This window comes from Alteromonas salexigens (assembly GCF_025628895.1).
GTDB lineage: Bacteria > Pseudomonadota > Gammaproteobacteria > Enterobacterales > Alteromonadaceae > Alteromonas > Alteromonas salexigens.
In genome coordinates this window covers 1-57,671 of the sequence record NZ_JAOTJC010000005.1, presented here as the reverse complement: position 1 = coordinate 57,671, position 57,671 = coordinate 1, and the positions used below count along the sequence as shown (strand labels likewise).

Below are 57,671 nucleotides of genomic sequence, written 5' to 3'. Positions count from 1 at the left end.
ATTACCATTTTTATCCCTGGGGTCAGTGCCCGTCAGAACTACGTCCGCAACTGGAAGGCTACTACGGTCAGGCCACCGAGTTAGCCAAGGAACTGCTGGGCTGGATAGAAAAGCACTCGCCCGACGAAGTCAGCAAGCTGTACAATGAACCGCTGTCGAATATGATCAAAGACAGCGACCAGACATTGTTACGGGTATTGCATTATCCGCCGTTGCAGGGCGATGAAGAACCGGATGCGATCCGTGCTGCCGCCCATGAAGACATTAACCTGATCACCATCCTGCCTGCGGCCAACGAACCGGGTTTACAGGTGCAGGCGAAAGACGGCAGCTGGCTGGAAGTCCCCTGTGACTTTGGTAACCTGATTGTCAATATTGGCGACATGTTGCAGGAAGCGTCCGGTGGCTACTTCCCGTCTACCACGCACCGGGTAATCAACCCGGAAAATGCGGACATGACGAAGTCACGCATTTCACTGCCGCTGTTTTTACACCCCCGTCCGGATGTAAAACTGTCTGACCGCCATACTGCCGGTTCATACCTGCAGGAGCGTCTGCGCGAACTTGGTGTTATCTAACTGGCACGCTAAAATATGACGCACTAAGCCATGCTCGCTGCATGGCTTTTTTGTTTGTGGCGGTTAATCGGAGCGGCTTTGCAATACCGACAACTTGCCCTGATAGCGCTGCTGCTCCTGGGCATTCGGCGCATGCCGTGCAGCTCGCTCGATAAACTGGCGGGCGCGGGTCACATCACCCATTTCAAAATAGGTTTTACCAAGGCCAAACAAAACCTCATGACGGGTGCTGTCCAGGCGCATTGCCCGACGATAATGGGTGAGCGCTTCCTCCAGCTGCTCCGCCTCGAGAGCCTGCTCGCCTAAAATGAAATGATAGAAAGGGTTATCCTCTCGCCGGCGTTCCAGCCGCGCAGCAATTTGGTCGGCCTGATCATGACGGTCGGTATAGCGATACAGAATGGCCAGGTTTTCCCAGGCGGTGAAATTTTCGTTATCCAGCGCAATGGCGCGCTCGTAAGCTTCTTCTGCGGCTGCATAGGCGTCCTGCTGACGATACAGCACGCCGAGGTTTACCCACGACTGCGGTAACTCAGGCGATAGCAGTGCCGCTTTGCGAAAGTACGCATAGGCCTTGCTGTAGCTACTGGCAATGAGCGCGTCGGCGCCTTTGTTATTGTAAAACATGGACAGCACCACCCGCTTTTTCAGTTTCCTGCGGGGAAAATATTCACGTACGTTCTGAGGGTCGAAATCCACGTCCATGTAATCGTCCTGCATGCGGGTTACGTTCTGTTCGTCAGGCAGGGAAATTCGCAAATTAATATGCCCGTTAAGCAGGCTGTAGCCATCTCTGCGGGTCCAGTACTCTGGAATATCCACTTCATAAAACTGGGCGCGGTAACCGGCATGTGCTGCCATGGCATAGGTCATGATAGAAAGCGACAGGCAGTTCGCGGTTTGATTCTGAAAGGTCCGTGAGGCCACGGTGTTGGCGCTGTTTCGGTACTGGAGACCGGCATCAGAGTATTCAAAAATATTCTTAACCAGTTGCCGCATATTGTAGTGATCACTGCGATTGGGGGACATGGCGCCGGCTACAAACGCTGCGGCCTCCTCATCCAGCATGAATACGGCCTCTTCGCTTTCCGGCTCAAACAGGGTATAGCTAGGGAACAGCGCGTCTTTCAGCGCCGGATAAGGGCTGGACACAGTTTCTTCGGGGGTACTCGCGCATCCCTGCAGTAATACGAGTATACCAAAGCATGCAATTGTCTGACGAACTTGCATTGGCATTATCCTCATTCTGCGTTTACTGCCAGACGGCATTATTCACGTAAATTAGCCGTCTTTATCAAGTATAGACCGGCAAATTCACTTTCACATACCGTTAAGGACTGCGAAGCAGTCATTCGTCGTAGATTACGCAGTTGTAACCAACCCTTTGTTTCTTTATCCCGTATCAACAAAGGTACGGCTCAAAGTATTACGCCCGTATTTCTTATCACCTGTTAAAGGACAATCTGCTATGAAAACTATACGCAACCTCGCGACTGCCGTACTGCTCACCTGTGTCAGCTTCAGTATTTTCGCGGGTCACCACAAACAAGCGAAAGACGATATCGTGACTATTGCTGCCAGTAACGACACCTTCTCCACCCTCGTGACCGCCATTGAGGCTGCTGGTATCACTGACATTCTTAAAGATGCCGGCCCTTATACTGTGTTTGCCCCTACCAACGCTGCGTTCGAAGCTCTGCCCGCCGGAACCCTGGACAAGTTATTAAAGCCAGCTAACAAAGAAGCATTAGTGCAAGTGCTTACTTACCATGTGGTATCGGGTAAGTTTACGGCTGACAGGGTAACCGGACTCAGCGAGGCGACCACTGTGGAAGGCGCTGTTATCAATATTTCCAGCGACATGGGCAAGGTCATGGTGGAAAACGCCACAGTGGTCAAAACCGATATCATGGCGTCAAATGGCGTTATTCACGTGATAGACCAGGTTTTAGTGCCTGACTCAGTGGCCAAAAAGTTATAGTCGGGTCCTGCAAGTTCTATTTAAGATCCATCCCGGGCAGCGCGTTTATCAGTATTACTACGCCCAGAATAATGAGCACTGCTGCGGCCCCCTGCTCTTGCTTCTTAGCCAGACGGGGGTGCTGCTGTAACCACCGACCCAGTTTCGCCGACGCGCTAACGACCACGAGGTCGCACCCCAAAGCGATGACAGCATAAAGCGTCCCTAGCACCAATAATTGTTCAGGTACATTGCCCAACGCCGGCCGGGTAAACTGTGGCAGAAACGCGAGAAAAAATAACCCTGTTTTTGGGTTAGTCAGCTCTACCATCAGACCGCGCATCCACAATCTGTTTGGCGCAGACCGTGGACGGGATTGCACTGCCAGTTCGCCCGCGGCCCGCCAGGCCAGTCCTCCGGATACCACCAAGTAAATCGCGCCCGCCAGGGTAAGCCCGGTAAATATAGTGGGTGAATACACAATTAAGGCAGCCAGGCCCAATGCAGTAAGTATGACATACGTAAAGCTACCCAGCGCCATACCTATAGCCGCAGAGGCGCCGGCAACACGCCCACCACTCACTGTACAGGCCATGATAAACAGGTTTGACGGGCCCGGCGAGAGGCTTAACAGCAATGCAGAAAAAGAAAATGTCAAAAGTACTTCGTATGGCAACATACACCCACCCGGGTATCAAAACCAACAGAATACCACAGTGAACTAACGGGTAGAAAAGCACGGCTTTCCAGATATGATCCCGGCTACAAGCCCCTGGGTAGACAAACAAACAACACCACGGGGAACTAAATACCATGTTTGTTACATACAGTATGTCAGTCTGGGGCTTATGGGTTATTTTACTAACGGTACTAATCCAAAGTCTGGTGGCTGCCGGTGCCCACCGCAGCTAGTCACACTATGTACCGGGAAAAGTCAGTGGTAACCTCAGTCACGATTCCTTTGTGTTTCGTAGCCATCGCACGTTTCAGAACTCCCTGGAAAACCTGGCGGTATTGGTGTTTCCGGCATTCCTTGCCATGTTTGTCAGTGTTAGTCCGACTATACTGGCTTATACGGTATGGGTGTTTGCGCTTGCGCGTATCGGCCACATGGTGCTGTATTACTGTTTAGCTACAGAGCTTAACCCCAGCCCCCGGAGTTATTTCTACATGATTGCTCTGCTCGCCACCTTGTGGTTATACGGTATGCTAGCATGGCAATTACTTTCATCCGGCGCGTAATTCAACGGTGGCCTTTGCCACGATGGCAGGACATGGCCGGCGTGGTGACGCCCTATTCGCTTTGCCGATTTAATGACGATTGTTAAGAACTGGATAAATAGCGTGTCCACGGTATACTTCTCTGGGTGCGTCATCTCTGACGAAAATAATAATGATGGTCACTCACGACCACGCAAGTATGAGGAGTTGGCAACTTGCAACAGCAATCGTCCCGCACTATACAGGACTGTCACGTATTGATAGTTGATGACCAGCCCAGCAGCCGGTTAATACTCGAGTCTTTACTGGAAGATATGGTGGAGTGCTCCACCACTGACAGTGCAAGCAAGGCGATAGCATTTTGTCGCGCGCAACGTCCCGACCTTGTGTTAATGGACGTGGTGATGCCCGATATGAGTGGCCACGATGCCTGCCGCCTGCTGGCGGATATTGCTGAAACCAGTCAAATTCCGGTCATTTTTGTTACCGGCTCTGCCACCGATGAAGAGCAGGAAAAATGCTGGGACGCCGGTGGCGTCGACTTTGTTGAAAAACCCGTTAATCCCACTACGTTACGCAACCGGGTGAAAAGCCACCTGAATCATAAAATGAAGACTGATCTGCTGGAACAGTTAATCTATTTGGATCGGCTCACCGGCGCATTCAACCGTCATTACCTCGAAGACAGCCTGCCAGGCATTATCCGCGACTGCCTGCGTCACGAGCGGGACCTTGCGTTCATCCTGTTCGACATCGATTTCTTTAAGCAGTATAACGATGAGTATGGACACCTGCAGGGTGACACCTGCTTGCATAAGGTTAGTCACACTACCATGCATTCATTACTGCGTCCCCGGGATAAACTGATCCGGGTGGGAGGTGAGGAATTTCTGGTGGTACTTCCGGAAACCGACACCGCTGGCGCTCTGGCGGTGGCTCAACGGTTACTGACTGTTATCAAGGCCCTGGCGATACCTCATCAACACTCGCCGGAAAAAGTAGTGACTGTCAGCGCGGGGGTAGCAGAGTATCAGCCATCGGATGACCGTAATCTGAAAAAAGCCGTTTCGCGGGCAGATACAGCGCTGTACGAAGCCAAATCACAAGGACGCAATTGTGTGGTGGTATACGATGTGGCTTTAGAAGGAGTATCAGAATGATAACCACTGCTGAGTTGTGGAATAAAGACCAGGCGCTACGCCGCATGATGGGCAAAGAGTCCCTGTTACAACGGGTAGTGGCGCTGTTTTTAGAGCAATACCCGACGCAGTGGCAGACCCTGCGTAGCAATCTTGAAACCGGCGATCTGGCAGGTGTACAGGCGCAGGCCCATACCCTTAAAGGTTCTGCCGGTGAACTGGCGCTGCCTGCTTTAACCGACTGTTTTGCCAACATCGAGCAAGCAGCCAAAATGCGCGACCTGCCCGCCACCACCAGCGCCTGTGAACAGACACAGCCAGTGGCAGACAGAACGCTGGAGGCACTTCAGCAAGACTGTTAGCAACCTTTTTAGCTGGTGAAACGCAGGGTTGCAGCTAACCGGCCGCCGGCCCTGCCGCTATATTGTTGTCCATCACTACCGAGCGACGAGGCTGAGCGGGTGAAATATTAAAAACAATAAACAGTAAGAAGGTGGAGTACAGGGTCGCCAGCGCTATCACCACGCCGGCAACATTCCAGTTCATGGCGATACTCAGCGGCACCAGTTGCGCTATTGGAATAAACGCCAGCAGACTTTTTGCCCGCAGCATTAAGGCCAGCCAGATTTTCTCTCCCTGATGACGGGAAAGCCCCAGCCCACGACAGAAGTGAGCCAGCACCAGCGGCATAATTTGCGCTACACACACGATGGCCGCTGCAAACAGGGCCACGAACAGTGTGTTGCCGTCTTCCTGGACAGTTACAGCCTGCACCGGCGGTAATGCCCCCTGAGTCTCGCCTTCAGAAAGGACGCTCAGTAACGTATCGGCCACCAGAAAGCCCAGCCAGCTCAACCCGAGGATCAAGGCAATAGCAGGAAGGTAAACCGCGCCCTGAAAGCGCCACTCACTCAGCAGACCCTGAAGTGATCCTGAACGATAATGCAACGTAGTCACGCACACCATTAGCGAAATCGCCAGCGCGTAACCCGCCATTTTCAACGGAAACCAGGCAAACGGAATAAGTTCACAAGTCAGGCAAACCACTATAAAAATAGCGGTGATCAGCGGATGACGGAAAAGAAAAACAAACATGTCCTTGTAAGCGTTGAGATAGTCCTTTTTCTCTAAATTCGTATTGATATGCATAGCGACAACCTCGACCTTTAAGCCCGCAACTATACGGATTAATGATCAAAAGTTAAGCAATCCGCGACAGGCGCCGGTAGTCTATTCCATACGAACGTATGCGCAATTATACTTTCAGATGATTCGGCAGCGACTTCTTCGAATCGGACCAAATGCAAGCGTTCAACCCTGCTTCACACTGCACTGTGCGTGTGATTTTTGGCTGGGTTAGTCCGCCGTACTGTTAAATATACTTGGGTAATTTTCAGAACTATATACTTCGAAGAGAAGAAGAATGGTGCCCAGGGGCGGACTTGAACCGCCACGGCCGTGAGGCCACTAGCACCTGAAGCTAGCGTGTCTACCAATTTCACCACCTGGGCAACGTGAGCGTAGCTGAAGAGGTTTCAAACCGCGCTGCGTTGTGGGAGCGAAATTTACGCGTAGTGCGCAGGTTTGTCAACGCTCTGTCTTCACTTTCTACCTATTTTTTTGTACTTAATGGCGCGAGTGTGCAGAAAGTCATCAACCTGCATGAAATTCCGGCCATTTAACTGCTCAAACAGCGCGTACCACACCTGCAATGTCGCAATGGCATCTTCCAGCGCATTATGCGCAGGTGCGTCAGGCAGACCCAGTTGTTGGCGGCAACCAGCCAGGCTCACCGCGTCATGTGGAACCATCTGATAGCGCTTTTTCAGGTAATACACCATCAGATCCAGGGTATCCAGTACCACCACGCCGGGGATAGCTATATTGCATCGCTCAAACGCACGATTCAGCGCTCCCCAATCCAGTGTACTGTGGTGCATAACCCACATATGTGTCCTTGCATAAGGCAAGAGGGATTGGAGCACCTCTTCCAAGGGCGCGCCCTCTGCTACCTGCCGGTCTGTCAGACCATGAATGACGGGGCTTTGTTTAAGCGGGGACGGGGTATTCACCACCCTGTGAGAGGCGCTGGCCAGTTGAATATCCCCGCCCTGCCCGGCCACCCAGCCCGCTGAAACAATGCCGCACGTGTTCGCATTCAGGGAAGTAAGCTCAAGGTCCACCGCCAGCAGCGGGACGTCCTGCCACAGGCGGTTTCGCCACTGGGCAGGGACATTGGCACTGAACCACTTGCAGCAGCGGGACCATATATTCACCGCATACCACCTGAAAAGGCCATTACCGCCCCTTCCTGGGCAATCTCAATCGCTCTGAACGCGGCTTTTAGCTGGTGTTTCTCAATTGCTGACAACTCACTGAGGGGGACCTTGTTGTCGGTGAGATTGTTTTGTAACTGATGGCGCCAGCGCAAACGATTCAGGAACAGCCAGATATCACGCAAATTATCCCTATCCCGTAACGACAACTCACTTTGCCCGGATAGACGCTTTAACCGGCTCAGCGTCGAGGGCATGGTAAGACCTTCGGCCAGCGCGTACAGCCGCACAATATTATTAATGATAGCCACTCCCCGCACTTTTAAGTCGATGACATCTCTGCCCTGGGCATCTTTTTCACAGACAAAGCGACGAAACAAGGACAAAGGCACTGCAGCCTCGCTGGCGTGCCGGGCCAGCGCAGCCAGAAACAGGCGCTGTCTGAATAAGGGGGCTCGTCTGCGCTGCAACGTTTCAAACAGATCCAGGTCGCCTGCTACCGTCCGCACGTCCAGAAAAATATTACAATGCATAATCGCGGTACTGGCAGGCTCACTCACCCACCCCTGAGCGTCTTTGACTGCCGCGTCAAGCGATAACCGCAAGGCCGGATTACTGGCCATAATATTTCCGGTGCAGCGTTTAATCCCACATTTTGCCAATCCTTCGCAGACATAAGTCCCCATGCTTTGAAAGTAGTCGGCCTGTGTGTCTGTCGGCGTATCGGCCAGTAACAACCCATTATCCTGGTCAGAACCTAACGTCTGGTCCTGACGCGCCTGAGATCCAAATACTAACCAGCTAAATGGCATGGGCGCCGGCCCGTTAGCCTGTTCAAAGAAACTAATGAGTTTTCGGGTGATCATGTCGGTTGCCTGGCTCAGCACCCGCCCAATAATATCCACATCACCCGGACGCCTGGCATGGGTGGCGAAATAGTGAGGCAGCTGCCAGGCGGCGCGGGTCAAGGTATACAGGCAGTCGGCTTTAGCGAGTTCACCAATAATGAATAAAACGTTGCCCCGTTGCTGGCGAATAATATCAGTGACCGTCACCATGCCCACTGGCTTCCCGGTGGCCGTATCTACCACCGGCAAATGATGAATATTACGCTCACTCATCGTCGCCAGGGTGTCAAACAAGGTATCCTGCTCGCTAATCACCACCGGACTGCGGGTCATAATTGTGGCGATCGGCTGGCCCACATCTACCTCACGGGCGACGACCCGCGAGCGCAAATCCCGATCGGTTACTACCCCCACCACGGCTTCACCGCATGTCACCAGTAATGAGGACACGCCGTTTTCGGTCATTACCCGCGCGGCTTCAACAATCGTCGCCTGCTCGTTTACCATCACAGGTGCTCGCTGCACTACTTCACTCAGTGACCGGTATAGCCACACTGACTCAGAGCGGGTAACGGCCTGTTGCTGTAGCTCGTCGTCCCCCAGGCGTTGAAAGAAGTTTGCCACCGTGGATACTTCCAGCAATTCGCTGAACTGAACCTCGTCGATACAGTAAACCAGGCCGGGCTCATTCACCTCCACCCGTAACGGGTAACTCACGCCATCCAGCAACATAGCGTAACCGAAGCATGCACCTTCGCTTACATGCCGTACGGGTTCGTCAGCTTCATGAATGACAAACTGTCCGCTCTGGATCACGAACAGATGCTGCCGATAGCGGCTGGTCAGGTCATCCGCATTGGTGTCAGTAAGATACAAACCCACAGCGCGGCGTGCCAGTGTGGTCAGCATGTCACTGTCCAATCCCTCAAACGGTGCGACACTACTGAAAAAATCGGTCACCTGCCGGGACGCTGTGTTCATATTATCGCCTTCTTCTCCGCCTGGGCGTAGCGAGCTGTAGAGTCACAGGAAAAGGCCCACCGACGGTGAGCCTTTCTATAGAAAAGCGCGTCAGTGCGACTAATGCGCGGACGCTTCACCGGCACCTTTCGGATAGCGTATGCTCTCCACCAGCTCCTGAATTTCCTGGGGCGCTTCTTTTGTTAATTTAAACACCACGAACGCCACCACAAAGTTCACCAGCATACCCAGGGTGCCGATGCCCTCAGGCGATATGCCAAACCACCAGTTCTCTGCAGTGTTAGCGTCGGCATTGATAAACTTAAAGTAAATAATGTATGACGCCGTAAAGGCAATCCCTGCCACCATCCCGGCGATGGCTCCCTTATCATTCATACGGGTACTGAAGATCCCCATGATGATAGCCGGGAAAAAGCTAGATGCAGCGAGTCCAAACGCAAAGGCAACCACCTGAGCCACGAAGCCGGGCGGGTTAATACCAAAGTAGCCGGCAATGACGATAGCAACCCCCGCCGCCAGCCGGGCATAAAACAGCTCGGCCTTATCAGTAATATTGGGCATGTAATTACGCTTTAGCAAGTCATGCGACACGGAGGTGGAAATAACCAGCAGCAAGCCCGCCGATGTCGACAATGCCGCAGCCACCGCCCCTGCCGCGACCAGGGCGATGACCCAGGCCGGTAACTCGGCAATTTCCGGATTCGCCATGACCATAATGTCCCGGTCCACGCGCATCTCGTTGGCACTTTGCGGATCATCAATACTGCCCGCCGCATAAAACATCCTGCCATCACCATTTTTGTCGTTGAACTCAATCAACCCGGTTTGCTCCCAGTTCTTGATCCAGGTCGGCGCCTGTGAATAAGGAGTGCCCTGCATGTCCGGGCCATTGATGGTTTCAATCATGTTGACCCTGCCAAATGCGGCCAGCGATGGTGCCGTGGTATACAGGATGGCAATAAATGCCAGCGCCCAGCCTGCGGATTTCCGTGCGTCCCGTACCTTTGGCACGGTGAAGAAGCGCACTATGACGTGAGGCAGACCGGCCGTCCCGACCATCAGCGCAAAGGTGATAAAAAATACATCGATGGTACTTTTCGAGCCTGTTGTGTATTCATGGAACCCGAGTTCAGTAGACAGCTGATCGAGTTTATCCAGCATATACATCCCTGAACCATCGGTGAGGGTGGCGCCAAATCCTGTTTGCGGCAGGATATGCCCGGTTACCATCATAGAAATGAACACCACCGGCACCAGGTATGCAAAGATCAGCACACAATACTGCGCCACCTGGGTGTAGGTAATGCCTTTCATCCCGCCCAGCACGGTGTAGAAAAACACAATTGCCATACCAATGATCACGCCCGCGACAATGTCTACTTCCAGAAACCGGCTGAAGACCACCCCAACCCCACGCATCTGACCGGCCACATAGGTAAAGCACACAAAAATGGCACAGAATACCGCCACCGTGCGCGCAGTTTGTGAATAGTAGCGGTCACCTATGAAATCCGGTACAGTGAATTTACCGAATTTGCGCAGGTACGGAGCCAGACAAAGGGCTAACAAGACATAGCCGCCGGTCCACCCCATCAGGTAAACCGCGCCGTCATAGCCCATGAACGACACTAGGCCGGCCATGGAAATGAAAGACGCTGCCGACATCCAGTCAGCTGCGGTCGCCATCCCGTTGAGCACGGGGGGTACGCCGCCACCGGCAACGTAAAATTCGTTGGTTGAACCGGCCCGCGCCCAGATGGCAATGCCGATATACAGGGCAAACGAGCCGCCTACGATAAGAAAGGTTAAAAACTGAACGTCCATGAATTACTCCTCGTCTACGCCATATTTTTTATCCATTGCATTCATTTTTGCCATATACACAAAAATAAGCGCGACGAATACGTAAATGGACCCCTGTTGTGCAAACCAGAAGCCGAGCTTAAACCCAAAGAACTGGATTTGGTTGAGTACATCCACGAGCAGAATACCGGCCCCGAAAGAGACCACGAACCACACCACCAGCAGTTTGGCCAGCAGTGCCAGGTTCTCTTTCCAGTACGCTTTTTTATCGTCATCGTTTTTAAACGCCATGTTGCCGTCCTCAAATCAGGTTAAACGAAAATGCAGTGTTAACATTTCAGCAACCTTGCACAGCCGGGCACCCATTTACCATCACAGCCATTCGCCAGACTTCATGAAAGTTACTGAAAAACCCATCTTCACAGGCTTTCAGTACACTTTAGACCCGCTTTCACAAAGTCGGAATGAGACCATGGTCGTAGGTCATAAATCAGACAGGCAGGCATAATGCGCAACATCTTGTTAACACGCTTTAAGGAGGCAGAATGACGTTAGGCTGGGTTTCGCTGGCACTGGTGTATTTGTTGGTGCTTTTTTACATAGCCAGCTGGGGCGATAAAAACTCGCCTGCCGCGCGCAAGCTCACCTCTCACCCCGCCATCTACTCGCTGGCGCTGGCCATTTATTGTACTGCGTGGACTTTTTTTGGAGCCGTAGGTCAGGCTAGCCGGGATACCTGGAGCTATCTGCCCTTGCTGCTTGGGCCTATACTGGTTTATTTACTGGGCTACCGGTTTATTTATAAGCTGACGCTGGTCAGTAAAAAACAACACATTACCACCATTGCCGACTTCATCGCCTCCCGCTATGGCAAGCGCCAGACAGTGGCGTTACTCGTCACCGTAATCGCGTTACTGGCCACCGTGCCGTATATTGCTCTGCAATTAAAAGCCATCGGCTCTACTTTTCAGCTACTGACCCGCCAGTCAGACAGCAACATGATAGTGTTAGCTGCCACAGTATTTATCGCTATCTTTGCGATTTTCTTCGGTACCAAGCAAGCGGACGTCACCGAATACCGGCGTGGCCTGATGCTTGCCATCGCCTTTGAGTCATCCATTAAACTGCTGGCACTGGTGTTGGTCGCGATAGTCGGCTATTCAGTATGGACTACCACCGAAAGCGGCTCTCTGCTGGGCCGTTATACCACCAGCGAGGCATTATCGCAGTTTGGCTCACTGACCTTTATCGCGCAAACGGTGATGTCAGCCGCAGCGGTTTTATGTTTGCCCCGGCAGTTCCATGTCGCCATTGTGGATAACCTGAGTCTGAGTCACCTGAAGACAGCACGCTGGCTGTTCCCGCTCTATCTTGCCATTCTCGCCGCGGTGATCCCGGTTATTGCTACCGCTGGCACCGCTATTTTTGGTGCCAGTGTTGAGCCGGATACCTACGTCATATCGCTGGCCATATATTCAGAGTCGGTATTGTTGCAGATGCTGGTATTTATTGGCGGTCTTTCTGCTGCCACTGCCATGATTATTGTGGCGACGCTGACCTTAAGCACCATGCTCACCAACGATGTAATCCTGCCGAGCTGGTTGGCAAGGGGCTCCCCGGCCAACCGTAACAAAGACTACGCGCGGCAAATCCAACGTATCCGGCGGGTGGTGATAGGGCTTATTTTGTTAATGGCCTTCGTGTATCACCAGCAAATGACCGGTGCGCGAAGCCTGCACTCAATAGGTCTGGTGGCGTTTTCACTGGTTATCCAGCTGCTACCAGCAATTGTGGGCGGCCTCTACTGGCGACGTGCCCATGCCCATGGCGTCTACGCGGGTTTACTGGTTGGCGTGACCTGCTGGATTTTATGGCTGGTCGTGCCGCTGGCTACGGCGCCTGCCGGCAGCGTTGCGCAAAGTGACACCATCAGTGCCGGAGCACTGTTTAGTCTTACCGCCAATATCACGGCGTTTGTGCTGTTTTCCTGGTTAGCCAGCCACCGACTGATAGACCGCATCCAGGCCGAGGCCTTTGTGGCGCCTTCTGACACGAATAACCAGGCAGCGGCCACCAGCGCGCAGTCGGCCATTACTATCGCAGATCTCACCACCTTGCTGACCACCTTTATGGGCGCCAGCCGTTGTCAGCAACTGGTTAACGAATATCAATACCTGAACACCTGCACGTTAATTGAAACGGAACAACCAGACGATGCGTTTCTGGCATTTTGCGAGCGTGCACTGGGCGGCGTGCTGGGCGCATCCTCAGCCAAGGCGCTGTTGGACAGTGTGTTACAGGGGAAAAAGCTCGATGTGACGGAAGTGATTAACTTCTTCGATGGCACCACGCAGGCGGTGAAATTCAACATGAGCGCCCTGCTTACGTCGCTGGAAAACATGGATCAGGGGATCAGTGTGGTAGATCAGCACCTCAACCTGGTGGCATGGAATAAACAGTATGCTACGTTATATCAGTATCCGGAAGCCCTGCTTACGGTAGGCACCCCCATTGAAAAGCTCATCCGTTATAACGCCGAGAAGGGTGAGTTCGGCCCCGGCGATATTGAGGAACAGGTAGACAAACGACTGGCTTACTTACGCTCGGGGAGTCCCCACCGTTTCACCCGTCAGCGAAGCGATGGCCGTGTTATTGAAATGGTTGGCAACCCGCTGCCGGGCGGTGGTTTTGTAACCAGCTTCAATGACATTACTGCCCACGTAGAAATTCAGCAGGCATTAGAGGAATCGAACATCGATCTGGAGCTGCGGGTCAAAAAACGCACCGAAGAAGTACACTCGATTAATGCTGAACTGCGCCTGGAAATTGAGCGTCGCTCTGAAGCGGAAAAAGAGCTCATTCGCGCCAGGCAGGCCGCCGAGGACGCCAACGCCAGTAAAACCCGCTTTCTGGCACTGGCCAGCCATGATGTTCTGCAACCTTTGAATGCCGCCAAGCTGTACTTATCCGCGCTTCAGGAAGCCGGTTTACCTGAACAGGCGGCAAGTATTGTGACCAAGCTGAATCATAGTGTGAATTCCAGTGAGGCGCTGATCGCCACGCTGCTGGATATTGCACGGCTGGATCAGGGAGAAATGAAACCTTCACTGGAGCCGGTCAACGTGGCAGATTTATTGGGCCCGTTGGCGGAAGAAATGGCGTTATCGGCACAGGATAAAGGCCTGCAGTTACGCATCCGGCTGCGCTCATGCTGGGTGACCACAGACAAAACCTTTTTGTACAGGATTACCCAGAACCTGTTGTCTAACGCGATCAAATACACGCCAACGGGCAAGGTGCTGTTTACTGCCCGCCGCCGTGCCGGACAAGTCGAACTGGCGGTATACGATACCGGCATTGGCATTTCCGAGGAGCAACAGGCCCTTATTTTTGGTGATTTCTACCGTACGCTTGAGTCAACAGAACATGGCGTCGGCTTAGGACTTGCCGTGGTACGACGGCTCTCATCCCAGCTCGGCGCCGCAATTAAGGTGACCTCCACACCGGGTCAGGGCAGTTGTTTCTCGTTAAATCTGCCTACTACGCACTCCCCTGCGGCCGGCGGCGACACCACCCGTCCCCGAACCGGCGACTTTACCGGCCTGCGGGTACTGTGTGTGGACGACCAACAGCAAAATCTTGATGCCATGCAGACATTGCTGCAAAAGTGGGGCGCAGAGGTTTGTGTGGCTGACTCCAGGCAGCAAGCGCTAGAAACCGCCCGGGAGTTTGCGCCACAGGTGTTACTGATGGACTATCATCTGGGGCATGGCGACAACGGTCTGGCATTGATAGACACCCTGCGCGATGCTTATGACGCGCTATTACCTGCGGCGCTGATCACCGCTAACCAGGAAGAAGATTTACGGGACCGCTGCAAAGCCCAGTCGGTACACTACCTGGCTAAGCCTCTAAAGCCGGCCAGGTTACGGGCGCTGTTGCAGCAAATGCAGCGAGAGGCCAAAACCTTCGAATAGTAGTGCTCAGGCCTTGTCGGCCTTTTGCTCACTGCTTTGCCCTATGGGTTGCGCCACCACCTTGCCCACACTGTGCCAGGGGGTCTTGGGATTGATCAGCACCGGGCGGGTCAGCACCAGGTTATTCGGGTATAGCACGGTTTCTCGTTCTGCCGTGACCAGCCGTGTGCTGAAGGGGCCGATGTCGGCAATCGTGCCCTCCACATAATTATCACCGTCGATAATGCGCACTGCATTGCCCCGCCGGTAGGCAACATTGGTCAACAAGATAAAGTACGCCGTGATATTGCTGATCAGTGACCAACTGGCAAACAACGCCACCCCAGTGAGGGTAATGATGGAAGTAGACAGCACCAGCAGACCGGAAAAATCCACACCCCAGGCCAGTAAAATACCGGCAAAGGTAGCAATACCGGTCAACACCCGGGCCACAAACAGCCCCTTCACTGCACTGGAAGACTTTAAGCGACTGCTCGCCAGGTTTCGTTCCAGCCGCGGAATGACGAGACGGATCACCGCCACATACGCTAAGAGGAACAGGCCGGTAGCAATCAGGTTTAACTGATAACCCTCAACCCACACCGCCACATCATTCAACCAGTGCCCCATGCACGTTTGCTCCCTCTGTTCAACAAAAGCTAACTATCGATAGCATAAGAAAAATCTTAAGACGTTTACGAATATATCATCTATATTGTAGAAACGAATAGCACTAGCGTACTGAATTCTCTGGTGCCATCCCGGCATGTCCGCCGGACTTATCTGTTTACTTCAAAATCCGCAAGGACAGAGATTCTTATATGCGTATAGCCATACTTTCCCGTAATCCCCGACTTTACTCCACCCGCCGACTTCAGGAAGCCGGTCAGGCACGTGGGCACACGGTGGATATTATCGACACCATGCACTGCTACATGGATATCACCAGTGCCAACCCATCGGTACGTTACAAGGGCCGCAAACTCCCCTACTACGATGCGGTGATCCCCCGTATCGGTGCCTCGGTTAGTTTCTATGGCACCTCGGTGGTTCGTCAGTTTGAAATGATGGGCACCTACTCAGTGAATGAGTCAGTGGCTATCAGCCGTTCGAGGGACAAGTTGCGCTCGTTGCAGTTGCTGTCCCGTAAAGGCATTGGTATGCCGCGTACCGGATTTGCGCATCACCCTGACCGTATCGATGATCTGATAAAAAATGTGGGCGGCGCCCCGGTGGTGATCAAGCTGTTGGAAGGTACACAGGGCATTGGTGTGGTGCTGGCCGACACGCAGAAAGCCGCGGAATCAATTATCGAAGCATTTATGGGGTTGAATGCCTCCATTCTGGTTCAGGAGTTCATTAAGGAAGCGGGCGGTTCAGACATCCGCTGTCTGGTCGTGGGCGGCAAAGTCGTAGCGGCCATGAAGCGCCAGGCAGCGCCCGGCGAATTTCGCTCTAACTTGCACCGGGGTGGCTCAGCCAGTTTGGTGAGACTGTCCCCGGAAGAACGCAAAACCGCTGTAGATGCTGCCAAAACCATGGGACTGAACTGTTGCGGGGTCGACATTCTGCGCTCGAATAATGGTCCGGTGGTGATGGAGGTGAACTCTTCACCCGGCCTGGAAGGCATTGAGTCGGCCACAAAAAAAGATGTGGCGGGCATGATTATAGACTTTATTGCTAAATCGGCGAAGCCGAATAACACCCGTACCCGAGGAAAAGGCTAAGTGAAAGGCACTGCACTTGAAATTGGCGGGCATTCTGTACTGCCAGGTGAAACCAAGAAAATAGAGCTGCAAATGCCGCCGTTGTATACCGCTACTAACATGAGCATTCCGGTGTATGTAAAACGCGGCAAACGGGAAGGCCCCACTCTGTTTGTTAGTGCCGCTATCCACGGCGATGAATTAAATGGCATTGAAATTGTCAGCCGTCTTATCCGTTCTAAATCTATCAGCCGGCTGCGGGGCACACTAATTGCTGTGCCTATGGTCAATGTGTATGGCGTGGTTAACCAGTCTCGCTACCTGCCGGATCGCCGCGACCTGAACCGCAGCTTTCCGGGCAGCAAAAAGGGCTCCCTGGCCGGCCGGCTGGCCAACCTGTTTTTCAAAGAGGTGGTTAGCAAATGTGACGTGGGCATCGACCTGCATACCGGCGCTATTCACCGCAGTAATCTGCCGCAGGTGCGTGCTAACCTCGACGATCCGGAGGTACTGGCGATGGCCAAAGCCTTTGGCGTCCCTGTGTTATTAAATGCAGATATCCGTGACGGCTCCTTACGTCAGGCGGCCAGTGATGAAGGTATTAAAATACTGCTGTATGAAGCGGGGCAGGCTTTGCGATACGATGAGTTTTCTATCCGTGCGGGTGTTAAAGGCATTATCAATACCATGCGCCATTTAGGCATGCTGAATAAGCGCGCCAGTAAAGGCCATGACATCGACCGCTTTATCGCCCGTCAAAGCGGCTGGGTACGTGCCCCTGAAAGCGGTTTTGTGACCCACCTTGCGCAGATGGGCGATCATGTCAGTAAAGGCGATCGGCTGGCCAGCATTGCTGATCCGTATGGCGAAGTAGTGGCCTCGATAATCAGCCCCGCCGACGGCGTCATTATTGGTAAACAGAACATTCCGCTTACTCAGGAAGGTGAAGCGGTTTACCATGTGGCGTACTTTAGTAAGCCCGGCGCGGTTGCAGAACATGTTGAACTGTTACAGGATAACCTGGTGCTGAACGAACAACCCGTAGTGGAGGGGCAATAACGTGCCACAAGGTCACAAAAAGCTGGTCGGTGCCATTGAGTTGTGCGACCTGCCTGAACTGGAAATCAGCCAACTCAACGTGCGGGTAGACACTGGCGCTGCCACATCGTCGCTGCACGTAGACAACATCGAAGAGTTTGAAAAAAATAATGAGCAGTGGATCCGCTTCGATATCCACCCGGATATTCACAACGTGGAACGTGTGGTTCGCCGGGAAGCGCCAATCGTGGGCAAAAAGCAGGTGAAAAGCTCCACCGCCACCCGTGAAAAGCGTTATGTCATTGATACACCAATCGTAATGGATGACATGCGCTGGACTATTCAGCTGACATTAACGGACCGCTCGGAAATGACCTACCTGATGTTACTGGGTCGCGAGGCCATGAACGGACGGCTGTTGGTTGACCCCGAATTTGAATTTTTGCTGACTGGCAAAGACTGATATGCGTTGGGCGGTAGGCGTTACAGTTATTATTTGTCACTGCCTGCTGGCCAGCGTCTCAGCGCATCAGGACACGGACGCGCCGACAATTAAACAAATCCGCATTCCCCAGGTGGCCGAAGGCACCGACCCTCTCTATTTGTATGTGAAAGCCCTGCTACAAATGGCCCTCGACAAGACAGCAGAAGAGTATGGCGAGGCAGAACTGCTGCCGAACGAAAGCCGCACCGTGCAGGAGCGTCAGCTGCGCAACCTCGACCATAAAATGCTGGATGTGACCTGGAGCGTGACCACGCTGGAACGGGAAAGTCTCTACACTGCTGTACCTGTTCCTATTGCAGCCGGGCTGTTTGGCAAGCGTGTCTTGCTGATCCGCGCCGATGATGAGCGCTTCGACGAACCGGTAGAAATAAACCAGCTTAAACAATACCGTGCCGTGCAGGGGCAGGACTGGCCGGACACACGCCTGTATCGCCATCACGGCTTTTCCGTGCTGGAAGCCACGTACAAGTCTTCCTTTCGGGTACTGGAAGAAAGCTTTGCCGATTATTACCCTCGTGGGGTTTTGGAAGTAGATTACGAACTGGCCTTTCACAGTGCCCGGCCGTTTGCACTGGAGGAGCACCTGGTACTCAGTTATCCCAGTCCCATGTTCTTTTTTGTCAGTCGCAACAACCGCCAGCTGGCCGAGAGAATAAACGAGGGATTACAGCAGTTACTCGCCACCGGTGAATTTCAGGCACTGCTGATGTCACAACGGTTTTATCAGAACAGCATGGCGCACTTACAGGGCCGTGAGGTGATTAACTTAACTAACCCCATGCTGAGTGAGGCGTCTCAGGAGGCGTTAGATACTTACCTGCCTTATTTTAACCAGTAAATCTGCAATAACGGTTAGCCATGGGCAGACGCCGGTGGTTCAAGTTCCAGCTGCGACGCCAGTAACACCGCCTGGGTGCGGTTGTTAATCCCCAGCTTACGGAAAATAGCCGTCACATGGGCTTTTACGGTCGCTTCGGCAATATCCAGATTATAGCCAATTTGCTTATTCAGCAGGCCGTCACGCATATAGCACAACACTTTATACTGAGAAGGGGTAAGTGAAGATACTTTATCTGCCAGCTCTGAGAACTCGTTATCAACCGGTTCCATGGTGTTACTTACCGAGGCCGGCAGCCAGATATCGCCTTCCAGAATAGCCTGCACCGCATTGGCAATATCACTGGAGCTTGCCGTTTTGGGAATGAACCCAAGAGCGCCTACGGCCACTATTTTAGAAATGGTGGCAGGATCTTCGGTTCCGGAAACCACCGCCACCGGCAGATCGGGGTAAAGTTTACGAATATGCAGCAACCCGAACAGATCGTTACTGCCGGGCATGTGTAAGTCCAGCAGTAACAAATCAATATCATGCTCGTAGAGTAACGACACTGTGGATGTCAGGTCGCCTGCCTCATACAATTGCAAATCGTTAAAGGTTGTCACTAATGCCCCTTTCAGGGCATCCCGGTACAACGGGTGATCATCAGCAATCAGCAGGCTAACCATGACAGTAGAGTCCGTTATTTGTTTAAGCGTTCCGCAATGAGTTTATCAACAACTGACGGATCAGCCAATGTGGAGGTATCTCCAAGCTGATCATGCTCATTCGCTGCGATTTTGCGCAAAATTCGCCGCATGATTTTGCCCGACCGTGTTTTCGGTAAGCCCTCAGACCACTGAATTTTATCTGGTGTGGCAATGGGGCTAAGCTCGTTACGCACCCAGTCCCGCAGCTCTTTACTCAGTGCCTCGTCTGCGGTGACACCATCATTGGGCGTCACATATACGTAGATGCCCTGCCCTTTGATATCATGGGGGTAGCCCACCACTGCCGCTTCCGCTACTTTAGAATGCGCCACCATGGCACTTTCTATTTCTGCGGTGCCCAGGCGGTGCCCGGAGACATTTAACACGTCGTCCACCCGGCCCGTGATCCAGAAATAATCATCTTCATCACGACGGGCGCCGTCGCCGGTAAAATATACGCCGGGATAGGTGCTGAAGTAGGTATTAATGAACCGTTCATGATCGCCATACACTGTCCGCGCCTGACTGGGCCAGCTGTTCTTAATTACCAGATTCCCTTCATTTGCGCCTTCCAGCTCTTTACCGTCGGCATCAAACAGGGCCGGTTCAATACCAAAGAACGGCCGGGTGGCCGAGCCTGGTTTCAGCTCTGTGGCACCGGCAAGCGGCGTGATCATGATGCCACCGGTTTCGGTCTGCCACCACGTATCTACGATGGGGCAGCGGTTTTCCCCCAACACCCGATGGTACCATTCCCAGGCTTCCGGGTTAATAGGCTCCCCGACCGAGCCCAACAAACGCAGACTGCTTAAATCACAGCCTTCTGCCGGCTTATCGCCATGGGCCATCAGTGCCCGGATGGCCGTAGGGGCGGTATACAGGCTATTTACCTTATACTTCTCCACAACCTGCGCGATACGGCGCACGTCCGGGTAGTTAGGCACGCCTTCAAAGAATACCTGTGATGCCCCGTTTATAAGGGGGCCGTACACCATGTAGCTGTGTCCAGTGATCCAGCCCACATCAGCGGTGCACCAGTAAATGTCGTCAGGTTGATAATCGAATACGTATTTAAACGTCATGGCGGTGTATAACAGATAGCCACCCGTGGTGTGCACCACGCCTTTTGGTGTGCCGGTGGAGCCCGAGGTATACAGAATAAAGAGCGGGTCTTCCGCATTCATGACTTCCGGTTCGCACTGGCCAGTGCAATCGTCCACCAGCTCATCCCACCACACGTCTACATCGTCATTCCAGTCCACGTCGGCGCCAGTCAGCTTTAATACCACGGCGTTGGTGATGGAGGGGCAGGCACCGTCCGCTAACGCTTTATCCACGTTCGTCTTCAACGGCACACTGCGACCTGCACGCCGCCCTTCGTCGCTGGTAATAATAACTTTGGCATCACTGTCATTGATGCGATCGGCAATGGCATTGGGAGAAAAACCGCCGAATATCACCGAGTGCACCGCACCAATGCGCGCGCAGGCCAGCATGGCATAGGCAGCCTGTGGCACCATCGGCATATAAATAGCCACCCGGTCGCCTTTTTTAACGCCAAGTTTTTTCAAACCGTTAGCCAGCTTACACACTTCATAGTGCAGCTGCTGGTAAGTAATCGCTTCTGCTTCACCCGGCGTGTCACCTTCCCAGTGGATGGCTGTTTTCTTGGCATTGTCGGCCAGATGGCGGTCAATGCAGTTGTAACTGGCGTTCAGCTCGCCATCTTCAAACCACTTAATTGACACCTCACCCTCTCCGAAACGGGTATTCTTAATTTTGGTGGGCGCCTGATACCACTCCAGCATTCCGGCCTGCTCAGCCCAGAACGCCTCGGGATCGGAGATAGACTGATTATACATTGCCTGGTACTGCTCTTCATTCAGTAACGTGGTGTCCTTGATCGCGTCCGGTATGGGATAACGCTTGTGGGCGGTCATAACTCGTGCCTCCAGTGTCCAATTAAAGTCAAGCTCTCAGATTGTAGTCCAATGTAATCATTCCTGATCAAAGCAAAATGAGACTTTGGTCTTAGCCGCTTTGCTATTATCATTGCGCGCTAAGACTTTCGTCTTATAGACCATCCGCTTATTTGCAATTTCCAGTTTGTCAGTCAGATTACCAATTGTTAACTGCAAAATTACACTTTTTTACCATTGAACATTTTAACGGACAGTATTATGAGAAAAACCATGAATAACACTGCCACTGCGGTATCGCTTGCGCTTTTTGGTGTTATGGGCGCTTCCCAGGCGAGCGCTGACGTACTCGACAGTACCGATGTTAGTTTCACCGGCTACGTTAAAGCTGATGCAATGTTCAGTAACTATTCTGAAGGCACGCTCGACTCTGGCAGTATTGGCCGTGAGTTTTACATACCTTCGCTGACGCCGGTCGCCGGCAATGAGGAAGGGACTCAGTTTGACGCGCATATCCGTCAGTCGCGCTTTCGCTTTACTACCCAGACTGCCACGGACAGCGGCGACACCATCACGGGTGTGATTGCGCTGGACTTCATCGTCACCGACGGCGGCAATGAACGGGTCAGTAACTCCTATACCCCCCGCATCCGGCACGCCTATCTGCAATATAAAAACTGGCTGGTGGGTCAGACCTGGACCACCTTTATGGATGTGAGCATCCTGCCTGAATCACTGGACTTTATCGGTGTGACCGATGGCACCCCGTTCGGCCGCCAAACCATGGTGCGTTACAGCCACAATGGTTTCCAGATTGCGCTGGAAAACCCGGAAACTACCGTCACGCCGTTTGGCGGCGGTGACCGCGTTGTCGCCGACGACAATTCAGTGCCGGACCTGGTCGCAGCCTACACAACCAGGGGTGACTGGGGTCATGTAAAAGTAGCCGGTCTGGTTCGTCAGCTGGCGTACGATAACGGTACCGACATTGATGGCACAGATACCGGTTACGGGATTGCTGTATCGAGTAAAATCAACCTGGACAACGGCGATGATATTCGCCTGATGTTCAACAGCGGCTCGGGAGTAGGCCGCTATACCGCGCTGAATACCTTTAACGGCGCAGTTGTGACGGACACTGGTGATTTAAATGCCGTGGACTCTTACGGGTATACCCTGGCCTACCGTCATGTATGGACCGATCGCATGCGTAGCAGTGTGATGTTTTCAGCGCTGGAAATTGACAACGATACCGCGTTGAGCGGTGACGCAGTCACGGCCAGCACCTACAGCACCCGCGCGAATCTGCTGTACTCGCCCACCCCCGCGCTGACCTTCGGCGGCGAATACGCCTTCGCCCACCGCGAAGTCGAGTCAGGATTAGAGGGCGATATGCACCGCGTACAATTTTCCGCAAAGTACGCTTTTTAGGCCGGCCCACAAAGCTTGTCAGGGCGTCAGGAACTCCACCTGCGCCCTGCTTTCCCTTCATTGCATACGTATTCACATTGTTTACATTTTATTCACATTCTACGTTAGTAGCTCCAGTTTGTTTGCCGGTACCGGCCAAACCGGATTTTACACTCACTCTGAACCTGACTTCAGTTTACGTGGAAAAGGATGCGAACGTCGCCTGACAGGTTCCTTAACGACAGTTAACGGGACACTGAGAAATGAAAGCAACACTCACGAGCACAGCACTGGCTTCCGCGCTTATGCTTGCCCCCTCCGCAGCCCATGCGGCCCCTACCACTTTTGTACATTTATTCGACTGGAACTGGCAGGATATTGCCACTGAATGTGAAACCTTTTTAGGCCCTAAAGGCTATGCGGCGATCCAGGTTTCGCCGCCCAATGAACATATTGATGTTTCCCAGTGGTGGGCCCGCTATCAACCGGTAAGCTACGTATTGCAAAGCCGGGGCGGTAACCGCGCGGAATTCATCGACATGGTACAACGGTGTGATGCGGCAGGCGTGGATATCTACGTCGATGCGGTTATCAATCATATGGCGGCAGGCAGCGGAACCGGCACGGCGGGTAACACCTTCGGTAATAAGTCTTACCCTAATTATTCGCCGCAGGATTTTCATGACACCTGCGCCATTAACGACTATGGCAACCGCTGGGAAGTACAGAACTGTGAACTGGTGGGGCTGGCCGATCTGGACACCGACGCCAGCTATGTACAGTCGACGCTGGCAGGCTATCTTAATGATCTGGTCAATATCGGTGTCGCCGGTTTCCGCTTAGATGCCTCCAAACACATGCCAGCGGCAGATATAGCCGGCGTACTGCAACAGGTAAACGGTAACCCGTTGGTATTTCAGGAGGTCATTGATCAGGGCGGTGAAGCCGTCAGCGCATCAGAATACTTTGGCAATGGCCTGGTGACTGAATTTAAATACTCGGTGGAGATTGGCAATGTGTTTCGCAACGGATCGCTCTCCTGGTTAAGCAACTTTGGTGAGGCCTGGGGCTTTATGCCCAGTCACCAGGCGGTGGTATTTGTGGATAACCATGACAATCAGCGTGCCCATGGCGGTGGCGGCAACGTCATTACCTTCGAAGATGGCCGGCTGTACGATTTAGCCAATGTGTTTATGCTGGCCTGGCCGTACGGTTACCCCAAAGTGATGTCCAGTTTCGATTTCCACGGCGATACCGACGCGGGTCCACCTGCCATGCCGGTGCATAATAACGGCAACCTGGAATGTTTTGGCAGTAACTGGAAATGTGAACACCGGTGGTCGTACATTGCCGGTGGCGTGGATTTTCGCAATAACACCGCTGACAACTTCAGTGTGACTGACTGGTGGAGTAACGGTGGTAACCAGATTGCGTTTGGCCGGGCAGACAGTGGCTTTGTGGTGATCAATAAAGAGTCGTACGCGCTAACCGCCAGCCTGCAAACCTCCATGGCTCCGGGCGAATACTGTGATGTTCTCACCGGGCAACTTAACGCGGCCGGCAATGGCTGCACCGGCACCACGGTGACCGTCGATAGCAGCGGCATGCTGGCAGCCTCGGTGGCTTCGTGGGAAGCCATTGCCATTCATAAAGGCGCCAGAGTATCCGGACAGACGGGCTCCGCAGACTGGCAACGCACAGTCATCTTCATTGAAGCTGAAACCACCAGCGGCCAGGATATGTTTGTGCGGGGCGGAATTGATCACGACTATGCCGCCAGTGCCCTGGGCCGTAACTGCACCAGTAGCAATTACGCCTGTGCCATTCCGATTGTGCATAACAATCTGAAAAACACCACCACGGCCCCGTGGAAGGCTAACGACAACTATCTTGACTGGTATGGGATAGAAGCCTCGCAAAGCAGTGAGGCCGAAGGCAGCGCTCTGGACTGGACCACCAATAGCTGGCCTGCCGAGTGGGGAGCAGTAAAAACCGTAGCTAATGACGGGTACGGCGAAACCCCGCTGAATACCTGGGGCCAGCACTACTGGATGCTGGATGTGCAGATGGACTGCAGCAAAACGGTTAACGGCTGGTTCGAACTGAAAGCATTTGTGAAAAATGGTCAGGGCTGGGAGGGCGACATTGCCCAGTCCGGTACGCCGTACAGTTCAACCAACCACATGGCGCAGTGTGGCAAAAAGAATATGTTCCGGTTTGGCCAAAATACCGCCACCATCACTAACCTGTAGGCAACTATGCCGGTCAGCCTGCGCTGACCGGTTTCCCCATTTAAAACGGCTGTGGAAAACGCCGGAACACCCGGTTCACTTGATCCAGCACGTTTTCGTCCAGGGGCATGGAAAACGCCGCAATATTTTCTTTCAGTTGAGCTACCGATGTCCCCCCGATAATTGTCGAGACGACCCCAGGCACCTGCTGACACCAGGCCAGCGCCAGTTGCGCCGGGGTCATATCAGCCTTAACGGCAATTTCCATATACTGACGGGTGGCATCCTGTGCCTGTGAGGTATCCCGAAACAACCCCTGCCGCTGCACATAGGTCCAGCGGGATCCTTTAGGGCGAGCCCCGTCCAGGTACTTGCCGGTTAACAGGCCGGTGGCTAATGGCGACCAGGGCAGATACGCAATATTTTCTAACTGACACATCTCAATCAGATAGGGCCAGTCTTTGGCATGTAACAGGCTGAATTCATTCTGGATGGAAACGGGTTTGGGCATATTCATTTCACTGCACAGCCTCAAAAAGGTATGCACGCCCCAGGGAGTATCATCCGACAGCCCCCAGTGTTTGATCTTCCCGGCAGCCAATGCCTTGCGCAGGCCTTCAAGAATATCCCGCATGCCATCAATTTCGTCTTCCCGGTCAATGCCTGTGGGGTTATGCCTGCCAGGCCAGTGTTTTGCAAAGTGCGGGGTGGCACGGTTTGGCCAGTGCAGCTGATACACGTCTACGGTGTCGGTTTGTAGCCGGCGCAGCGAGTTATCCAGCGCCTCCGTCACGGCTGAGGCGGTAATGGGGCGACCATCGCGAATGTAGCGCAAGCCACTGCCCGCGACTTTTGTCATCAGCACCATTTCATCCCGCTTATGGGGATGGCGGCGCAGGTAATCACCAATGATCCGCTCTGTATTGCCATAGGTTTGTTTATTTGGCGGCACCGGATACATTTCCGCGGTGTCGATAAGATTAATGCCCGCCCCCAGTGCCAGCTCAAGCTGGGCATCGGCGTCTTGCTGGGTGTTCTGAATGCCCCAGGTCATGGTGCCCAGACAAACGTCTGACACCGATAAACCACTGCTGCCTAAAGTATGGTATCGCATAATGGTAACCAGATTTCCTGTATTGCTGTTATCCGGCGTAAGCGCTTTACCGCCGGTAAAAGATGCCCGTTTATTATATTCCCACGAGAGCCACGGCTTGCTATGAACTGCTGTGGACTGCCCCGGTATGCTTGCCGGGACGCTTAATTACCTGGTCGCAGCGCAAGCAGACGTTTATTACGTCAGTGTGACAGACGCGCGATCCAGGGGTAAACCCCTATAGCTTCCAATCCCCCCCAGGCTCAAACTGCTTATTAATTAAACGCGATTGCTGGTTCTGAGTTATGTCCCTCACCAGCATACCGACCCGGAGCTAATAATGAAAAAATTCACTCTCTCTACCCTCGCCGCAGCCATGCTGGCAGTGCCTGCCGCGCCTGCACTGGCGGATGCCTATATCGGCTCACAAATGACCACCAAGCTGGCTGAACTGAGCGGTTTGGAAACCACCATGGCCGTGGTCACTTTTGACCAGATGGAGCCACTGGCAGAGTCGCAACTTCTGCAACTGACTAACCTGGGTATTACACAGGGGGTTCAATTTCAGTCGTTGCCTATTATTGGCGTTGTAGCAAATAAAAGCCAGATAGAAGCCATTGCGCAACTAGACGGGGTACGGTCTGTCTTCGCGAATCGTCAAATGCAGATGTACAACGCCGATGCCCGGGAGATTACCGGTGTGGCCGACCTGCAAACCAACGGCTTTATAAGCCGTAATGGCACCGACTTTACCGGTCGCGGTGTGACTATTATGGTTAACGATTCCGGCGTAGATGCGGCCCACCAGGATCTGCTGTTCGGCGATACTGTTGTAGAAAACGTCCAGGCGCTTACTCACGCGTCCGCCATTTCTATTACCGGCGCCACCGAAGGCTTTACGCTGACCGGCCAGGTAAACACCGACACTAACTCGGGTCACGGTACTCACGTGGCAGGCACCATCGCTGGCAGCGGCGTGATGTCTGATGGCAAATATGTAGGCGCAGCACCGGATGCCGACCTGATAGGGTATGGTTCAGGCGGTGGCGTGCTGCTACTCGACACCATTGGCGGTTTTGACTTCGCCATCAGCAAAATTTACAGCTACGATAACCCCATCAAAGTGATCAGCAACTCCTGGGGTTCAAGTGGCAAATATGAGCCACTTGGTCCGGTATCCATGGCATCGTATAAAGCCCACAAACTGGGGATCATGAGTGTATTTGCTGCCGGAAACAGCGGTCCGGGCGAAGATTCACACAACCCTTACGCACAAATTCCGTGGGGAATTTCAGTAGGCGCCGGTGACAAGTTCGGCAAACTGGCTGACTTCTCATCTCGTGGACTGAAAAGCGAGTCCGGCACCTTCACCATGCCTGACGGCAGCGAATGGACCTACAACAACGAAATCAGCATTGTCGCGCCGGGTGTGGACATTATTTCCACCCGTGCCAGCACCAACCTTGCGGCAAATGGTGGGGATGCAGATATCGACGCCATCGAACCCGAGTACCTGCCGTTTTACACCATGATTTCTGGTACCTCCATGGCCACCCCGCATGTGTCGGGAATTATTGCACTGATGCTGGAAGCAAACCCGTCGCTGGACAACCTCACAATTAAACGCCTGCTTCAGGAAACAGCCACCAATATGCCAGGTTATGAGCGCTGGGAAGTGGGTGCCGGTTATGTGAATGCCCGTTCGGCAGTAGCAGCTGCTCTTGATTTCGATATGAATCACACCGTCACTGTGAACAACCTGGAAGAGACCACATTTAAAGCCAACGCGCTGGTCTCGCCCAGTGATCGTGTTATCGAAGAAGAAGTTTTCTATGCGCCGGTGGGCGAACCTGAAGTGGTGAACTTTACCGTTGAAGAAGACGATGTACTGGTAAAGGCATCAGCCAGCTCGCTGGCCAACCTCACTAAACTGGTGTTAGTCGCCCCTGACGGCACCGAATATTTCGGAAACCTGTCTACCCCCGTACTGACGGAAACCATGCGTGTAGCCGCGCCGGGTATGCCGGGTACATGGGGCCTTTACGTATATGGCCTGACTTCATTGTCTGGAGTAGAAGCAGATCCGCTGGGTTTAACCAACGGCCCTGGTCTGCCTGAGACTTTCGATGTCACCATTAGCTTTGAGAAAAGCGGCGGCTTCGACGGCATGAACGATATTGAAGGCCACCCGCAACAAGGTGCAATTGAGTTTGCTATCAGCGAACGTCTGATGGACGGCTCAGATGGCAACCGCTTCTACCCGAACGCCGGCCTGAAGCGTCGTCACTTTGCCCGCTATGCGGTTATGGGCGGTGCAGTTCGCCAGTATCGTGACCTGCTCAACGAAGCACAACCTGCGCTGACGAACGTGCCCGGGTTTGAAAAAGCATTCATCGAGTCTGTGTCGGTGCAAGGTGGTGCATTAAAAGATAACCTGCGCACCCAGGCCCCTGTATTACCGGCTATCGACGGCAGTGCAGCGCCCAATGCCAAGGTTGACAAACTGGATATGGCCTACGCATTAGTGCAGATGTTGGGACTGGAAGATGTGGCTAACACCTTCGACCCCAGCGCTGACATCGTGGTTGACTACAGAGGTGAGCAAATTGTGCTGGCAGATCAGGACGCTATCCCTGATGAACTGAAAGGTCATGTGCAGCTTGCCATCACACTGTCATTAATTAATGTTGAATTTGGCGTGGAACAAGGGCCGTTCGGTATGGAGCCAACACTCACTGCCGCCTTCGCGCCTGATGCCGTGGTTACCCGTGCCCATTACGCGGTGCTGGCGTCACGTTTCTTTACCCAATACTTTCAGTAAGTAGCGATGCTAAGGCGGACCGGGGTCACTTGCACCGCCATCCGCCTTGCTGTATTTTTAAACATCAACCATGAGGTACACGCTATGAAAGTATCATTCCTTCGAACGCTGGTAGCCTGTGCAGTTCTTGCCGCACCAATTGCGCAAGCACAGGTCGTCTCACCCGCCACGCTAACGATTGCCGACAACACCGTGCAGGCCAAAATTGATTTAGGTCAGAGCATCGCGGTCGATGTCACACTGGAATTCGACAACACCGTTGGCCTGAATGCCAATACTGTAGACATTACTGCAGAGCTGTTGTCCCCTGCGTCACTGGCCATTCAGAATCGCCTGCCCACGTCGCTCATCAGCGCGCCGGCTGCGTTTCCGGTGATGGTCTCTATTGAACCCAAAACGGACAAAGGTTTTGCCTTTGAAGGCGTTGCCACCGTTGAGCTATACACTAAAAACCTGCACTACGTAGCAGGTACTCCATTACGTTTGTTCCGCTCCCATGCGGACGGTACGTTTGAAGATATTACCCAGTTGACCTCATCGGGCAGTTTCCGTGCTCGTGGTAACACTGGTAGCTTCTCCGACTTTATTATCATGGCCGATACCCGCCCGCAGAATGAGGTACTGGCAACTAAATACGCATTGCTGGATGACCTGGTGAGCAACAACCGCAGCCGCATCGATTCGGTGGTACTGACAGCACTGGACAGCGGACTAAACAGTCTGTACTCCGCATTGCAAGCCAGCGACTACACGGCAGCATCGACGGCGGTAGACACGCTGATTACCACCACCGAAACGGCATCGGGTGCACAAATGGACGATGTGTGGCGCTCCTCAGATGACATCGTAAACGTAAAAGGCGAGCTGCTGACCCGCCTGTACACGTTACGTTACAGTCTGCGGACGCTATAGGTTACCACCATGCCATTGCAACTGGCGGTACCTCAACCTGATGGTGTGATTGCAGAGCACACCCTGTTCGCCGGCCGCGACTATGTCGTTGGCCGGTCACAGGGGTCGGATATCGTTATTGCCAACTCAAAGGTATCGCGCCAACACGCGTCTTTGCGGGCACGCGATGACGACAGCTGGCTCTTTACTGATACCAGCAGTACCGGTTGCTACGACAATGGCATGCCCGTGGAAACGACCACCATTCAGTCGCCCAGAGTTTTACACTTTGGCCCGGTGCCCTGCCGGCTGACGCCTGTCAGCCGCAAGGGACTGGTAAAACAGGACAGTCAGCAGGTCTGGCGAAAACAGCAGCTGGGGCGATACCACCGCCAGATAAACCGCTGCGACAGCACGCTGGCACTGGTTAACGTGGCTCGCGAGTGTATGCAGCAAACCCTGCACTGTGAACGCGCCGCGTTTATCCTGTTTGATAAACAGGCCGGCTTTCAGTCCAGTATCGGTTTTCAGCCCTGGATGGAAGCAGACAGTTTCAGTGGCAGCCGCACCATTATTTCCCGGTGTATGGAAGCAGGCACGCCCCTGGCCATTGGCAATATTCAGCAGGACACCACGCTAAACACGCAGCAAAGTATCTTGCAGCATGGCATTAAAGCCGCGTTATGCGTGCCCGTTAAAATCGAGAACGACATCGTCGGCGTACTTTATGGCGATAATACGCAGGGACGGGTGTATTTTTCAGACACCGACGTGCGCTTTGCCACTTCTTTAGGACAATTTTTGTCTTTACGTTTGTTATTCCAATCTATCGAGCATAAGATTTCTTTAGCAGCATGTTCATAGTACGCTATCTGTTGGCGTAAATTATTGGAGCGAGTTTTTGACCGGGCAAAGCCATTCCTCTGAGAATGCGGATGAACTGAGCACGCAACAACTACATTCAGCACACCGCCTTGCCGCCAATACTCTGTTGGCTGGACGTTTTCGTGTTATTTCACAACTGGGAGCCGGCTCTCAGGCTTCAGTGTACGCCGCCCACGACACCCTGCTGGAAGTGGATATTGCCCTCAAACTGATTGATGGCACGCCTACCGATCCGCAGCATTTGCAGGGGGTGCGCAACGAAGTGGTGTTGGCCAGAAAGCTGCAACACCCCAACATTGTGCGGGTGCATGATGTGTTTGCTGACGATGAGCATGTCTTTTTCACCATGGCCTACGTGGAGGGTGTGCCACTGTATGAGCGGCTGCTGCAACCCATTAGTCGCACCCACTATCGACGTTGGTCCGAACAATTACTGGATGCCCTGCATGCCTGTCATCAGGCCGGTGTGCGACACGGTGATATTAAACCCGACAATATTCTGATTGATACCGACGACAACTTACTGTTGATAGATTTCGGTATCGGCCGGGCAGCGCAAAGCAGCGGCGATACGCAAACCAGTGGCCATGCCGCCTATTCGGCGCCGGAGGTGTTACAAACCGGCACTCCTACCGATACCTCCGACACATACAGCGCCGGTAAAGTACTGGGTGACATGCTGGGTGCGGTGGCCAATGCCCGCTTCTCTTTATCCGATACCCTGTGGCGACGCCGTCAGCAACGGTTCATTGCTAAACTTACTCAAACCAACCCGACGGCCCGCCCCGACATTGCTGAAGCCGCCGATGCCCTACGCAATACTCCTTCCCCCCGGCTGTTTTCAATAGTCGCAGCGGCGGGGGTAGTTGCAGTGCTGGTGATTGCCACAGTATTGGTGGTGCGTCAGCCGGGCGAGCAAGCTCCCGCGCTGCCGGATCGCACGTTACAGGTGGTGATGGTGCACGATCCGGCGTTCCCCTTGCTGGGCACCATGGCCGATATTCTCTATGGTCCGTTAGCCACTGAACCGGAATTGGCCATTATTCCCCCTGAGCAAGCCGAACGACTGGTGGAAAACCTGGCCATCCAGCCCTGGGAGGTCAGCGCCGAACGCGCGGATATGGCTGCGTCACTCGGGGTGGACGTAGTGGTGGTACTGGATGCCGTCCCGACCGGATCCCGCGCCTATCTGATGCGGGGAACCGCGCGGTTTATGCCGGTGGACAAGACTTTGGTGGATGTTACTCACGAAGTCCAGACGGCGACCCTTGATGCCGATATTCAGCAGTTCGCAGAAAAGCTAGTGGCTGCACTTTACGATGAGCTGGAGGTAGACTCTCCGCAACCTAACCTGGCCTATATGGCAGCATTACGGGGTACCGACTCCCAATCCGCACCGGACCTGGCCAGTACCGTGACAGCCTTGCAGGAAGAATACCCCGAATATCCGGGCGGCTGGCTGGAAGGCGCACAAATAGCGTGGGAAGACGGCAACCTGTTAAAAGCCCGGGAATACCTTGATGTGCTGTTTTCACTGCAGCCGGAAAGTGATTACTGGCATCTGCAAGGGCAGTTAATTCGCGCACAAATGAATGATGATCTGGCCCTGGCGCAACAGGCTGCAGACAGCCTGATTGCCCAGTATCCTGACCGCCCACGGCTGCTGGCTACCCGGGCCGCTATCCATGAATGGGCGAATAACAGTGAGCAGGCAATGGCCGACTACCAGCAGGCACTGACGCTGTCACCGCACAACGGTCAGTATTGGTTCGAGCTGGCCAGACTGGAAATTATCAATGGCGACATTGAATACGCTATTGATGAGCCCCTCACCAAGGCGCTGGTTGCATTCCGTAAAGCTGGTGACCGCCGGGGCGAGGGATTAGTCTTAAACGCGTTTGGTGTCGCGCATTTAAGGTTGTCCGACTACGCCGTGGCACAACGTTATTTCACCGATGCGCTGGCAATTCGCGATGCTGACACGAGTCCCTCTGACAGAGCGACGACCCTGGCCAATCTTGCCAACGTGGCAGCCATTAACGGCGAATTCACTGTAGCGGAAGATGCGCTGAGTGAAGCATCCGATTTACTGCAGGCTATCGGCGACAGAGCCCGCCTGGCTCACGTTCTCGATACTCTCGGCTTTCTGTACGAGGAGCGTGGGCGCTACCAGAAGGCCCTGGGGTTTTATAAGCGCGGTTTAGATATTCGGGTGCAGGAAGATGATAACGCGAAGCAGGCGGAGAGCATGAGCAATGTGGCCTACATGCACTTTTTAACCGGCGACTTCTCTCTGGCCGAAATTTACTGGCAGCAAGCCATTAACCAGTTCGAGAAATTAAACGATCAGGCTCATTTGCTGCGGACCTGGCAAAACATGGCCCAGTTAAGTTTGGTCAAAGGCGACAATCGCGCCGCCACCCGCCTATTGTCAAAGGTTGCCGACGCACTCACAACAGAGCAAACCCAGGAGCAAATGTACAACAGTCTGCTGTTCAGTTATTTACACTTTAATGAAGGGCGTTTAGATGATGCCGGCAAGCATATGCAAAATGCCCGCAAACTGGCTGATGACAGCAATGACTCCCGTGCGTGGGTGGCCATCACCTTATGGCAAACGGAAATGTGCGTCATGACCGCAGACTGGCAATGTGTGGAATCACAACTTCCTCGCCTGCAACAGGAAGTTACCCCGGATATGCTGGAAGCGTATGCTGTACTCGGCTGGCTGACCACGGCCTACCGACTGGAAACCACTAGCGCCGACCAAGTCAGCGTAGATGAATACCTGACAACCCTGAGTGACCTGAGTATTCCGGTAGTCACCGAGCTACAAATAAAGCTGGATTTGCTGGAGCGCATGCCGGCACTGGCAGACACAGATGTGATGCAGGGCGTAGGCGATAAGGTGGCTCCACGTTATTATCAGGCGTACTTGCAGTGGCTCTACCTCCAGGCCCTGGCGGGGGAGCAACAGGATACGCTAACCCAGCAACTGGCAGCCCACCCTGACTACTGGCGTAATCACCTTTATTACCAGGCAGTAGAGGCGGACGAAGGGCAAGCCAGGCAGCAACAATTAACTGAGAGCTGGCTTAGTCAGCTAACCGAGAATCAGGCCGAACAGTACAGGCAAACGTATCTTGAGCAACAATAGCACTGCACATGACTTACAAGAGATCCTGCGCCAACAGGCGCTTCTGAAACGCCGCCTGGATGAAGAAGAGCAAGCCCTTACCAGCCTAGCCAAGCGGCTCTGGGCCCAACAGGAAACGGAAAAAGCCCGCTTATCCCGGGAGCTGCATGACGGCGTGGGCCAGCTGCTTACCGGCCTGACCCGGCGTCTGCAGGGGCTGTCAAAAACGTCTCCTGAGCTGGACGAGCTGTGTAACATTGCAGAGCTGGCATTAAGCGATGTCCGTCAGCTATCCCGAATGATGAGTCCGACTATCCTTGACGATCTTGGCCTCAAACCCGCGATTAAATGGTTATGCCGTAACCTGTTCGAACACGAGACCGCTGATATTCAGGTTTCTGTCGAACTGGATTTGGATATTCCCAAAGATATCAGTATTCTATTGTTCCGAATTAGCCAGGAAGCGTTGGTAAACTGTGTTAAGCACAGTCATGCCAGTAAGGTAACATTATCACTGGCATCCCATCACAATGTTATCCGCCTGGACATTGCAGATAACGGCGATGGGTTTGATCCAACCAGCATCGAGCCGGGGATAGGACTCACCAGCATTGCTGATCGTGCCAAGGCGTTTGACGCGGAGTACACACTCACGTCAACACCGGGTAAAGGCACCCGAACCACAATCAAGGTACCGGTATGACCATAAGTGTAGTACTGGCTGATGATCACGTACTCATGCGCCAGGGCGTTAGCCAGATGATTGAAGCCGATCCCGATTTAACAGTAGTAGGTGAATGCGGCGACGGAGTGGAGCTTATCGATCAGACTCTGAGGCTCACACCGGATGTGGTGGTCATGGACATTTCCATGCCAAAAATGAGCGGCCTGGTAGCCATCGATAAGCTGCTTAGCCAGCGGCCTGACACCCGGATTCTGGTGTTATCCATGCACGATGAAGTGGAATACGTGGAGGCCATGCAGGGTGCCGGTGCTAAAGGTTACCTGCTGAAAGAATCTTCGGGCGACGAGTTGATTGCCGCAATTAAAAAAGTAGCGCAGGGTAAAACCGTCTTCCCCAATGCAGATACCGGCCAGTCTGAGATTTCTCCGGCTGCCCGTCGCCTGAGTCCGCTGAGCGCCCTGACCCGACGGGAACGGGAAGTATTTTTTCTGGTCGCCGCCGGCAATACCAGTAAAAAAATTGCCGAACTATTGGATATGAGTTTGAAGACGGCAGAAAACCATCGCAGCAATATCTATAAGAAGCTTAATGTAAGCAGTTCCGCCGAACTTATCCGCATGGCCGGTAAAGCCGGCTTACTGGAATGAAAAAGCCGACCCTGTGGGCCGGCTCTCTATTGGACGCTATCCGTTTAACTTAGTTAGCAACCTGTCTGAACTGACTGATTACATAAGCGGCTTCACCACGCGATACCACTGCTGCTGGCTCGAAGTAAGCTTTCAGGGTGGGCTGAGTATCAAACGCGCCCTGCTCTACTTCTACCCGCACTTGGAACAGACCCATAGCTAGCGCTTGCTGAACATAACCGCGCATTTCCGGGGCAACCTCATCGGTATCAGCCACAACCACTGCCTGGTCAAACACTACCGCAACAATGTCATCATCCGGATTGAATGCCTGTGCCTGTTCCTGCAGACCCAGCGCCTGTACCATCGAATAAGCCATCGCTTCGCGGTTAACTTTTCCTTTGGTATCAAACACGTCATTAGATGAAGGCATCATTAATGGCGCATCGGTCATGGTTTTATCCGCTAACACACTGCCGGTGGCCGTTACGCTATTAATCGCAGCAGCATTATTTTTGTTGCTGTCGAAGAACTGCTGTGTGTTACCCGCCAGTGCCTGACGCACATCAGCGGACAAAGTCAGGGCATCGGCCAGTTCACCGCGGCGCAGAGGCGCGTCTGGTTTAAAGCCATTCCCTTTTGCATCCATCAGACGCTGACTTACCACGTACTCAATGAATGGCTGTGCAGGGTGGCCCTGGGCATCATCAATACCGGTGTAACCATCGGTTACCAGCAGGCGAATATTTACTTCATTAGTACCGGGCACGCCTACACCATTGGTCAGGCCAAGCGGATCAACACTCACGCCACTGATACTGCCAATACCGCGGCTGTACAGCTTCCACGTACCCGCCATACCAGGCGCTACTGTACCTACTGATGAACCCAGTACTGGCAGGCCGATGCCCGACCCGTAACGGTTGCCCGCCGGATCTTCCAGTACAAAGGCTGTCGCAGTTTCGATAGACGCATTGGCGATAACCAGCGACACATCCGCAGCCACTTCAAAAGTTTCTGTGGGCGACTCGCCAGCTGGAATATAGGTGGTTGAGCGTGTGAAGCTGTCGCCCACCGATACGTTAGCGAACGCATTGAACTCACGATTTAGTTTCACGGTGTCACCGTAAACTTCTTCGCCGTTTACCACCGCATTCACCGCCGCATGGGCATTTACGTAACCGGCACCGGCTTCCCACGCGTCCAGTTCCGCCATTGGCGTGGCTGTTTGCTGCAGAATACGTTTAACATCCTGCCATTGCAGGTTCGGATTGGCTTCCAGCATCAGCGCAACAATGCCTGACACGTGCGGCGCGGCCATCGATGTACCGCTTGAAATAGTGTAATACGGCAGTTGCGCAGGCTCAATCATCTCGGCGTCGTCCTGGGCGCTCAGTCCGCCCAAGCTTGACGTAGACGCACGCGCTGAAATCACATCCACACCCGGTGCAGTCACAGTTGGACGATCTTCCCAGGTGAAGACTTCGCCATCTACCACGACTTCGCCGCCTTTACCGTCTACACCCCGAGAGCTGAAATCAGCCAGGTTGCCGTCTTTATCACCGGCTGCCACGGTAATAACCCAGGGCGCCTTCTTAAAGTTACCGGTAATCGTCGATTCACCCGGACCCGAGTTACCCGCAGAAAACACGGTAATAATGCCGCGATCCGCCAGCGCTTTCGTGGCTACGTTGGTAGGATGATCAGGGTTGAAGTCAGATCCGGTATCACTGGTGCTACCGAACGAGTTAGAAATCACCCGGATGTTGTAATCGTATTGATGCGTCAGGGCATAATCGAAGCCACCCAGAGTGTCCAGAATGAACAGCCCGGCGCCCGAACCGTAACCAATGATGTCTGCGCCCGGCGCTACACCGGCATGCAGGCCACTGCTCTGCGCACCATTGCCGCCTACGGTACCCGCTACGTGGGTTCCATGACCGCCGCCGATATCCGTGTTCGCGACATTTTCCTGATAAGTAATCGGCGCTAAATCGCTGAAGCTACGCAGGTTTGTTTGCGCCAGTACGTTTTGTACCACATGGTCGGGGAAGGCCAGATCGGAGTGAGTGCCATCCACACCCGAGTCGTTCACGACCACCGCGATACCGCGACCAGAAAAAGGGATACCGTTGTTCCGTAAGTCACGGTCGGCGCGCAGTGCCTGTACCCCGGTAATTTGAGTCGACTCGTGGTTTTCCAGTTCCAGCTCATCGTTATGCCAGACAGATACCACATCATCCCGGGCATAAAGTGCGTCAATCTGCGATTTAGTCGCCAGTACCCCTACAATGGGCAGGTTACCGAGCGAAACACCTACATTAATACCCAGTGCATCAAGCGCGCTTAACTGAGCTGCTGTGGGTGATCCATTCCCCTCAAAAGTTACAATAACCTGTTCCAGGCTTTGCGGATTTTCTGCAAACAGTGACGCCAGGTCGCTGTCATAAGTTTTCGCCATTGCTGTGCCAGCGGGAAGCGCTAGTGCAACAGCGACGGATAGAAGAGATTTACGGCTAAATACGTTCATTGGACACCTCATGTCTTAAGTACCCAGTTAGTATTCCCCAGCAAATTCCCGTCGCCTATGGGGGGTTACCCCCACATTAACAACTTAATAACAAATTGCGGGCAAAAAAAAGCCCTCATCGTTGAGGGCTAAGGGATCCACAAAGACCTTTCCAGGGGGCCGTGGAGGGGTAAATCAGCACAGATACGCAGCCTATTCAGGAACTGTCGAATCCGTCAGAACTATTCCAGCCGGCACCGTGCCGGTAACCGTGAATAGCTACTCTCTCCTATCCCACCGGGGATGACTATAGGGGCATCCCCCTAGATAACAGATAAATATAGTGTCTCTCGGTGCCCGATGCTCTGCGTAAATAATTTTCAGGCATAAAAAAAGGCCACCGAAGTGACCTTTTTCTTGTTAAGTGCTAATCAGCGATATTATTCGATGATTTTGGCTACAACTCCAGCACCTACTGTACGACCACCTTCACGGATTGCGAAGCGCAGACCTTCGTCCATCGCGATAGGCGCAATCAGTTCAACTTCGAACTTCAGGTTGTCGCCAGGCATTACCATTTCAACGCCTTCTGGCAGTTGAACAGCACCGGTCACGTCAGTTGTACGGAAGTAGAACTGTGGACGGTAGCCTTTAAAGAATGGCGTGTGACGGCCACCTTCGTCTTTGCTCAGTACGTATACTTCTGCTTCGAACTTAGTGTGAGGCGTGATTGAGCCTGGCTTCGCCAGTACCTGACCACGTTCAACTTCGTCACGCTTAGTACCACGCAGCAAAACACCAACGTTCTCACCAGCACGGCCTTCGTCAAGCAGCTTACGGAACATTTCAACGCCGGTACAAGTTGTCTTGGTAGTGTCTTTCATACCAACGATTTCAACTTCTTCACCAACCTTGATGATACCCTGCTCTACACGACCAGTTACGACAGTACCACGGCCTGAGATTGAGAATACGTCTTCGATAGGCAGGATGAACGGCTTATCAATGGCACGCTCTGGCTCTGGAATGTATGAATCCAGTGCTTCGCCCAGCTCGATGATTTTCTTTTCCCACTCGGCGTCGCCTTCCAGTGCTTTCAGAGCAGAACCCTGAACTACTGGCAGGTCATCACCTGGGAAGTCGTACTCGCTCAACAGCTCACGTACTTCCATTTCTACCAGCTCAAGCAGCTCTTCATCATCTACCATGTCACATTTGTTCATGAATACGATGATGTAAGGTACGCCTACCTGACGACCCAGCAGGATGTGCTCACGAGTCTGAGGCATAGGACCGTCAGTCGCTGCAACTACCAGGATCGCGCCGTCCATCTGTGCGGCACCGGTGATCATGTTTTTAACGTAGTCAGCGTGTCCAGGACAGTCTACGTGCGCGTAGTGGCGAGTAGGAGTGTCATATTCTACGTGTGAAGTAGAGATGGTGATACCACGTGCTTTTTCTTCAGGCGCGTTATCGATTTGATCGAATGCCTGAGCTGAACCACCATAAGTCTTTGAAAGGACAGTAGTGATTGCTGCAGTCAGAGTGGTTTTACCGTGGTCAACGTGGCCGATTGTACCCACGTTTACATGGGGTTTCGTACGTTCAAACTTTTCTTTTGCCATTTCTATTATCCCAGCAAAGTTACTTTAAAAATTCTTGAAAAATCTTTACAACATGAGCTGGGGAGAAAAATGGTGCTGATAGGCAGATTCGAACTGCCGACCTCACCCTTACCAAGGGTGCGCTCTACCAACTGAGCTATATCAGCACTGATTTGGAGCGGGCAGCGGGAGTCGAACCCGCATCATCAGCTTGGAAGGCTGAGGTAATAGCCATTATACGATGCCCGCAAATCCTAATTCTCTGGCCACCTCATAAGAAAGTGGTGGAGGGGGCAGGATTCGAACCTGCGAAGGCTGAGCCGGCAGATTTACAGTCTGCTCCCGTTGACCGCTTGGGTACCCCTCCAGATTGATGGTGCCGACTGCCGGAGTCGAACTGGCGACCTACTGATTACAAGTCAGTTGCTCTACCAACTGAGCTAAGTCGGCACTGCATCAAGTGGGTGCGCATTCTAGAGTAACATGTTACTCAGTGCAATGCCTTTTTCGAAAAATTTTCATTTTTCTGTTTGAGTGATAAATCTTTAACCAATCAAACATTTGTTGTTATGCAAAGAGGTCTCTCTTCGCATAGCGGGCAAGGCCTTGCACCACCAAATTCGCGACGGGGATGCTACCATTGCTCTCTGGGAATGCAAACAGTTTTTTGTCCCCACCGCCTATAATTACATCAAACGGTGTTTGTTTGCTGTTTAAATAGGCAATTGCGCTTCTGTAGATGCCTTGTGTGGCCGCCAGACACCCCTGCGCCACCCCGGATTGGGTGGTATTTCCGGCCGTTAATGTGTCCGGCATCGTGTCATCGCCAAATACTTTTTTGGTGGATTCAATGAGTCCTGTACGCATGCTGTGGAAACCCGGCGCTATCCAACCGCCTAAATGTTGACCTTTACTTACAAAGTCAACGGTAATAGCCGTGCCCACATCCATGACACAAAAGCTGTCTTTTTTTGTCATTCCCTGCGCTGCCATGATCCCTAACCAGCGATCCACGCCCATCGTGTCGACATTGGCGTAGGCATTGGTAATGCCGAACGTTTCCTTTTCGGTGACGATTTCTTTAAATCCCAGTCCTGCCTGCTCACAGTGGGCGCCGATATAATTGGCCACCGCATCATCCCGTACGCTGCCTAAATACACGTGAGTGACTTTCAGCGCCTCCAGTGAGGCTACAAACGCCCGGTGCGTGGTATGCACGGCAGGCTCTTTGTCCATCTCACTCATGCGACACGCCTTGATCAGGGTGTTGCCCACATCCACTAACAACACATTCTTTTCACTGGCCACGTAAACTTACCTCCCCGCCATGGAACCGGGTAATGCCGTCACGGGTTTCTACCAACAGCGCGCCACTGGCATCCACCCCGCGATCCACGCCGGAAAAGCGTTTCTCACCCATCTGCAACACGATTGTTTTATCGGCGTATAAATCCATCGCTTGCCATAAATCCACAAACGGCCCGAACCCCTGTTGACTGAATTTCGGCAACAGGTCGCACAAGGCGTGGATAATAGCGGCGGCTAATGAGTTTCGATCCGGTGCAAAACCAAGGAAGGCAGCCAGGTCGGTATGGGGCTGCCCTACATCATACTGATTCTCCGGCATACACACGTTGAGACCAATACCAATCACACTGTGGGCCGTCGCCCCAATCTGACCTTCAACTTCAATGAGAATGCCGGCGAGCTTTTTACCCTGCAGGTACACATCATTAGGCCATTTCAGTTGCGCATCATCAACACCTACGGCCTTAAGTCCTTCACATACCGCCAGCCCCACCAGCAACGACAGCCCGGCCATACTCTGATAACCGTCAGGAAACGACCAGTACATAGAAAACGTCAGACTCCCGCCCACCGGCGCCAGCCACTCACGACCGTGCCGCCCCCGGCCCGCCGTCTGGACTTCAGCCAGTACCACGTCGCCGTTCGCCAGGTTGTGGGGGGTATTCACAATCCGCTTTTTCATTTCAGTATTGGTTGACGGCAGCACGGCTTCCACATCCACCAGCGCCATCCGCGGACCGGGCAGGTGTTTCTTTATGGTGTCTGCGTTTAACAGCGTAAAGCCCCGCTCCAGGCGGTAACCCTTGCCTTTGACTTTGAACACATCCAGCCCCCAGTCTGAGAGTTGCGCGATGTGACCGGCGACGGCGGTGCGTGATAACCCCACCTCTTGCGCTATGGCTTCACCGGAATGAAAGTGACCGTCTGATAACACGGCCAGAATATGTTGTCTGATTAGCTTGGATGCCTGTCTCATAGATGCACCAGCCCTTCCCTGCCCACCAGCCTGACTTCGGGCTCAAGTTGAATATTGAACGTCTCGTTTACTGCCACAATAATGGCTTTTGCAAGACTTGTCACATCTTCGCCTCTGGCATGGCCCAGATTCGTGAGTACCAGCGGTTGTGTGGGGTGACAGCGTACTCCGTGGTGGGTTTTGCCTTTAAAGCCCAGCCGGTCAATCAGCCAGGCGGCGGGGACTTTAGTGTGCGACTCATCTACCGCGAAGCCGGGGACAGCGTCATAACGCGCTTTGAGGGTCTGAAAGTGTGCGTTACTGATAACCGGATTCTTAAAAAAACTGCCCGCATTACCCAGCTCCGCCGGATCAGGCAATTTGGCCCGCCGAACCCGAATCACTTCGTCATAAATGGCGGCGGGTGTGGGTGCGTTCAATCTGGCCAGTTCACCATAGGATGTTTCTGCGCGGGCTGGCGTAGGCAACAGGAAAGTAACATAAGAAATCAGCACTTTTCCGGCCAGCGCGTGTTTAAAAATACTGTCCCGGTAACCGAACTGACATTCCTCACGGGACAAGGTAAACGGCTGCCAGGTATCCAGGTGCACCCCTTCTACCTGTTCAATAAACGATTTCACCTCTACCCCATACGCGCCAATGTTCTGAATGGGCGAGGCCCCTACCGAGCCGGGAATAAGGGCCAGGTTTTCCATCCCGTGCCAGCCTTGCTGAAGACAGGTGGTGACCAGTTCATGCCAGTTTTCGCCGGCGCCCACCCGTAAACGGTGGCCGGCTGAGGTTTCATGGTGGGTAATACCGGTAATCTGGTTTATCAGAACCTGGCCGTCATAATCGTCCAGAAACAGGGTGTTACTGCCGCCGCCAAGTACCCAGTTACGGGTAGCGCGGGAATAGGCCCGCCGGCATTCATCTGGAGAGCTAAACACAGCGAGTTGTTGAGAAGAACTGGTAAGCCCGAAGGTGTGGTATGACTGCAGTGATGGCATGAAGAATACAGGTGGCTAACAGATAGCACTTATGGTAGGCGAAGCTGCCTTCGAATGAAAGCAGCGCAAGCAGATACGGCAGCTAGCGCTGGGTTTGCGCTCGTCGCCATACGAGCAGCCCGGCAAGGCCGAACAACAGCATGCCTGCTGGGGCATCCACCCGCGCCTGCGGGCTGGGAGCTGATGCCTGAAGCTCCGCAGGTGGTGCCGGCGGGGCCGCTTTGACCAGATATGTGCCGTAATTGTAAGGAGCTGGGCGTCCCTCATAATAATCATAAGAAGCGGTGAAACCTGGCCCATAGTTGTTAGTATCGCCCCGCACGTTATTGGGTTTGGCTATTTGGCTGTTGGTGCGTGCGCCCAGCATAGACAGCCCGCCCGCTTCATTCCGATAGAGGCCAAACGCATAACGCGTGTATGCGCCATTCACATCAACCATACTGCCAAATAATGATAGCCATAAGCTGGCCTCGGCATAACAGGGTAAATCAGAGGGGCAGCCTTTCAGGTATTGCGAAGACTGATTCGGCGAGTAGGTAGTAAAGACAGCCTGAAACAGCGCCGCTATCTCGCCATGTTGTGCCGCCCGCCAGCCATCGTAGCGCGTTGCGGCGTCGGTATACGCCATGCCTGAGGTCTCGGTAAGCGACAGCCAGGACAGCCCCGTTTGGTCATCCACAAAGGCCAGATTATCGCCCGCTGACCACGCATCAACGTGATAAAATGCAGCGAATGACGACATGGGCAAGAGAAGCAACATAAATACGAGAGCGCGCACGGTAAGTTCCTGTTTATTGTTATAATTTTAATAAATTAAAGCATGTTAAGCATTGCTTAAATATTAGCTATAAGTCTAATTTTGCGGCTATCTGTTGCTAATATCTTTAAAAAGTCAGACATTTTCAAAGACCACGCCCAAAAGTTTCAGTCCGTTATCATTCAGTGTATCAATGGCGAACTTCAGTTCGTCTGTTTCGGTAGTTTCTAAATCGCACACTAATACCATTGCATCGGCTTTCCGGGCCCAAATCAGGCCATCAGACACATTATTCAGGGGTGGTGCGTGTACCAGGATCCGCTGGTAAACCGTGCTCAGCTTTTTCAGCAAAGCTGCCAGTCTGGTCCGCCGCAAGATAGTCATTGGATCGTCCGGGACGGTGCCGGCCGGCAAAATAGTCAGCCGGCTTTCGTGGGGCTTAAATGCGGCCCGGCTGAAACGAACCTGCCGGCTGATCATATCGGACAAACCCACCGTAAGGCTGTCGTCCGCGTAAGTTTCATGCAGAAAAGGCGTACGCAGATTTCCTTCAATCAACAGCGTTTTTTCCAGGTTGGCAAAACTTTCAGCCAACCGTACCGTGACCTCCCCGTTATCAGTGTTGCCTTTTACCCGCGACACCATGAGTACGCTGGCCTGCTGTTCTTCACTGTGTAGCAACACCCCGGTACGCAAGGTTCGAATGGCTTCATCCATGGCATGGTGCTGGCGAGCCTGACCAATGCGCAGCGCGCTGGCTACTTTTGCTCCGCCATTGGTTTTTGGCAGCTCCGCGAGTAACGGAATATTATTTTCTTTAAGCAGCTGTTTATAGCGGGTGCGCTTATCGCTGAGTAAATGGATCACCAACCACAGGGCAATACTCACAAATACCGACAGCACCGCAATAACGGCCATGGACAGGGCCACCCGGGGCGATACCGGCCGTTGGGGGAGACGCGCGGCGTCTACCACCAGAAAGTTTTGCTGGGAACCGAGGTCCTGCAGTACTTCTGCATCCTGTAAACGACGCAAAAATACATCGTAATGTTGTTGGTTAAGCTCTACTTCGCGGCGCAGCCGGGTGAACTGAACCTCAAGGTTCCCCATGTCCGTGTGTTTCTGCCGGGCCTGCCCTATCTGGCCGGAAAGTGCATTTATACGGCTTTGCAGCGACGTGGTTTGCTCAGCCAGACCAGCACGGATATCCGCCACGGTTTCTGCGAGCTCTTGCCGTAACGTGTCCAGCGACGTTTGTACCGCCACATAGCGGTAATGCTTGGGTTTGTAGCGCTTTGCCAGTTCATCCAGCGCCACTTCCTGACGCTGGATCTGGGCGCGCAGGGATCGCACGAATTCATTTTGAGCAACCCAGGGCACCTGTAGCATCGCCGCGGGCTGACCCTCCGCACGTTGCAACTGCTCAAGACTGGCTGATAACTCACTCAACTGCTTTTCCGCGTTCAGTCGTTCCCGCATCAAAGCGACAATTTCATTTTGCAGCAGTGCCATCTCGCTGCCTACATCCACCAGCTGGTTAGCTTCTAAGAATTGTTGCAGCTGCAACTCAGATGCATCCAGCATTTCTCTGGCCGTATCAATTTGCTCACTGATCCAGTGGGAAGCAGACGCTACCCGGCCGCTTTCACGACTGGCCTGATCATCAAAAAAAGCCGGGCCGATGGCATTCGCCACCTGCATGGCAATGCTCGGGTCACGGGCAACAAATGTGACTTTCAACATATTGGTATCGGCAATCACAGATAAACTCAGGTCCTCCTGAATAACCGACACCGTATGATCAATATCCGGTACGCCCGCATTCGGCCCGTGCGGTGGCAGAAACTCGGGGGTCAGATGCAATTGCTGTGCTTTCACAATGCTTTTCAGAAACTGGCGGGAGCGGATAAATTCGATGTGGGTGTCCATTTGGCTGCCGGCCGAACCCGTGAGGGCAGCCATACCGGCAAGCGGCAGTGTATTGCTGTCTTCATTAAGCAATAAGGTACTGGACGCAGCATACAGCCGGGGCAGCGACTGCACATACATGTACCCCAGCACAATAAACAGTGTTGCGGTGAGCATAATGGCCCACTTTTTCGCCCACAAGAAACTGAACAGGTCTCCTAGATCGAACGTGACTTCCTGTGACACCGTATCTGACATCAGAAGAAGCTCTCCGGAATTTCGATGATGTCCCCCGGCAGCACCTGAGTGTCGGCGGTTACAGTTAGCAGCTTTTTCTGAGGACCACGGATCAGTTGCCAGTCATCTGATGCGGCTCGCTCACGCAGGCCGCCGGCAATGGCGATAGCCTGGTCCACTGTGAGCCCAATAACGTAATCGTAACTGCCTGCGCGGGTTACTTCCCCCTTGATATAAAACGGGCGGAACGCCTCAACAATAACGGATACCTGTGGCGCAACCAGATAATCCGCCTCCAGCATTGCGGTAATTTTTTCATCCAGCTGCTGAGCTGTCAGGCCTACCGCATGAATATCACCAATGAGGGGCACGTGGATAACGCCGTTGGCATCTACTTTCATATTGACCAGCAAATCAGGTTCATTGAATACAACCACCTTTACTGCATCGCCAATCCCCAACGGAATATCAGTCTGTTCGGCATGGACATTGATGTTCATCAAGCCCAGCCACATCGTAAACAGTACTCTATACATCTACTTCTTACCTGACGGTTATCCGGCCTGGCCGACGGCCGGACGCATTTTTCCTGCTCTGAAATCAACCTGCTTCACATTGGACTGGGCGCTGTGATCGACCGGCTGGTAGGCCAGCGGAGCTTCCAGTAACAATGCCCTGACTTCAGCTTCATTGTTGTTCAGAAGGGCAAAGTTCAGCCGGTCCAACAGCATCACCACCTCGCCAAACGAAATTTTTGCTTCATTTGCGCCCATTATGCGCGGGTGCGCGGTAGTCGTATCGGCATCGTCAATCAGCAACTCTTCATACAGCTTCTCACCGGGGCGCAGACCGGTGTACTTAAGCTCGATGTCACCCACGCCAGGTCCGTTCTCAGAGACACTTAAACCCATTAAGTGCGCCATCTTGCGTGCCAGATCGGCTATTTTTACCGGCTCGCCCATATCCAGCACATACACCTCGCCTGCGCGGCCCATCGAGCCGGCCTGAATTACCAGTTGCGCGGCTTCGGGGATGGTCATGAAGTAACGGATGATATCCGGATGGGTAACCGTGAGCGGCCCCCCTTTCTTAATTTGCTGGGTGAATACCGGCACCACTGAGCCTGATGATCCCAGCACGTTACCAAAGCGAACAATCGCAAATTCGGTATCACTGCCAAGGTCTGCCAGGGCCTGTACATATAACTCAGCGAACCGTTTGGTGGCGCCCATTACATTGGTGGGGCGAACGGCTTTGTCGGTAGACACCAATACGAACTTTTCGATTCCGAATTCGGCGGCCGTTAACGCCACATTGGCCGTGCCGAACACATTGTTGCGGATCCCCGCCGCAGAGTTATGCTCAATCATAGGCACATGTTTGTATGCTGCAGCATGGTAGATAGTTTGGATCTTGCGGGCATCCATCGTGCGGCGCAGCACATCACAGTCCTGAATAGAGGCCAGTACCGGGTACAGCTGCACGCCCGGGCAGGTTCGACTGAGCTCATGCTCTATCTGATACAGATTAAACTCTGACAGCTCAAACAGCGTCAGCGAGGCAGGATGTAAACGGGCAATTTGCCGGCATAATTCGCTACCGATTGAGCCGCCCGCCCCGGTAACCATGACGTGCTTTCCGGTGATATTCTGATTGAGTAATTCAGTAATAGGCGGCACGGGCTCCCGCCCCAGCAGCTCTTCAATTTTCACCTCACGCAGGTCGGCAATATGTTTGCCATCAGTACTGAGTTCGTTGATATCAGGGACGGTGAGTAATTCCAGCGCGAACGGCTCTAATGAGCGCAGCAGCTCTTGCCGGCGTGCCTGAGACGTATTGTTCACCGCCAGCAGTATTTTCGTGACGCCGTGCCGGGCGATCATTTTATTGATGCTGTCACGACTGTATACCGGTAACCCCACAACGCTTTTACCCTGATAACGGCTTTTATCATCGATAAACGCTACCGGCATCAGCTTGGGCGACTCATGTAACGCCAGGGCTAACGCCCGGCCCGCTTGTTCGGCACCAAAAATCAGACATTTTTCCCGCGCCCGGTACCCCAGTGTATGGGATGCCACATAAATCAGCAGACGTGGCCCGCCAATCAGGGTCAGCGCAAACGTGCAGTACATTACCGGCACACTGAGCGGGACAAATGCCCCTACCAGGGTTTTCATCACAAACAGGTAGGTAATTGACGAAGTGATCCCGGCCAGCAAGGCGGTCAGTCCGGACAGAGCAAAGTAACGCAGACTCTGACGGTAATGGCCGAGTACCACCAGCAGGCCCAGGGTGAACACCAGGTTACCGATCATCAGCACCACTTCGTCGCTGGTAATCGGGTTTGGCGATACCCCTAGTCGAATCCAGTAGGCTACTGCGAAGGCCAGCGCCAGTGCCAGCATATCCCACAAAAACAGTAAGGTGGTTTTCAGCCAGCCAGGAATAGCATGTAAACGGTTAACTATCAGCATGACCCGCCTCCTGCATTACCTGGGTAATAACTTCACAGGTCAGATCAATCTCCTGCTGGCTCAGTGTAGGGTGTATCAGAAACATCAGGCTGGTTGCCCCCAGTTCACTGGCCACCGGCAACGGCGCAGCGGGACGGTAGGATGTGTTGTCAAAGGCTTTCTCCTGGTAGATTTCAGAACAGGAGCCTGACAGACAAGGTACGCCGCGCGCATTAATGGCTGCCATAATGCGGTCTCTGTCCCAGCCGGATGACAGCTGATCACTGTTTACAAACACATAGCACTTATAGCCGGCATGACCGACATTCGTCGGTAGTGCGGGCACGCGCAAGGCAGGAAAACGTTCACAGGTTTGCCAAATTTGCTGACAATAGGCCTGCCGGGTACGAGTCCAGGCCGGCATTTTCTGTAACTGCTTGCGCCCTACTGCCGCCTGCATCTCCGTGAGACGCCAGTTAGTCCCAAATGATTCATGCAACCAGCGAAAGCCGGGGGGATGGGCTTGCTCATACACGGCATCATACGACTTGCCATGATCTTTAAACGCCCACATCACTGACCACAAGTCGCGATGGTTAGTCGTTACCATGCCGCCTTCACCGGCAGTGGTCATAATTTTGTCCTGACAAAACGACCAGGCCGCAATGTCCCCGAAACTGCCCACCGAGCGCTCGGCATAACGGGCACCATGAGCCTGGGCGCAGTCTTCGACGACCTTCAGGCCATGCTCACTGGCGAGCGCCAGAATGGCTTCCATATCACAGGGCCAGCCAGCAAGATGCACACACAGTATTGCCCGGGTTCGTGAGGTAATCGCCGGGGCGATTGTTTCGGCACAGATATTTTGCGAGTCGCGATCGACATCTACGAACACTGGCACCAGCCCGGCTAGCACAATTGAGGATACCGAGGCCATGAACGACCGTGAAGTAACGATGACTTCGCTGCCGGCAGGTAGGGCCAGCGCCCGCCAGGCCAAATCTAAGGCCACCGAGCCGTTGGCCACCGCAATAGCATACTCACAGTCAGCAAAATGCGCGAATTCCCGTTCGAACTTCCGCCCTTGCTGCCCGGTCCAGTAGTTCACCTGATTCGAGCGCATCACTTCAAGGACAGCCTGTTGCTCCTGCTCATCGTAATCAGGCCAGGGTGAAAACGGTCCGTTTAACATGTTACCCCCACTTTTTTATTTTTAATTTTTATTATTTTTGCCGGACATCCGACTGCGGTGCTCTGGTCGGGCAAGTCACTGATAACCGTACTACCCGCGCCCACAATGCTTTGTGCACCTATCCGCACCTGTTGAATAACCTGACTACCAATACCGATAAACCCGTATTCCCCCACGCACACGCCGCCCGCCAGATTAACCCCAGGCGCCAGATGCACATAGCGGCTTAACTGACAGTCGTGATCCACGGTGGCGCCGGTATTGACTATGACGCCCTCGGCAAGACGGGCCTCCGCGTTAATAATTGCGCCCGGCATGACCAGTGTGCCGTCACCGAACTGCGCACTGGTGCTGACAATGGCCTGAGGATGCACAAGAGAAATGATGCGTGCGCCGGCTCTGCTAAGACGTAAACTAACCGCTGCGCGCACCGCATTGTTGCCGATGGCAATAAAAAAGCCGGTATGCGCGCTGATTAACTCCAGGGCCGTGTCAGTATTTCCCACTACCGGCACGCCAAGCACCTCAGGGTCACAGTCGCCGTCGTCTGCCAGCATTAATTCACAGCCCGGCAGGCAGGCCCGGGCGACGTCAATAGCCACTTTACCATGACCACTGGCCCCGATAATCACCAGTCGGAATAAGCCTGTATCAGTCATGGGCTTCACCGCCTGTGTTGCCGGTGAACCGGGTCATGGTGGCCTCGCCCTGGCCAGAAATGCCGTCTCTGCGCAGCACTTTGAACACCGTTAGCACTAATATCCACATATCCAGCCACAGCGACCGGTTGTTGACATACCAGCTATCAAGCCGGAATTTTTCATCCCACGACAAGCTGTTACGTCCGTTTACCTGGGCCCAGCCGGTCAGGCCCGGTCGAACATTGTGCCGCCTGGCCTGCGCTTTACTGTATAGCGGCAAATATTCCATCAGCAACGGCCGGGGCCCGACCAGACTCATGTCACCCTTCAGCACATTCCACAAGCCCGGCAGTTCATCCAGACTGGTACTGCGCAGAAACGAACCAAACCGGGTGAGACGCTGGGCGTCGGGCAGTAAATTGCCGCGCTTGTCACGCTGGGTCGTCATCGTGCGCAGTTTGTATAACGAAAATGGCTTACCGTGCTTACCCGGCCGGGTCTGAATAAAGAAGCCTGGCGTGCCCAGCTTGCGACGCACCAGTAACACCAACACCAGTAACAGCGGCCACAGAATGAGCAGCGCCGTCGCCGAAGCCAGAATATCTATCAGCCGTTTTATCATTGCTGACCTCCGTGGGTTTTCATTACATGCTGATAGAAATCGCTCACTTCCCGGGCATTGTGTTCTACGTTCATCACCGCTGACACCTGTTCAAAAGCCTGATTGATTAGCGCCGGAGCGCTGGCCTGATTCTCTACCGCCCGGCAAATTTCGGTGGCCAGTGACGTGGGCGACTTCGCTTTGGCCATATAGCCGGTTTTCCCCGGCAATAACAGATCCGGAAAGCCACCTACATCAGAGGTAAGGGTCAAAACCCGGGCGTACATTGATTCCACCGCCCCGCCCACGTTTTCTGAATGGGACGGGTGCACTGCAAGCTGAAACTGGGGATACAGTGAAGGCACATCGTTACGCTGACCTAAAAATACCGCGGCCTCGCCCAGTTTATGGTGGGCATAGCGCTGCACTTTTTGGTAATAGCGCTGAGCACTGCCCCACGGCCCGCCCACGAACACACCTTTTACCTGCGGATGACGACGACGGACGATAGCCAGGGCGTCGATCAGATCTTCATGGCCTTTCAGGCCCCGACGCTGACCCAGGAAATATTTCGGCCCATAGAAGTACGCCACCATGCCGACAATGAAGGGCGCGGTATCATCAGGAAATAAGTCAGGCAGATTTACAGCGGTGGCCGCGGGTTTCAGGAAATCCTCTTCATTCACGCCGTAATAGGCCAGGCCGACCCGGGCCGGCGCGACGCCATAACGGGTTAGGGTATGTTGCGTCCATTTGCAGGAGGCCAGATAAAAATCGTGGGCGCCGGCGGTTTGCAAATCCAACTGCCGGAACAGCGGATGCTCCAGGTGCAATGGCCCGGGAATATGGAAAATCCGGGGAATGCGTGAGCCCCGCATGGCCAGCCGCATTAATAACGTGGAGGCAACAAAATGGCTGTGCACCAAATCCGGCTGCACCTGCTTAATACAGTCCTGCAGGTCAGCAACAAGCCCGGGAGTTTGCCACGGCCTGGCCATATTCACAGCGGGTGACAACCGATGGGCAGTTACGCCGGCTTGCTGGTATTGCGCCACCATCGGCCCGTCGGGTAACGCCACGTGCACGTCATAGCCCTGTTTGACCAGCTGAGAGGTTTGTCTGACTGCCCAGCTTGCGCCATGTGCCGTTTTTATCAGGTGGAGGACTCTCATGCTAACTGCCTCAGGGTGTGATAGAGCGCAACCCGCCGTTGCTGGAGCTGGCTGTCGTGATAATCCTGTGCCCGTTGATAGTGGCCGTTGGCCTCGGCAAGCTGTTCACCGGCAGACATCGCGAGAGACGCCTGAATGCAACGCATCAGCCCGGCTGGGTCGTCTCTGGCCACAATCCGGTCAGCCGGCAGCAGTTCAGGTACGCCGCCCACCTGGGTAGCCACACATAATCGCGACCTTGCCATGGCTTCTATCAACACTCTGGGCAGCCCTTCCTGGCGCGAGGGCAGCACAAATAAGTCGCAGGCATCAATTAACTGACGAATTCGTGCCCGACAGGCCACATTGCCCATAAAGGTTACCATGTGAGCCACCCCTAATTTTTCAGCCAGCGCCTCGTAGTAAAGCTGGAGCGAACCGCCCCCTACCCAGGTCAGTTGTACCGTGTGACGTTGCTGTTGAAACAGCTGCAAAGCCTGAAGCATAGTGTCACAGCCTTTGTAGGGTTGAGATAAGTTGCCTATACACAATAGCTGCGGTGGCCTGGAAATTGTGTAAGTACTTACTTTCTTATAGTCGTCATCATGCAGACAGATAGACGAATAGTGAGTATGGTAAGCCTGTTGCCCGGGCGGGTAACGTTGTTGCAATGCGGCGCGGGTGACATAAGAAACCGCCCCGGCGTGGCGGCACTGATAACGCAAAAGTGAGGTAAAGACGGCTTTAATCACCGGGCGCAACGCCCCGCTACTGGCGCCTTTGGCAAAGGTGTCCGCTGGATCGCCCACCACTTCCACCGCATAGCTTCCCCGTGAAGGGCGCACGATAAGTTGATGAAGCCAGCTCAGAATGCCGGGCACACGATACAGCGTCCGGCCTGCCCGGTTACGGCGCTTGCGCAAAATACTCAGCGTTTTCGGCAGCGCGCGTAAAAACTGCGTTGGTCCCACGTAGCCAGGCAACGCCACAAGCTCAACCCCCTCGCCGGTCACCTGTTGCCATTGTGACTGGGGCTCGTTCACTTCGTGGACCCGGGCAATAATAGTCAGAGTGGAAAATACACTTAAGTAGCGCAGCCAAAAAGCATACGGAAATGCGTTTTCGGTCCAGACTTTCTGTTCCCGACAACGGTAAAACCGTTTTTCAATCACCACTTCCAGTTCCATTACGCCACCCTAAAGTACAAGCGGCCACGCTGTGACAGCATCAGCAGGCCAAAAAAGAGGATCAAACAGTAAATAAACGATTTGAATAAAATCAGTGATTCACCACGTATGGCGTAAATAAAGTAGAACAAGTTGAAGTAAGTCAGCAGCACGCCCAGCGGTCGGCCCGCCAGATAGCCGCGGTAGCACACCGCCAGGAACAACGCGATAAACGCAAACAGAAAGGGCACCCCGGCCAGGCCAAAGTTAATCAGGGCCTCACCTTCAATCGAAAACCCATAAGCGCCATCATTGGCCGCCGGCGAATAAGCCCGGCTAAACCAGATCGATAACGGCAATGTAAGCTTTATTGCGCCCAGGGTGAGCATATTCACCAGCCCCGAGAAGTAGCTTTGCCCCCACATCACCTGCTGCCCCTGCTCCAGCCAGGCCAGAATATTGGAGGTCACCATGAGGTTACTGCCCTGATTGAGGAATGCGCTCAGGCCCCCGCCTTCAAACGCATTTCCCCGCCCCAGCGACATCAGGGTAAATGCGGTAACACCGCCGGTCGCGAGCAGCGCCAGTTTCATTGTAGAAATAGGGTGGTCTTTGTACAGCCAGAAAAATAGTGGCAACGCCAGCAACGCAAAGTCACGTTCGCCCATATAAAAACAGTAGGCAAAATACAGCAGCACAGTGCCGCCAACCATCCATGGCTCTTTACCCGCCAGCGCTTTACGCGGGGTCACGGTGAGTAATATAAACAGTAATAACGGCCACAAGGTGAGTAATACGTAATGGACTATGCCCACCGCCTGGATCCGCTGCACTTTATCCATGCCCGAAAACCCGATACGGGCAAAGGCCAGTGCGAACAGGGCGCAGACCGGTAAGGCCATGGCCAGTAAACAAATTTGTTTCACCAGTTTCGGCGACTTCACCACCAGGGCAAGAGGGCTTTCAATTCGGCTCAGAGTATTTGCCGGGAAAAGCGTAAGGGTGATGATCGCGAGGAAGAACACGAACGCCGCCTCGTCCAGATAGGCTTTTTGAATGCCGCTGTAAATACTGAAGCCCAGTAGATTCGCCAGATACGGACCGAAACAAAAATACAGGTAGCAGAAACAGTAAAGCGCCAGCGGCGTGACCTTGCCCCGAAAACTTATTACTTCGTACCCGATACGCGAAATCGCAGCCACACAGGCAAGATAAAAGAAACCGTGCTCCATCAGACGGTCCTCACTGCGCGGTGGAACAACACGCCGCACATCGCAAAATGTACCAGCCCGCTCAGACTCAGCACGAATAACACCGCGATGAAACCAGAGTAAATCAGACCCGCATAACTAAACAGTGCGGTTACCGCAGCATTCATCACCGTGATCCCCAGTAAGGGTTTATGCTGCTGAGTGCAAATCAGTAAGTAGTTAGCAAAGGAAAACAAAAGCGGCCCGATGGCCAGTAATAGTACCCACCGGTAGACGTCCGGGTAGGCAGGATCCAACCTTTGCAGATTGTTATGTGCCTGCCAGAATAAGTCATACAGAACAGGTAACTGAAAAAGCTGTAATGCCACGTACAACAGCACGGCAACGGCTACGCTTTTAGCCAGGCTAATTATAAGCCCTCTTCGTTCGCCCTGCTGTACGGCACGTGCCCAGCCCGGCAGCCCGGCCTGACACACCGCGTTATTAATAACCAGCAATGCCGTTAACAGAAAGCTGCTGATGGTAAAGATAGCCAGCGTGCCGTCCTGATCGTTGCTGCCCAACAGGTAGCGGGGAATATTAAAATAAACCGAAAACATTAACGCCGTGAGTGAGAGGGGCAGGAGCCGACTAAGGGTGACGGTAAAATTGCGAGGCACAGTGAGCTGAAAAAATCCCCGCCCCCAGGCACACACCACAAACAGTAGCGAGACACCCAGCAAGCCCACAGTGAGGTTTTGTGAAAACCACACCAGAGCGACAGCGGCACCTATCGCCAGCACTTTGGTCAGCGCCAGCAGACTGAGTTTACCGGCATGCCGGTTCCGGAGCTTTGCAGCAATCGGCACATCAAACGCAAACTCAGTGATTTTAGCCAGATACACCGCCATAGCCAGTAACACGGCGCCTTCAACAAGGCCTATCATGAAAGCCACGCCACATCCTGTTATCAGCAAGAGCAGACGAACTCCCCTCACTTCCGGGTCGGCCAGTGACTGTGTACTGAGCAGGTAGGTGCGAGACGGGCTGGCGAGCAATAACGACAGAGGTGCGAAGATCGCCAGCAGGTAGCTGTAATTGGCTACACCGGCTACATCGTTCTGAAATGATAACCACAACACACACAGCCAGGGCGTTACAAACGCCGTCAGCTGAAACAACAGCAAAGCCGCTGTTGTGCCGTGTCCCCCTGATTTTTGGTCGCGCATTCTTATTATTTTTAGATGGCGGTATGTTACCGCTCTTATTTTGAACTCTTACCATACGCAAAAGTGTCAAAAAAAAGAAGCGAAAACGTCAAAATTTCGACGAATGTTTAACGACATGCAGGGTTTACCCGATGTAAACATTCACTTTTGTGCGCGCACATGTGTCCCTTCACCGGACAGTGCGTAAAAAGTGCGCAACTGCGCGTGTATTTCACACCTACGCCCACACCCAAAGCTTTCAGACTTTCTAAGCAACTGATAATCAGCACTTTTTAATATGGCACAGCCCGTGAATCAGAATAATTAACCTGCGCAGTACATGCTCACGCCTGCACTGCGGTCAACTGAGGAGAATATGATGCAAACCAAACTACTTGTAACGCTTATAAGCGGTGCTATTTCGGCCAGCGCGGTTGCCGGCTCACATCAAGAGCTGATTACTGCCACCTTTGAACAGCTCGATGAAAATAGCAATGGCATGCTGACCGTAAAGGAAACCAGCAGCCATACCATTCAACAGTATTTCGATTCAATCGACAGCAATGAAGATAAACGTATTTCACGCAATGAGTTTAATGCGTATTTAGTCGCAAACCCTGAGCACTTCGATAATGATGTGCAGGATACTGCGCAACCCGGCGCACCGGGTAATTTGGCACCAGAGCCTGTTACTAAAAGAGCTAAGCAAATAGCGGACAATAAGTCGTCAGTAATAGATAAAGAAGCGGCTGAAGCTTCTGAAGAAATGCGCAGTTTAGAAGTCAAAAAGCAGGAAGTCGTTACCGATTACCAGTTTGACCTCATTGATGTAGATGAGAATGGCGAGCTGTCTAAAACTGAGTTAGAGGAGCATGGCACTGGTGAGGCGTTCGAAGAAATGGATAAAGACGATAATAAGGTGATATCCCGCACGGAATACGACACCTTTTACCAACACGCCAAACAAGACCAGCAAGAGTAAGGGTGACGGGCGCCTTACTGTGTCTGAGTACACCGCTCAGACACCCCAAGGCCATACTCGGAATTAATAAACGAGTAAGTTAACGGTTCACCTTGTGGCAGGCCGCGCAGGCGCCGGCCACTTTGCCTGCAAAGTAGTATCTGGGTTCAGCCAGAGAAGCGGCACTACGCGCTTTATCCACCGTGGCCACAAAGCTGCGCATATGGTCCTCCATAAACGGGTGGCTAGCCCCGGCCGACGCCGCCTGCAAGCTGGAGGCGACCCGCTCTATATTTGTCAACGCGGTAAGCACCTCCTCACGGATAGCGTCAGGATCGTCAGCCTGACTGTACTGCAGTGCGCCATCAAGAATACTGATATGCAATGCCATTTCATCCATGCCTGACCGTAATTGATCACGCTCAATATACTTAAAGTCGGGTGGGTAAGTAACGTTTCTGACAGACGACAGCCCGTTACTACATCCAGTGACCACTACAACCGCCAGGTATGTGCAAGCAAGTTTTGATAGCTGATTTACAACAGTCATAGCCTGTACCCTCTGTTAGACAGGAAGCAAAAATACCGTAACGGTCTCTGTGGGGATGTTGTGAAGCTAACCCTTAGTGTAGCAGTAAATACGATCCAAATTGTGATTAGGCACTGATTTAGGCCCCTTCTCAAATCAGTGCTGGCACGAGGAGAAAGGATACACCTTGCCCGTTATCCCGGGCGGATGCCCGGGGAGCTAACCACAGCTACGGTATATGTAACCCTGCGACCAGGCGTTGCAGGTGCGGTACCAGCTCCTGCTCAAACCAGGGGTGCTGGCGGAACCAGCGGTTATTACGCCCGGAGGGGTGAGGTAACACGAACCTGGTCGGGCTAAGTGCCCGCCAGTCTGACACTGCATCGGTTAGTTTCTGATACTGGGGCAGGTAATAACTTTGTGCATACCTGCCAATGAACAGTGTCAGCCGGGGTTTGATAACCTGTAAGAAGCTCTCATGCCATTTAGGTGCACAGGGTTTAAGCGGCGGCGCATCGGCGCCGTTTTTATATCCCGGGAAACAAAAGCTCATGGGAATAACCGATACACCCTCAGCGCAATAAAACTGGTTACTGGTTAATCCCAGCCAGCGGCGAAGCCGCTCCCCTGATGCATCATTCCAGGGCTTACCAGACTCATGCGCCAAGCGGCCAGGAGCCTGACTAATCAGCGCAATCTTTGCTGCTGGGTTAAGCAGAAACACCGGCTTGGGTTCATGGGTGATTAAATCACTACAAAACCGACACGCCGAAGCACGTTGCGCAAGCTGACCATTATTATTAGTGTCCCTAACTGACAAGGCTCCCTCCCGTTCCTGAACGTGTGAAAACACAATGATGCTTTAGAGTATTACCAGCAGTTAGGGCTTTGGGATTACCCGTGGGGCAAGTTATAAATTTATTAGCGCGAACTTAAGCGCATGAGGAAGATGATGAGTGGCGTGGTTTTTAATGCGCAGAAACGAAAAAAGCCCGCTCAACTGAGCGGGCTTCTTATCGAATAGGAGCTTGGCGATGTGCTACTCTCACATGG

Annotated in this window: 48 protein-coding genes and 5 tRNA genes (1 of these 53 running past the window's edge); 19 read left to right on the top strand and 34 right to left on the bottom strand. The window is 53.3% G+C overall.

Annotated features, from left to right (window positions below; all coding sequences use genetic code 11):
* Window positions 1–578: the 3' portion of an isopenicillin N synthase family dioxygenase gene (locus OCL06_RS03680; RefSeq protein WP_262992400.1), read on the top strand. It extends 262 nt beyond the left edge of the window; the window shows 578 of its 840 coding nt (coding positions 263–840); its start codon lies beyond the left edge, outside the window; its stop codon occupies window positions 576–578.
* Window positions 579–641: 63 nt separating this feature from the next.
* Here OCL06_RS03680 and OCL06_RS03675 read toward each other — a convergent pair whose 3' ends face one another.
* Window positions 642–1,808: a tetratricopeptide repeat protein gene (locus OCL06_RS03675; RefSeq protein WP_262992399.1), complete on the bottom strand. Its 1,167-nt coding sequence runs from the start codon at window positions 1,806–1,808 to the stop codon at window positions 642–644.
* 238 nt (window positions 1,809–2,046) lie between these two features.
* Here OCL06_RS03675 and OCL06_RS03670 point away from each other — a divergent pair, with 238 nt between their 5' ends.
* Window positions 2,047–2,559, top strand: a complete 513-nt coding sequence (locus OCL06_RS03670) for a fasciclin domain-containing protein (protein ID WP_262992398.1) — start codon at window positions 2,047–2,049, stop codon at window positions 2,557–2,559.
* A gap of 16 nt (window positions 2,560–2,575) precedes the next feature.
* Here OCL06_RS03670 and OCL06_RS03665 read toward each other — a convergent pair whose 3' ends face one another.
* On the bottom strand, window positions 2,576–3,196 hold the full coding sequence (locus OCL06_RS03665) for a LysE family translocator (protein ID WP_262992397.1): 621 nt from the start codon (window positions 3,194–3,196) through the stop codon (window positions 2,576–2,578).
* Window positions 3,197–3,501: 305 nt separating this feature from the next.
* Between OCL06_RS03665 and OCL06_RS03660 the strand changes: the two genes are divergently transcribed.
* The 3 genes from OCL06_RS03660 to OCL06_RS03650 all read left to right on the top strand — a co-directional run bounded on the left by OCL06_RS03660 (window position 3,502) and on the right by OCL06_RS03650 (window position 5,260).
* A complete protein-coding gene (locus tag OCL06_RS03660) occupies window positions 3,502–3,780 on the top strand; it encodes an MAPEG family protein (RefSeq protein ID WP_262992396.1) in 279 nt (92 codons plus the stop codon).
* Between the two features lie 194 nt (window positions 3,781–3,974).
* Entirely contained in the window at window positions 3,975–4,919 is a 945-nt protein-coding gene (locus OCL06_RS03655) for a GGDEF domain-containing response regulator (protein WP_262992395.1), read from the top strand.
* Window positions 4,916–5,260 (top strand): Hpt domain-containing protein, encoded by a 345-nt coding sequence (locus OCL06_RS03650; protein WP_262992394.1) that lies wholly within the window; start codon window positions 4,916–4,918, stop codon window positions 5,258–5,260. Before OCL06_RS03655 ends, OCL06_RS03650 begins: the two co-directional genes overlap by 4 nt.
* A gap of 34 nt (window positions 5,261–5,294) precedes the next feature.
* Here the strand turns inward: OCL06_RS03650 and OCL06_RS03645 are convergent, their stop codons facing one another.
* The 6 genes from OCL06_RS03645 to OCL06_RS03620 form a co-directional block, all read right to left on the bottom strand.
* Window positions 5,295–6,047, bottom strand: a complete 753-nt coding sequence (locus OCL06_RS03645) for a hypothetical protein (protein ID WP_262992393.1) — start codon at window positions 6,045–6,047, stop codon at window positions 5,295–5,297.
* A gap of 275 nt (window positions 6,048–6,322) precedes the next feature.
* Window positions 6,323–6,409, bottom strand: a tRNA-Leu gene (locus OCL06_RS03640).
* A gap of 90 nt (window positions 6,410–6,499) precedes the next feature.
* Window positions 6,500–7,174 (bottom strand): 3'-5' exonuclease, encoded by a 675-nt coding sequence (locus OCL06_RS03635; protein ID WP_262992392.1) that lies wholly within the window; start codon window positions 7,172–7,174, stop codon window positions 6,500–6,502.
* Window positions 7,171–9,003, bottom strand: a complete 1,833-nt coding sequence (locus OCL06_RS03630; protein ID WP_262992391.1) for a DUF294 nucleotidyltransferase-like domain-containing protein — start codon at window positions 9,001–9,003, stop codon at window positions 7,171–7,173. The genes OCL06_RS03635 and OCL06_RS03630 overlap by 4 nt, the downstream gene beginning before the upstream one ends.
* A 99-nt stretch (window positions 9,004–9,102) precedes the next feature.
* On the bottom strand, window positions 9,103–10,827 hold the full coding sequence (locus tag OCL06_RS03625) for a sodium:solute symporter family protein (protein ID WP_262992390.1): 1,725 nt from the start codon (window positions 10,825–10,827) through the stop codon (window positions 9,103–9,105).
* A 3-nt stretch (window positions 10,828–10,830) separates the two neighbouring features.
* Window positions 10,831–11,097, bottom strand: a complete 267-nt coding sequence (locus tag OCL06_RS03620; protein ID WP_262992389.1) for a DUF4212 domain-containing protein — start codon at window positions 11,095–11,097, stop codon at window positions 10,831–10,833.
* Between the two features lie 254 nt (window positions 11,098–11,351).
* Here OCL06_RS03620 and OCL06_RS03615 point away from each other — a divergent pair, with 254 nt between their 5' ends.
* A complete protein-coding gene (locus tag OCL06_RS03615) occupies window positions 11,352–14,783 on the top strand; it encodes a hybrid sensor histidine kinase/response regulator (protein ID WP_262992387.1) in 3,432 nt (1,143 codons plus the stop codon).
* A 6-nt stretch (window positions 14,784–14,789) separates the two neighbouring features.
* Here the strand turns inward: OCL06_RS03615 and OCL06_RS03610 are convergent, their stop codons facing one another.
* Entirely contained in the window at window positions 14,790–15,392 is a 603-nt protein-coding gene (locus OCL06_RS03610; protein ID WP_262992385.1) for a mechanosensitive ion channel family protein, read from the bottom strand.
* 191 nt (window positions 15,393–15,583) lie between these two features.
* Between OCL06_RS03610 and rimK the strand changes: the two genes are divergently transcribed.
* From rimK to OCL06_RS03590, 4 genes are read left to right on the top strand one after another with little or no spacing between them, the layout of a single operon-like run.
* Window positions 15,584–16,489, top strand: a complete 906-nt coding sequence (gene rimK, locus OCL06_RS03605) for a 30S ribosomal protein S6--L-glutamate ligase (RefSeq protein ID WP_262992384.1) — start codon at window positions 15,584–15,586, stop codon at window positions 16,487–16,489.
* Window positions 16,490–17,527, top strand: coding sequence for a succinylglutamate desuccinylase/aspartoacylase family protein (locus OCL06_RS03600; protein WP_262992383.1), 1,038 nt, complete (start codon window positions 16,490–16,492; stop codon window positions 17,525–17,527). It begins immediately after the preceding gene.
* Window position 17,528: 1 nt separating this feature from the next.
* Window positions 17,529–17,969, top strand: coding sequence for an ATP-dependent zinc protease family protein (locus OCL06_RS03595; RefSeq protein WP_262992382.1), 441 nt, complete (start codon window positions 17,529–17,531; stop codon window positions 17,967–17,969).
* Window position 17,970: 1 nt separating this feature from the next.
* Window positions 17,971–18,849, top strand: a complete 879-nt coding sequence (locus tag OCL06_RS03590) for a transporter substrate-binding domain-containing protein (protein WP_262992381.1) — start codon at window positions 17,971–17,973, stop codon at window positions 18,847–18,849.
* A 14-nt stretch (window positions 18,850–18,863) separates the two neighbouring features.
* Here OCL06_RS03590 and OCL06_RS03585 read toward each other — a convergent pair whose 3' ends face one another.
* Both OCL06_RS03585 and acs read right to left on the bottom strand, forming a co-directional pair.
* Entirely contained in the window at window positions 18,864–19,517 is a 654-nt protein-coding gene (locus tag OCL06_RS03585) for a response regulator transcription factor (RefSeq protein WP_262992380.1), read from the bottom strand.
* Between the two features lie 14 nt (window positions 19,518–19,531).
* Entirely contained in the window at window positions 19,532–21,478 is a 1,947-nt protein-coding gene (acs, locus tag OCL06_RS03580; RefSeq protein WP_262992379.1) for an acetate--CoA ligase, read from the bottom strand.
* A 240-nt stretch (window positions 21,479–21,718) separates the two neighbouring features.
* On the opposite strand from acs, the gene OCL06_RS03575 reads away from it, so the two are divergent.
* The gene (locus OCL06_RS03575) at window positions 21,719–22,888 is read left to right on the top strand and encodes a DcaP family trimeric outer membrane transporter (protein WP_262992378.1); all 1,170 of its coding nucleotides are present in this window, start codon (window positions 21,719–21,721) and stop codon (window positions 22,886–22,888) included.
* 242 nt (window positions 22,889–23,130) lie between these two features.
* Window positions 23,131–25,119 (top strand): alpha-amylase, encoded by a 1,989-nt coding sequence (locus OCL06_RS03570; RefSeq protein ID WP_262992377.1) that lies wholly within the window; start codon window positions 23,131–23,133, stop codon window positions 25,117–25,119.
* Window positions 25,120–25,159: 40 nt separating this feature from the next.
* On the opposite strand, the gene OCL06_RS03565 is transcribed toward OCL06_RS03570, so the two are convergent.
* Window positions 25,160–26,212 carry an aldo/keto reductase gene (locus OCL06_RS03565; protein ID WP_262992376.1) on the bottom strand — a complete coding sequence of 351 codons (1,053 nt, stop codon included), beginning with the start codon at window positions 26,210–26,212 and terminating at the stop codon, window positions 25,160–25,162.
* Window positions 26,213–26,531: 319 nt separating this feature from the next.
* Here OCL06_RS03565 and OCL06_RS03560 point away from each other — a divergent pair, with 319 nt between their 5' ends.
* The 6 genes from OCL06_RS03560 (at window position 26,532) to OCL06_RS03535 (ending at window position 35,256) form a co-directional block, all read left to right on the top strand.
* The gene (locus OCL06_RS03560; protein WP_262992375.1) at window positions 26,532–29,012 is read left to right on the top strand and encodes a S8 family peptidase; all 2,481 of its coding nucleotides are present in this window, start codon (window positions 26,532–26,534) and stop codon (window positions 29,010–29,012) included.
* An 84-nt stretch (window positions 29,013–29,096) separates the two neighbouring features.
* Window positions 29,097–29,924 carry a DUF6689 family protein gene (locus OCL06_RS03555; protein ID WP_262992374.1) on the top strand — a complete coding sequence of 276 codons (828 nt, stop codon included), beginning with the start codon at window positions 29,097–29,099 and terminating at the stop codon, window positions 29,922–29,924.
* A gap of 9 nt (window positions 29,925–29,933) precedes the next feature.
* On the top strand, window positions 29,934–30,767 hold the full coding sequence (locus OCL06_RS03550; RefSeq protein WP_262992373.1) for an FHA domain-containing protein: 834 nt from the start codon (window positions 29,934–29,936) through the stop codon (window positions 30,765–30,767).
* Between the two features lie 37 nt (window positions 30,768–30,804).
* Window positions 30,805–33,945: a serine/threonine-protein kinase gene (locus tag OCL06_RS03545; RefSeq protein ID WP_262992372.1), complete on the top strand. Its 3,141-nt coding sequence runs from the start codon at window positions 30,805–30,807 to the stop codon at window positions 33,943–33,945.
* The gene (locus OCL06_RS03540) at window positions 33,932–34,627 is read left to right on the top strand and encodes a sensor histidine kinase (RefSeq protein ID WP_262992371.1); all 696 of its coding nucleotides are present in this window, start codon (window positions 33,932–33,934) and stop codon (window positions 34,625–34,627) included. The genes OCL06_RS03545 and OCL06_RS03540 overlap by 14 nt, the downstream gene beginning before the upstream one ends.
* Window positions 34,624–35,256, top strand: a complete 633-nt coding sequence (locus OCL06_RS03535) for a response regulator (protein ID WP_262992370.1) — start codon at window positions 34,624–34,626, stop codon at window positions 35,254–35,256. The genes OCL06_RS03540 and OCL06_RS03535 overlap by 4 nt, the downstream gene beginning before the upstream one ends.
* A gap of 49 nt (window positions 35,257–35,305) precedes the next feature.
* Here OCL06_RS03535 and OCL06_RS03530 read toward each other — a convergent pair whose 3' ends face one another.
* The 20 genes from OCL06_RS03530 to OCL06_RS03435 form a co-directional block, all read right to left on the bottom strand.
* Entirely contained in the window at window positions 35,306–37,765 is a 2,460-nt protein-coding gene (locus OCL06_RS03530) for a S8 family serine peptidase (protein WP_373318436.1), read from the bottom strand.
* A 419-nt stretch (window positions 37,766–38,184) separates the two neighbouring features.
* Complete coding sequence (gene tuf, locus OCL06_RS03525; RefSeq protein ID WP_262992368.1) at window positions 38,185–39,369, bottom strand: elongation factor Tu; 1,185 nt, start codon at window positions 39,367–39,369, stop codon at window positions 38,185–38,187.
* Window positions 39,370–39,439: 70 nt separating this feature from the next.
* Window positions 39,440–39,515: transfer RNA gene (locus OCL06_RS03520), tRNA-Thr, on the bottom strand.
* A gap of 7 nt (window positions 39,516–39,522) precedes the next feature.
* Window positions 39,523–39,597, bottom strand: a tRNA-Gly gene (locus OCL06_RS03515).
* A gap of 33 nt (window positions 39,598–39,630) precedes the next feature.
* Window positions 39,631–39,715, bottom strand: a tRNA-Tyr gene (locus OCL06_RS03510).
* Window positions 39,716–39,722: 7 nt separating this feature from the next.
* A tRNA-Thr gene (locus OCL06_RS03505) sits at window positions 39,723–39,798 on the bottom strand.
* Window positions 39,799–39,915: 117 nt separating this feature from the next.
* Window positions 39,916–40,656, bottom strand: coding sequence for a type III pantothenate kinase (locus tag OCL06_RS03500; protein ID WP_262992367.1), 741 nt, complete (start codon window positions 40,654–40,656; stop codon window positions 39,916–39,918).
* Entirely contained in the window at window positions 40,646–41,632 is a 987-nt protein-coding gene (gene birA / locus OCL06_RS03495; RefSeq protein ID WP_262992366.1) for a bifunctional biotin--[acetyl-CoA-carboxylase] ligase/biotin operon repressor BirA, read from the bottom strand. Before birA ends, OCL06_RS03500 begins: the two co-directional genes overlap by 11 nt.
* Window positions 41,629–42,621 carry a UDP-N-acetylmuramate dehydrogenase gene (murB, locus tag OCL06_RS03490; protein WP_262992365.1) on the bottom strand — a complete coding sequence of 331 codons (993 nt, stop codon included), beginning with the start codon at window positions 42,619–42,621 and terminating at the stop codon, window positions 41,629–41,631. Before murB ends, birA begins: the two co-directional genes overlap by 4 nt.
* A gap of 82 nt (window positions 42,622–42,703) precedes the next feature.
* Complete coding sequence (locus OCL06_RS03485) at window positions 42,704–43,399, bottom strand: hypothetical protein (protein ID WP_262992364.1); 696 nt, start codon at window positions 43,397–43,399, stop codon at window positions 42,704–42,706.
* Window positions 43,400–43,513: 114 nt separating this feature from the next.
* A complete protein-coding gene (locus OCL06_RS03480; RefSeq protein WP_262992363.1) occupies window positions 43,514–45,544 on the bottom strand; it encodes a GumC family protein in 2,031 nt (676 codons plus the stop codon).
* A complete protein-coding gene (locus tag OCL06_RS03475; RefSeq protein WP_262992362.1) occupies window positions 45,544–46,059 on the bottom strand; it encodes a polysaccharide biosynthesis/export family protein in 516 nt (171 codons plus the stop codon). Before OCL06_RS03475 ends, OCL06_RS03480 begins: the two co-directional genes overlap by 1 nt.
* A gap of 18 nt (window positions 46,060–46,077) precedes the next feature.
* Entirely contained in the window at window positions 46,078–48,000 is a 1,923-nt protein-coding gene (locus tag OCL06_RS03470; protein ID WP_262992361.1) for a polysaccharide biosynthesis protein, read from the bottom strand.
* Entirely contained in the window at window positions 47,987–49,171 is a 1,185-nt protein-coding gene (locus OCL06_RS03465; RefSeq protein WP_262992360.1) for a DegT/DnrJ/EryC1/StrS family aminotransferase, read from the bottom strand. Before OCL06_RS03465 ends, OCL06_RS03470 begins: the two co-directional genes overlap by 14 nt.
* Window positions 49,165–49,830 (bottom strand): acetyltransferase, encoded by a 666-nt coding sequence (locus tag OCL06_RS03460; RefSeq protein ID WP_262992359.1) that lies wholly within the window; start codon window positions 49,828–49,830, stop codon window positions 49,165–49,167. The genes OCL06_RS03465 and OCL06_RS03460 overlap by 7 nt, the downstream gene beginning before the upstream one ends.
* The gene (locus tag OCL06_RS03455; protein WP_262992358.1) at window positions 49,823–50,434 is read right to left on the bottom strand and encodes a sugar transferase; all 612 of its coding nucleotides are present in this window, start codon (window positions 50,432–50,434) and stop codon (window positions 49,823–49,825) included. The genes OCL06_RS03460 and OCL06_RS03455 overlap by 8 nt, the downstream gene beginning before the upstream one ends.
* A complete protein-coding gene (locus tag OCL06_RS03450) occupies window positions 50,431–51,585 on the bottom strand; it encodes a glycosyltransferase family 4 protein (RefSeq protein ID WP_262992357.1) in 1,155 nt (384 codons plus the stop codon). Before OCL06_RS03450 ends, OCL06_RS03455 begins: the two co-directional genes overlap by 4 nt.
* Window positions 51,582–52,751, bottom strand: a complete 1,170-nt coding sequence (locus OCL06_RS03445; RefSeq protein WP_262992356.1) for a glycosyltransferase family 4 protein — start codon at window positions 52,749–52,751, stop codon at window positions 51,582–51,584. The genes OCL06_RS03450 and OCL06_RS03445 overlap by 4 nt, the downstream gene beginning before the upstream one ends.
* Entirely contained in the window at window positions 52,751–53,962 is a 1,212-nt protein-coding gene (locus OCL06_RS03440; RefSeq protein WP_262992355.1) for a hypothetical protein, read from the bottom strand. The genes OCL06_RS03445 and OCL06_RS03440 overlap by 1 nt, the downstream gene beginning before the upstream one ends.
* A complete protein-coding gene (locus OCL06_RS03435) occupies window positions 53,962–55,149 on the bottom strand; it encodes a polysaccharide biosynthesis protein (RefSeq protein ID WP_262992354.1) in 1,188 nt (395 codons plus the stop codon). The genes OCL06_RS03440 and OCL06_RS03435 overlap by 1 nt, the downstream gene beginning before the upstream one ends.
* A gap of 358 nt (window positions 55,150–55,507) precedes the next feature.
* Here OCL06_RS03435 and OCL06_RS03430 point away from each other — a divergent pair, with 358 nt between their 5' ends.
* Window positions 55,508–56,110: an EF-hand domain-containing protein gene (locus OCL06_RS03430; RefSeq protein WP_262992353.1), complete on the top strand. Its 603-nt coding sequence runs from the start codon at window positions 55,508–55,510 to the stop codon at window positions 56,108–56,110.
* Window positions 56,111–56,189: 79 nt separating this feature from the next.
* Here the strand turns inward: OCL06_RS03430 and OCL06_RS03425 are convergent, their stop codons facing one another.
* Window positions 56,190–56,639, bottom strand: coding sequence for a hypothetical protein (locus OCL06_RS03425; RefSeq protein ID WP_262992352.1), 450 nt, complete (start codon window positions 56,637–56,639; stop codon window positions 56,190–56,192).
* Between the two features lie 208 nt (window positions 56,640–56,847).
* A complete protein-coding gene (locus OCL06_RS03420; RefSeq protein ID WP_262992351.1) occupies window positions 56,848–57,471 on the bottom strand; it encodes a uracil-DNA glycosylase family protein in 624 nt (207 codons plus the stop codon).
* Window positions 57,472–57,671: the final 200 nt, after the last annotated feature.

Excerpts from the sequence above, each read along its gene's own strand:
- OCL06_RS03675 (WP_262992399.1), bottom strand. The coding sequence starts at position 1,808 with ATGCAAGTTCGTCAGACAATTGCATGCTTTGGTATACTCGTATTACTG.
- OCL06_RS03670 (WP_262992398.1), top strand. The coding sequence starts at position 2,047 with ATGAAAACTATACGCAACCTCGCGACTGCCGTACTGCTCACCTGTGTC.
- OCL06_RS03650 (WP_262992394.1), top strand. The coding sequence starts at position 4,916 with ATGATAACCACTGCTGAGTTGTGGAATAAAGACCAGGCGCTACGCCGC.
- OCL06_RS03645 (WP_262992393.1), bottom strand. The coding sequence starts at position 6,047 with ATGCATATCAATACGAATTTAGAGAAAAAGGACTATCTCAACGCTTAC.
- OCL06_RS03630 (WP_262992391.1), bottom strand. The coding sequence starts at position 9,003 with ATGAACACAGCGTCCCGGCAGGTGACCGATTTTTTCAGTAGTGTCGCA.
- OCL06_RS03625 (WP_262992390.1), bottom strand. The coding sequence starts at position 10,827 with ATGGACGTTCAGTTTTTAACCTTTCTTATCGTAGGCGGCTCGTTTGCC.
- OCL06_RS03620 (WP_262992389.1), bottom strand. The coding sequence starts at position 11,097 with ATGGCGTTTAAAAACGATGACGATAAAAAAGCGTACTGGAAAGAGAAC.
- OCL06_RS03615 (WP_262992387.1), top strand. The coding sequence starts at position 11,352 with ATGACGTTAGGCTGGGTTTCGCTGGCACTGGTGTATTTGTTGGTGCTT.
- OCL06_RS03610 (WP_262992385.1), bottom strand. The coding sequence starts at position 15,392 with ATGGGGCACTGGTTGAATGATGTGGCGGTGTGGGTTGAGGGTTATCAG.
- rimK (WP_262992384.1), top strand. The coding sequence starts at position 15,584 with ATGCGTATAGCCATACTTTCCCGTAATCCCCGACTTTACTCCACCCGC.
- OCL06_RS03590 (WP_262992381.1), top strand. The coding sequence starts at position 17,971 with ATGCGTTGGGCGGTAGGCGTTACAGTTATTATTTGTCACTGCCTGCTG.
- OCL06_RS03585 (WP_262992380.1), bottom strand. The coding sequence starts at position 19,517 with ATGGTTAGCCTGCTGATTGCTGATGATCACCCGTTGTACCGGGATGCC.
- acs (WP_262992379.1), bottom strand. The coding sequence starts at position 21,478 with ATGACCGCCCACAAGCGTTATCCCATACCGGACGCGATCAAGGACACC.
- OCL06_RS03575 (WP_262992378.1), top strand. The coding sequence starts at position 21,719 with ATGAGAAAAACCATGAATAACACTGCCACTGCGGTATCGCTTGCGCTT.
- OCL06_RS03570 (WP_262992377.1), top strand. The coding sequence starts at position 23,131 with ATGAAAGCAACACTCACGAGCACAGCACTGGCTTCCGCGCTTATGCTT.
- OCL06_RS03565 (WP_262992376.1), bottom strand. The coding sequence starts at position 26,212 with ATGCGATACCATACTTTAGGCAGCAGTGGTTTATCGGTGTCAGACGTT.
- OCL06_RS03560 (WP_262992375.1), top strand. The coding sequence starts at position 26,532 with ATGAAAAAATTCACTCTCTCTACCCTCGCCGCAGCCATGCTGGCAGTG.
- OCL06_RS03555 (WP_262992374.1), top strand. The coding sequence starts at position 29,097 with ATGAAAGTATCATTCCTTCGAACGCTGGTAGCCTGTGCAGTTCTTGCC.
- OCL06_RS03550 (WP_262992373.1), top strand. The coding sequence starts at position 29,934 with ATGCCATTGCAACTGGCGGTACCTCAACCTGATGGTGTGATTGCAGAG.
- OCL06_RS03535 (WP_262992370.1), top strand. The coding sequence starts at position 34,624 with ATGACCATAAGTGTAGTACTGGCTGATGATCACGTACTCATGCGCCAG.
- OCL06_RS03530 (WP_373318436.1), bottom strand. The coding sequence starts at position 37,765 with ATGAACGTATTTAGCCGTAAATCTCTTCTATCCGTCGCTGTTGCACTA.
- tuf (WP_262992368.1), bottom strand. The coding sequence starts at position 39,369 with ATGGCAAAAGAAAAGTTTGAACGTACGAAACCCCATGTAAACGTGGGT.
- birA (WP_262992366.1), bottom strand. The coding sequence starts at position 41,632 with ATGAGACAGGCATCCAAGCTAATCAGACAACATATTCTGGCCGTGTTA.
- murB (WP_262992365.1), bottom strand. The coding sequence starts at position 42,621 with ATGCCATCACTGCAGTCATACCACACCTTCGGGCTTACCAGTTCTTCT.
- OCL06_RS03480 (WP_262992363.1), bottom strand. The coding sequence starts at position 45,544 with ATGTCAGATACGGTGTCACAGGAAGTCACGTTCGATCTAGGAGACCTG.
- OCL06_RS03475 (WP_262992362.1), bottom strand. The coding sequence starts at position 46,059 with ATGTATAGAGTACTGTTTACGATGTGGCTGGGCTTGATGAACATCAAT.
- OCL06_RS03470 (WP_262992361.1), bottom strand. The coding sequence starts at position 48,000 with ATGCTGATAGTTAACCGTTTACATGCTATTCCTGGCTGGCTGAAAACC.
- OCL06_RS03465 (WP_262992360.1), bottom strand. The coding sequence starts at position 49,171 with ATGTTAAACGGACCGTTTTCACCCTGGCCTGATTACGATGAGCAGGAG.
- OCL06_RS03460 (WP_262992359.1), bottom strand. The coding sequence starts at position 49,830 with ATGACTGATACAGGCTTATTCCGACTGGTGATTATCGGGGCCAGTGGT.
- OCL06_RS03455 (WP_262992358.1), bottom strand. The coding sequence starts at position 50,434 with ATGATAAAACGGCTGATAGATATTCTGGCTTCGGCGACGGCGCTGCTC.
- OCL06_RS03450 (WP_262992357.1), bottom strand. The coding sequence starts at position 51,585 with ATGAGAGTCCTCCACCTGATAAAAACGGCACATGGCGCAAGCTGGGCA.
- OCL06_RS03445 (WP_262992356.1), bottom strand. The coding sequence starts at position 52,751 with ATGGAACTGGAAGTGGTGATTGAAAAACGGTTTTACCGTTGTCGGGAA.
- OCL06_RS03440 (WP_262992355.1), bottom strand. The coding sequence starts at position 53,962 with ATGGAGCACGGTTTCTTTTATCTTGCCTGTGTGGCTGCGATTTCGCGT.
- OCL06_RS03435 (WP_262992354.1), bottom strand. The coding sequence starts at position 55,149 with ATGCGCGACCAAAAATCAGGGGGACACGGCACAACAGCGGCTTTGCTG.
- OCL06_RS03430 (WP_262992353.1), top strand. The coding sequence starts at position 55,508 with ATGCAAACCAAACTACTTGTAACGCTTATAAGCGGTGCTATTTCGGCC.
- OCL06_RS03425 (WP_262992352.1), bottom strand. The coding sequence starts at position 56,639 with ATGACTGTTGTAAATCAGCTATCAAAACTTGCTTGCACATACCTGGCG.